Source organism: Pseudomonas sp. (assembly GCF_030150285.1).
GTDB lineage: Bacteria > Pseudomonadota > Gammaproteobacteria > Pseudomonadales > Pseudomonadaceae > Aquipseudomonas.
On record NZ_JASLGE010000029.1, the window covers coordinates 1 to 57,417 of the forward strand.

53 protein-coding genes (1 of these 53 only partly in view) are annotated in these 57,417 nt (G+C 58.5%); 29 read left to right on the forward strand and 24 right to left on the reverse strand.

Translation table 11 applies throughout. The annotated features are described in order from the left end of the window. The 3 genes from Q1W15_RS05965 to Q1W15_RS05975 form a co-directional block, all read left to right on the forward strand. Positions 1-816 (forward strand): class 1 fructose-bisphosphatase (locus Q1W15_RS05965; RefSeq protein WP_300725040.1); only part of this gene is annotated, 816 nt, incomplete at its 5' end. 190 nt (positions 817-1,006) lie between these two features. After that, positions 1,007-1,261, forward strand: coding sequence for an outer membrane protein assembly factor BamE (gene bamE, locus Q1W15_RS05970; protein WP_300725042.1), 255 nt, complete (start codon positions 1,007-1,009; stop codon positions 1,259-1,261). 20 nt (positions 1,262-1,281) lie between these two features. Then, on the forward strand, positions 1,282-1,845 hold the full coding sequence (locus Q1W15_RS05975; RefSeq protein WP_300725044.1) for a lipocalin family protein: 564 nt from the start codon (positions 1,282-1,284) through the stop codon (positions 1,843-1,845). Between the two features lie 85 nt (positions 1,846-1,930). Here Q1W15_RS05975 and Q1W15_RS05980 read toward each other — a convergent pair whose 3' ends face one another. Beyond that, on the reverse strand, positions 1,931-3,319 hold the full coding sequence (locus Q1W15_RS05980; protein ID WP_300725046.1) for a CYTH domain-containing protein: 1,389 nt from the start codon (positions 3,317-3,319) through the stop codon (positions 1,931-1,933). Positions 3,320-3,476: 157 nt separating this feature from the next. On the opposite strand from Q1W15_RS05980, the gene argE reads away from it, so the two are divergent. After that, the gene (argE, locus tag Q1W15_RS05985; protein WP_300725048.1) at positions 3,477-4,628 is read left to right on the forward strand and encodes an acetylornithine deacetylase; all 1,152 of its coding nucleotides are present in this window, start codon (positions 3,477-3,479) and stop codon (positions 4,626-4,628) included. 130 nt (positions 4,629-4,758) lie between these two features. Continuing rightward, a complete protein-coding gene (argA, locus tag Q1W15_RS05990) occupies positions 4,759-6,057 on the forward strand; it encodes an amino-acid N-acetyltransferase (protein ID WP_300725050.1) in 1,299 nt (432 codons plus the stop codon). Positions 6,058-6,190: 133 nt separating this feature from the next. On the opposite strand, the gene gshA is transcribed toward argA, so the two are convergent. The 3 genes from gshA to Q1W15_RS06005 form a co-directional block, all read right to left on the reverse strand. After that, a complete protein-coding gene (gshA, locus tag Q1W15_RS05995) occupies positions 6,191-7,774 on the reverse strand; it encodes a glutamate--cysteine ligase (RefSeq protein ID WP_300725052.1) in 1,584 nt (527 codons plus the stop codon). A 199-nt stretch (positions 7,775-7,973) separates the two neighbouring features. Then, on the reverse strand, positions 7,974-8,357 hold the full coding sequence (locus Q1W15_RS06000; protein ID WP_300725054.1) for a PaaI family thioesterase: 384 nt from the start codon (positions 8,355-8,357) through the stop codon (positions 7,974-7,976). Next, positions 8,357-10,678 (reverse strand): Tex family protein, encoded by a 2,322-nt coding sequence (locus Q1W15_RS06005; RefSeq protein WP_300725056.1) that lies wholly within the window; start codon positions 10,676-10,678, stop codon positions 8,357-8,359. The genes Q1W15_RS06000 and Q1W15_RS06005 overlap by 1 nt, the downstream gene beginning before the upstream one ends. 359 nt (positions 10,679-11,037) lie before the next feature. On the opposite strand from Q1W15_RS06005, the gene ompR reads away from it, so the two are divergent. Both ompR and Q1W15_RS06015 read left to right on the forward strand, forming a co-directional pair. Then, positions 11,038-11,778, forward strand: a complete 741-nt coding sequence (gene ompR, locus Q1W15_RS06010) for a two-component system response regulator OmpR (RefSeq protein WP_300725058.1) — start codon at positions 11,038-11,040, stop codon at positions 11,776-11,778. Between the two features lie 104 nt (positions 11,779-11,882). Further along, a complete protein-coding gene (locus tag Q1W15_RS06015; protein WP_300725060.1) occupies positions 11,883-13,196 on the forward strand; it encodes an ATP-binding protein in 1,314 nt (437 codons plus the stop codon). 103 nt (positions 13,197-13,299) lie between these two features. Here the strand turns inward: Q1W15_RS06015 and rimK are convergent, their stop codons facing one another. Then, positions 13,300-14,205, reverse strand: a complete 906-nt coding sequence (rimK, locus tag Q1W15_RS06020) for a 30S ribosomal protein S6--L-glutamate ligase (RefSeq protein WP_300725062.1) — start codon at positions 14,203-14,205, stop codon at positions 13,300-13,302. Further along, on the reverse strand, positions 14,202-14,684 hold the full coding sequence (locus tag Q1W15_RS06025; RefSeq protein WP_300725064.1) for an ATP-dependent zinc protease: 483 nt from the start codon (positions 14,682-14,684) through the stop codon (positions 14,202-14,204). Before Q1W15_RS06025 ends, rimK begins: the two co-directional genes overlap by 4 nt. Before the next feature lie 238 nt (positions 14,685-14,922). On the opposite strand from Q1W15_RS06025, the gene Q1W15_RS06030 reads away from it, so the two are divergent. The 3 genes from Q1W15_RS06030 (at position 14,923) to Q1W15_RS06040 (ending at position 18,104) form a co-directional block, all read left to right on the forward strand. Continuing rightward, positions 14,923-15,330 (forward strand): S4 domain-containing protein, encoded by a 408-nt coding sequence (locus Q1W15_RS06030; RefSeq protein WP_300725065.1) that lies wholly within the window; start codon positions 14,923-14,925, stop codon positions 15,328-15,330. A gap of 150 nt (positions 15,331-15,480) precedes the next feature. Further along, positions 15,481-16,383: an Hsp33 family molecular chaperone HslO gene (gene hslO / locus Q1W15_RS06035; RefSeq protein ID WP_300725067.1), complete on the forward strand. Its 903-nt coding sequence runs from the start codon at positions 15,481-15,483 to the stop codon at positions 16,381-16,383. Positions 16,384-16,562: 179 nt separating this feature from the next. Further along, the gene (locus tag Q1W15_RS06040; protein ID WP_300725069.1) at positions 16,563-18,104 is read left to right on the forward strand and encodes a phosphoenolpyruvate carboxykinase; all 1,542 of its coding nucleotides are present in this window, start codon (positions 16,563-16,565) and stop codon (positions 18,102-18,104) included. A 65-nt stretch (positions 18,105-18,169) separates the two neighbouring features. On the opposite strand, the gene Q1W15_RS06045 is transcribed toward Q1W15_RS06040, so the two are convergent. Beyond that, the gene (locus Q1W15_RS06045; protein ID WP_300725071.1) at positions 18,170-18,520 is read right to left on the reverse strand and encodes a DUF1493 family protein; all 351 of its coding nucleotides are present in this window, start codon (positions 18,518-18,520) and stop codon (positions 18,170-18,172) included. Positions 18,521-18,806: 286 nt separating this feature from the next. Between Q1W15_RS06045 and Q1W15_RS06050 the strand changes: the two genes are divergently transcribed. After that, a complete protein-coding gene (locus Q1W15_RS06050; protein WP_300725073.1) occupies positions 18,807-20,744 on the forward strand; it encodes an ATP-dependent DNA helicase RecQ in 1,938 nt (645 codons plus the stop codon). A gap of 83 nt (positions 20,745-20,827) precedes the next feature. On the opposite strand, the gene Q1W15_RS06055 is transcribed toward Q1W15_RS06050, so the two are convergent. Then, positions 20,828-22,192, reverse strand: a complete 1,365-nt coding sequence (locus Q1W15_RS06055; protein ID WP_300725075.1) for a formimidoylglutamate deiminase — start codon at positions 22,190-22,192, stop codon at positions 20,828-20,830. Positions 22,193-22,337: 145 nt separating this feature from the next. On the opposite strand from Q1W15_RS06055, the gene hutC reads away from it, so the two are divergent. The 15 genes from hutC (at position 22,338) to Q1W15_RS06130 (ending at position 41,140) form a co-directional block, all read left to right on the forward strand. Next, positions 22,338-23,048, forward strand: coding sequence for a histidine utilization repressor (gene hutC, locus Q1W15_RS06060; RefSeq protein ID WP_300725171.1), 711 nt, complete (start codon positions 22,338-22,340; stop codon positions 23,046-23,048). Continuing rightward, on the forward strand, positions 23,045-23,617 hold the full coding sequence (locus Q1W15_RS06065; RefSeq protein ID WP_300725077.1) for a HutD family protein: 573 nt from the start codon (positions 23,045-23,047) through the stop codon (positions 23,615-23,617). Before hutC ends, Q1W15_RS06065 begins: the two co-directional genes overlap by 4 nt. 495 nt (positions 23,618-24,112) lie before the next feature. Beyond that, complete coding sequence (hutU, locus tag Q1W15_RS06070) at positions 24,113-25,810, forward strand: urocanate hydratase (RefSeq protein ID WP_300725079.1); 1,698 nt, start codon at positions 24,113-24,115, stop codon at positions 25,808-25,810. 122 nt (positions 25,811-25,932) lie between these two features. Continuing rightward, positions 25,933-27,465, forward strand: coding sequence for a histidine ammonia-lyase (gene hutH, locus Q1W15_RS06075; RefSeq protein ID WP_300725081.1), 1,533 nt, complete (start codon positions 25,933-25,935; stop codon positions 27,463-27,465). A gap of 132 nt (positions 27,466-27,597) precedes the next feature. Further along, positions 27,598-28,944 (forward strand): amino acid permease, encoded by a 1,347-nt coding sequence (locus Q1W15_RS06080; RefSeq protein WP_300725173.1) that lies wholly within the window; start codon positions 27,598-27,600, stop codon positions 28,942-28,944. Positions 28,945-28,971: 27 nt separating this feature from the next. Continuing rightward, positions 28,972-30,177 carry an imidazolonepropionase gene (hutI, locus tag Q1W15_RS06085; RefSeq protein ID WP_300725083.1) on the forward strand — a complete coding sequence of 402 codons (1,206 nt, stop codon included), beginning with the start codon at positions 28,972-28,974 and terminating at the stop codon, positions 30,175-30,177. 10 nt (positions 30,178-30,187) lie between these two features. After that, positions 30,188-30,988, forward strand: a complete 801-nt coding sequence (hutG, locus tag Q1W15_RS06090; protein ID WP_300725085.1) for an N-formylglutamate deformylase — start codon at positions 30,188-30,190, stop codon at positions 30,986-30,988. Positions 30,989-31,058: 70 nt separating this feature from the next. Then, entirely contained in the window at positions 31,059-32,030 is a 972-nt protein-coding gene (gene pip, locus Q1W15_RS06095; protein WP_300725087.1) for a prolyl aminopeptidase, read from the forward strand. After that, positions 32,027-32,464, forward strand: a complete 438-nt coding sequence (gene dtd / locus Q1W15_RS06100) for a D-aminoacyl-tRNA deacylase (protein ID WP_300725089.1) — start codon at positions 32,027-32,029, stop codon at positions 32,462-32,464. The genes pip and dtd overlap by 4 nt, the downstream gene beginning before the upstream one ends. 231 nt (positions 32,465-32,695) lie before the next feature. After that, positions 32,696-34,417, forward strand: a complete 1,722-nt coding sequence (locus Q1W15_RS06105) for a glucan biosynthesis protein G (RefSeq protein WP_300725091.1) — start codon at positions 32,696-32,698, stop codon at positions 34,415-34,417. Further along, positions 34,410-36,962 (forward strand): glucans biosynthesis glucosyltransferase MdoH, encoded by a 2,553-nt coding sequence (gene mdoH / locus Q1W15_RS06110; protein WP_300725093.1) that lies wholly within the window; start codon positions 34,410-34,412, stop codon positions 36,960-36,962. Before Q1W15_RS06105 ends, mdoH begins: the two co-directional genes overlap by 8 nt. Before the next feature lie 236 nt (positions 36,963-37,198). Next, positions 37,199-37,996: a transporter substrate-binding domain-containing protein gene (locus tag Q1W15_RS06115; protein WP_300725095.1), complete on the forward strand. Its 798-nt coding sequence runs from the start codon at positions 37,199-37,201 to the stop codon at positions 37,994-37,996. A gap of 96 nt (positions 37,997-38,092) precedes the next feature. Continuing rightward, on the forward strand, positions 38,093-39,055 hold the full coding sequence (locus tag Q1W15_RS06120) for an amino acid ABC transporter permease (RefSeq protein ID WP_300725097.1): 963 nt from the start codon (positions 38,093-38,095) through the stop codon (positions 39,053-39,055). Then, positions 39,048-39,782: an amino acid ABC transporter ATP-binding protein gene (locus Q1W15_RS06125; protein WP_300725099.1), complete on the forward strand. Its 735-nt coding sequence runs from the start codon at positions 39,048-39,050 to the stop codon at positions 39,780-39,782. Before Q1W15_RS06120 ends, Q1W15_RS06125 begins: the two co-directional genes overlap by 8 nt. A 158-nt stretch (positions 39,783-39,940) precedes the next feature. Further along, entirely contained in the window at positions 39,941-41,140 is a 1,200-nt protein-coding gene (locus tag Q1W15_RS06130) for a hypothetical protein (protein ID WP_300725100.1), read from the forward strand. A gap of 51 nt (positions 41,141-41,191) precedes the next feature. On the opposite strand, the gene Q1W15_RS06135 is transcribed toward Q1W15_RS06130, so the two are convergent. The 10 genes from Q1W15_RS06135 to ubiE all read right to left on the reverse strand — a co-directional run bounded on the left by Q1W15_RS06135 (position 41,192) and on the right by ubiE (position 49,426). Then, positions 41,192-42,760 carry a methyl-accepting chemotaxis protein gene (locus Q1W15_RS06135; RefSeq protein ID WP_300725101.1) on the reverse strand — a complete coding sequence of 523 codons (1,569 nt, stop codon included), beginning with the start codon at positions 42,758-42,760 and terminating at the stop codon, positions 41,192-41,194. Between the two features lie 518 nt (positions 42,761-43,278). After that, a complete protein-coding gene (locus Q1W15_RS06140) occupies positions 43,279-43,989 on the reverse strand; it encodes a 16S rRNA (uracil(1498)-N(3))-methyltransferase (protein WP_300725103.1) in 711 nt (236 codons plus the stop codon). After that, complete coding sequence (gene tatC, locus Q1W15_RS06145) at positions 43,986-44,798, reverse strand: twin-arginine translocase subunit TatC (RefSeq protein WP_300725105.1); 813 nt, start codon at positions 44,796-44,798, stop codon at positions 43,986-43,988. The genes Q1W15_RS06140 and tatC overlap by 4 nt, the downstream gene beginning before the upstream one ends. Positions 44,799-44,802: 4 nt before the next feature. Further along, positions 44,803-45,225 (reverse strand): Sec-independent protein translocase protein TatB, encoded by a 423-nt coding sequence (tatB, locus tag Q1W15_RS06150; RefSeq protein ID WP_300725107.1) that lies wholly within the window; start codon positions 45,223-45,225, stop codon positions 44,803-44,805. Between the two features lie 10 nt (positions 45,226-45,235). Further along, the gene (locus Q1W15_RS06155; RefSeq protein WP_300725110.1) at positions 45,236-45,517 is read right to left on the reverse strand and encodes a twin-arginine translocase TatA/TatE family subunit; all 282 of its coding nucleotides are present in this window, start codon (positions 45,515-45,517) and stop codon (positions 45,236-45,238) included. Positions 45,518-45,541: 24 nt separating this feature from the next. Next, entirely contained in the window at positions 45,542-45,874 is a 333-nt protein-coding gene (locus tag Q1W15_RS06160) for a phosphoribosyl-ATP diphosphatase (RefSeq protein ID WP_300725112.1), read from the reverse strand. After that, positions 45,867-46,268 carry a phosphoribosyl-AMP cyclohydrolase gene (gene hisI / locus Q1W15_RS06165; protein ID WP_300725114.1) on the reverse strand — a complete coding sequence of 134 codons (402 nt, stop codon included), beginning with the start codon at positions 46,266-46,268 and terminating at the stop codon, positions 45,867-45,869. Before hisI ends, Q1W15_RS06160 begins: the two co-directional genes overlap by 8 nt. Before the next feature lie 163 nt (positions 46,269-46,431). Further along, positions 46,432-48,036 (reverse strand): ubiquinone biosynthesis regulatory protein kinase UbiB, encoded by a 1,605-nt coding sequence (ubiB, locus tag Q1W15_RS06170; RefSeq protein ID WP_300725116.1) that lies wholly within the window; start codon positions 48,034-48,036, stop codon positions 46,432-46,434. Beyond that, positions 48,033-48,656 (reverse strand): SCP2 sterol-binding domain-containing protein, encoded by a 624-nt coding sequence (locus Q1W15_RS06175; protein WP_300725118.1) that lies wholly within the window; start codon positions 48,654-48,656, stop codon positions 48,033-48,035. The genes ubiB and Q1W15_RS06175 overlap by 4 nt, the downstream gene beginning before the upstream one ends. Further along, a complete protein-coding gene (ubiE, locus tag Q1W15_RS06180) occupies positions 48,656-49,426 on the reverse strand; it encodes a bifunctional demethylmenaquinone methyltransferase/2-methoxy-6-polyprenyl-1,4-benzoquinol methylase UbiE (RefSeq protein WP_300725120.1) in 771 nt (256 codons plus the stop codon). The genes Q1W15_RS06175 and ubiE overlap by 1 nt, the downstream gene beginning before the upstream one ends. A 142-nt stretch (positions 49,427-49,568) precedes the next feature. On the opposite strand from ubiE, the gene Q1W15_RS06185 reads away from it, so the two are divergent. From Q1W15_RS06185 to Q1W15_RS06195, 3 genes are all read left to right on the forward strand, one after another. Further along, positions 49,569-49,844 carry a polyhydroxyalkanoic acid system family protein gene (locus Q1W15_RS06185; RefSeq protein ID WP_300725122.1) on the forward strand — a complete coding sequence of 92 codons (276 nt, stop codon included), beginning with the start codon at positions 49,569-49,571 and terminating at the stop codon, positions 49,842-49,844. Between the two features lie 237 nt (positions 49,845-50,081). Then, positions 50,082-50,399: a hypothetical protein gene (locus Q1W15_RS06190; RefSeq protein ID WP_300725124.1), complete on the forward strand. Its 318-nt coding sequence runs from the start codon at positions 50,082-50,084 to the stop codon at positions 50,397-50,399. A 159-nt stretch (positions 50,400-50,558) separates the two neighbouring features. Next, a complete protein-coding gene (locus Q1W15_RS06195) occupies positions 50,559-51,275 on the forward strand; it encodes a phasin family protein (RefSeq protein WP_300725126.1) in 717 nt (238 codons plus the stop codon). Positions 51,276-51,389: 114 nt separating this feature from the next. On the opposite strand, the gene Q1W15_RS06200 is transcribed toward Q1W15_RS06195, so the two are convergent. The 6 genes from Q1W15_RS06200 to Q1W15_RS06225 all read right to left on the reverse strand — a co-directional run. Then, on the reverse strand, positions 51,390-51,779 hold the full coding sequence (locus Q1W15_RS06200) for a DUF971 domain-containing protein (RefSeq protein WP_300725128.1): 390 nt from the start codon (positions 51,777-51,779) through the stop codon (positions 51,390-51,392). A gap of 70 nt (positions 51,780-51,849) precedes the next feature. After that, a complete protein-coding gene (gene hslU, locus Q1W15_RS06205) occupies positions 51,850-53,184 on the reverse strand; it encodes an ATP-dependent protease ATPase subunit HslU (protein WP_300725130.1) in 1,335 nt (444 codons plus the stop codon). Between the two features lie 64 nt (positions 53,185-53,248). Beyond that, positions 53,249-53,779 carry an ATP-dependent protease subunit HslV gene (gene hslV / locus Q1W15_RS06210; RefSeq protein WP_300725132.1) on the reverse strand — a complete coding sequence of 177 codons (531 nt, stop codon included), beginning with the start codon at positions 53,777-53,779 and terminating at the stop codon, positions 53,249-53,251. 392 nt (positions 53,780-54,171) lie between these two features. Then, entirely contained in the window at positions 54,172-54,864 is a 693-nt protein-coding gene (locus Q1W15_RS06215) for an SPOR domain-containing protein (RefSeq protein WP_300725134.1), read from the reverse strand. 1 nt (position 54,865) lies between these two features. Next, positions 54,866-56,602, reverse strand: coding sequence for an arginine--tRNA ligase (gene argS / locus Q1W15_RS06220; RefSeq protein WP_300725136.1), 1,737 nt, complete (start codon positions 56,600-56,602; stop codon positions 54,866-54,868). A 171-nt stretch (positions 56,603-56,773) separates the two neighbouring features. After that, on the reverse strand, positions 56,774-57,417 hold the end of the coding sequence (locus Q1W15_RS06225) for a primosomal protein N' (protein ID WP_300725138.1). 1,576 nt of this gene lie beyond the right edge of the window; 644 of the gene's 2,220 nt are visible here — the last part of the coding sequence; its start codon lies beyond the right edge, outside the window; the stop codon is at positions 56,774-56,776.

Genomic DNA, 57,417 nt, shown 5'->3' on the forward strand with positions numbered 1-57,417 from the left:
CTCGACGTGATTTCCAACGAAATCCTGCTCGAAGCCAATGAGTGGGGCGGCCACCTGGCCGGTATGGCGTCCGAAGAAATGGACAACGCCTACCAGATTCCAGGCAAATACCCGAAAGGTGCCTACCTGCTGGTATTCGACCCGCTGGACGGTTCGTCGAACATCGATATCAACGCGCCGGTGGGCACGATCTTCTCGGTGCTGCGTTGCCCGAATGAGTACCTGACCCAGAACGAGCCGCTGAACGAAAAGGCTTTCCTGCAGCCAGGCACCCAACAGGTAGCGGCCGGTTATGCCATCTATGGCCCGCAGACCATGCTGGTACTGACCTTGGGCGACGGCGTAAAAGGTTTCACCCTGGACCGCGAAATGGGCAGCTTCGTGCTGACCCACGAAGACATCACCATTCCTGAAGCCACCCAGGAATTCGCCATCAACATGTCCAACCAGCGTCACTGGGAAGCCCCGGTACAGCGCTATGTGGGTGAGTTGCTGGCCGGTGAAGAAGGCCCATTGAAAAAGAACTACAACATGCGTTGGGTGGCTGCAATGGTTGCCGATGTGCACCGTATTCTGACCCGCGGTGGCCTGTTCATGTACCCGCGTGACAGCCGTGAGCCTTCCAAGCCAGGCAAACTGCGTTTGATGTACGAAGCCAATCCGATGTCGTTCCTCGTGGAGCAGGCGGGCGGTGCGTCCACAGACGGTCATCAGCGTATCCTCGACATCCAGCCCGAAGGCCTGCACCAGCGCGTAGCGGTGTACCTGGGCTCGAAAGAAGAAGTGGCACGCGTGACGTCGTACCACAAGGCGTAACCCCCGCAACATAAAGCTGGAGTGGACCTGGCGTGATCTTTTGAGCGTCAAGGATCGCGAGCAGGTTTGCTCCAGCCATGGTTTTTCTCCCTTCCTGACAAATCCCTCGCTTCACCGGGAACCCCCCGGCGCATTTACCTTCTAAGCTTGCATCAGGGCGTTCTGCCGACTTTTCTTACAGAGGTTTTCCATGAAGCTGCGTTATGTAGCGATGTTGTCGTTCTGCGTACTGCTGACGGCGTGCAGCAAGGTGAATCAAGAAAACTATTCAAAACTGTCCACAGGCATGACCAAAGCCCAAGTGGAGCAATTGTTGGGAGCCCCCACCGATTGTTCGGGTGCGCTGGGCGTATCGAGTTGCACGTGGGGCGATAAGAACAGCTTTATCAGCGTGCAATACGCAGGCGATACCGTGCTGGTTTTCTCGGGGCAAGGCTTGAAATAAGGCCGATCAGGAGTGTTCGCATGAAGCGTTTTATAGCCGGCCTTGGTGCCGCGCTGGTGTTGGCAGGGTGTTCCACGTCTGGCAGCGACGCACTGGCACCGAAAACCGTCGAGCGCGTCGACCTGGAACGCTACCAGGGGACCTGGTACGAACAGGCGCGGTTGCCGATGTTCTTCCAGCGAAACTGTGCGCAATCTGAAGCGCATTACAGCCTCAAACCGGATGGTAATGTGGCGGTTGTGAACCGTTGTCAGACCGCCGAGGGTGTTTGGCAAGAGGCCAAGGGCACCGCAACACCGCAAGTGCCGGGCAAGACCGACAAGCTGTGGGTGGAATTTGATAACTGGGTGTCGACGCTGTTACCCGGCGTGACCAAGGGCGACTATTGGGTGCTGTACCTGGACGATAACTACAGCACGGCGCTGGTGGGTAACCCCGACCACAAGTACCTGTGGTTGTTATCGCGCAAGCCGCAGATTGACGAACAAACCCGTAACGAACTGCTCAGCAAGGCTCAGCAGCAAGGCTATGACACCACACGTTTGATCTGGCGAACACCCGACACCGACATGCCCAAACCGTAACGCCGCCTGTGGGAGTAGCCGGTCGACGCTCGATTGCTCGCGATCTTTTGAATGTTTAAAAGATCGCGAGTCACGTCGGGCTGGCTTACCCGCGCAGCAGGGTTTTCCAGGCGCGGTTCTGGTACACGGCGATGGCTTGCTGCTTGCGAGCATTGAGCAATTCGTCATTGCTTTCGGCGTCTTCGCACATTGGCACGTTGGCCAACTCCTGCAACTTGTTCATTTCCCCGTACAAGCGGTCCAACTCAGGAATTTCCAGCACGTTACGCGCCAGACGCAGCCAGGCCTGGATGCGCTCGATACGCGGCAGTTGCTCGGCCAAGTCTTCAGGTTGTTGCTGGTAGCGGTTTAGGCGCAAGGCAATGGCCTCGTCCGACAACAACCGCGGCAGCCAACTGGCCAGTTGAGCGGCCCCTTGACGGTTACCACGGGTGGTGCCGCGATCAATCGTCCAGCTACGGGCCATCAGCCAGCGCGAGGTGTTTAGCGAGAACTGGCCCCAGCGTGGGTCTTCCAGCTCTTCCAGGAACTGTTCAGGCGCGGCTTTGCGCACGTCTTCGTCGTCCTGGCCGATTTGCACCAGCGGGCGCCAGTCTTCAAGCAAGGCGTCCAGCGATGCCCGCAAGGCGCTGGTGGATTGGCGTGGAGCGGCTTGGCCCAGGCTGCTGACCAGCGCACGCAGGTCGATCAGTTGCTGCACCCAGTCTTGCAGCAAGCGCCAGTGGCCATTGAAGCGATATTGCTCGGCCAGGCGCTGGCTGTTGCCCAGCAGGTGCCAGGCCAGTGCGGCAAAGGCATCGTCCAGTGGCGTTTCGGGCGTCAGTTCAGGGGCTGGCAGGTTGACCGAATAGCTGTTGGCATCGAACAGGCGATAGCCGCGCTCGGCTTTACTGATATCGCACGGCATCAACGCCAGCTTTTCGGCCAATTCGGCGGCCAGTTCCAACAGCGCTGCGGGTTCGCCTTCGCGCAATTCGAGTTCCAGTTCGCAAATTTCTTCCTTTTGCTTGCCGGCAATCACATGGCCCAGGTCCAGCGCCGCTTCGATCACGACCTTGGCCTTGCCGCGACCCCAGGAGATTTCTGCGCGTTCGCGCATGAAGTCTGTGGTGAAGATAGGCTTCAAGGTTTTCTTGTCCAGATCGGCCAAGGCTGGCGGCCAGCACTCGCCGTCGAGTTTTTTGACGTCGAGTTTGGCTTTGGGCAGGTGCCAGTCGTATTCGTTGCGCACAGACAGGCCGGCAACGCTTTCGCCACGGGTCTTGAGGGTCTGGATAACGTCTTCGCCATCGCGGCGCAGGCGCAAGGCAACTTTGGCCTTGGCCAGGTCGCGCTCAGGCGTGTCGAAATACTGGTTGAGCAACTCACGGCTTTCCCAGCCACTTTTGTTGCGTTTTTTCAGCAGGGGGTGCTCGCGCAAGGCGGCGAGGGTTTCGCGGCTGACGCGGAGTTTGATTTCGGTTTCTTTCTGCATGGCCGGAAAATCCAGGAACGGTGCGCAGCCGGGGAAAGGTGTGGCTGCCAAGGCCGTGCAGTGTACAGGACTCGCCGGCCCGACGCCCCGCATGGGTTTATTCTGCGCCACGGATGGCTCTATGATGGGCCTCACCCAGCCAACAGGAAGTCAGCGCATGCCTTTACCTTCCCTGAAAGAGCAGTTCGCTGCCTTGATTGCCACGCCGTCGGTCAGTTGCACCCAGCCTCATCTGGATCAGTCCAACCGAGGCGTGATTGACCTGCTGGCCACCTGGCTCGGTGAAATGGGTTTTCACTGCGATATCCAGCAGGTCAGCCCCGGGAAATTCAATTTGCTCGCCAGCTTCGGCAGTGGCCCTGGTGGGCTGGTGCTGGCAGGGCACAGCGATACCGTGCCGTATGACGAAGCGCTGTGGCAGACCGACCCGCTCAAGCTGACGGAAGTCGACAACCGGTGGGTCGGGCTGGGCAGTTGCGACATGAAAGGTTTTTTCGCGCTGGTGATCGAAGCCGTGCGGCCCTTGCTCGATCAGCCGTTTAAACAGCCGCTGCTGATTTTGGCCACGTGCGATGAAGAAACCTCAATGGCAGGTGCCCGTGCCTTGGCCGAGGCGGGCCGTCCGTTGGGGCGTGCTGCTGTGATTGGCGAGCCTACCGGGCTCAAGCCGATCCGCATGCACAAAGGCGTGATGATGGAGCGCATCGACATTCTGGGGCGCAGCGGCCATTCCTCTGACCCGAGCCTGGGCCACAGTGCGCTGGAGGCCATGCACGATGCCATCACTGAACTCAAAACCCTGCGCCAACAGTGGCTCGGTGAATACCGCAACCCGCAGTTCAGCGTGCCCCAGCCGACCTTGAACTTTGGCTGCATTCATGGGGGCGACAACCCTAACCGGATTTGTGGCCAATGCTCGCTGGAATTTGACCTGCGACCTTTGCCGGGGATGGACCCGGAGGCGCTGCGTGCCATTATCCGCAGCCGGCTTGAGCCCTTGGCCGAGCGCCATCAGGTAAAGATCGACTTCGCGCCGATTGCCGCCGGGGTCGCGCCTTTTGAGCAGCCCGCCGATGCTGAATTGGTGCGGGTGGCCGAGCGTCTGACCGGCCATCGTGCGCAAGCAGTAGCGTTTGGCACCGAAGCACCTTATCTTCAGCAACTTGGCTGTGAAACACTGGTGCTGGGCCCAGGCGACATAGCCTGTGCGCATCAACCGGGTGAGCACCTGGAAATGTCACGTTTGCAGCCGACCGTGCGTCTACTGACTCAACTGATCGAGCACTATTGCCTGACACCGGCGCAGTAAACGGCCACCGGCCACTTTGTACACAAGGAGAACACGCGTGTTGCCAGCTATGTTTCGACGATAACCATCAGCCCGTTGTGCGTTTGCTGTTTTTTGCCTTTCAGGCGACTTATTACTACAGGCTCTGGTTATGCACGATTACGTAAACTGGTTGCGTCACGCGTCCCCCTACATCAATGCTCACCGCGATTGCACCTTTGTCGTCATGCTGCCCGGCGACGGTGTGGCGCACCCCAACTTTGGCAATATCGTTCACGACCTGGTGCTGTTGCACAGCCTGGGCGTGCGGCTGGTACTGGTCCATGGTTCTCGCCCGCAAATCGACACCCGCCTTGAGGCTCGTGGCCTGGTGCCGCATTACCATAACGGCATGCGCGTCACCGAAGCCTCCACCCTGGAGTGCGTGATCGACGCTGTGGGGCACCTGCGAATTGCGATTGAAGCGCGTTTGTCGATGGACATGGCGTCCTCACCGATGCAGGGTTCGCGCCTGCGAGTTGCGAGCGGCAATCTGGTGACGGCGCGGCCAATCGGCGTGCTCGACGGGGTAGATTTCCACCACACCGGCGAAGTGCGCCGGGTCGACCGCAAGGGCATCAACCGCCTGTTGGATGAGCGGTCGATCGTGTTGTTATCGCCTTTGGGTTACTCGCCCACCGGCGAGATCTTCAACCTGGCCTGCGAAGACGTTGCCACCCGTGCTGCCATTGACCTGGCGGCCGACAAACTGCTGCTGTTCGGGGCCGAGTCGGGTTTGCTCGATGCCGACGGTCGGTTGGTGCGCGAGTTACGTCCCCAGCAGGTGCCCGCGCACATGAAGCGCCTGGGCAGCGACTACCAGGCCGAGCTGCTCGAAGCCGCTGCCGAAGCCTGCAGTGGCGGCGTACCGCGCAGCCATATCGTCAGCTACGCCGAGGATGGTGCGCTGCTTACGGAACTGTTTACCCGTAACGGTGGCGGTACCCTGGTGGCTCAGGAGCAGTTTGAAGTCACGCGCGAAGCGGCGATTGAAGATGTGGGAGGCTTGCTCGAACTGATCAGCCCACTGGAAGAGCAGGGCATCCTGGTGCGTCGCTCCCGTGAAGTGTTGGAGCGCGAGATTGAACAGTTCAGCGTGGTTGAGCGCGAAGGCATGATCATCGCCTGTGCGGCGCTGTATCAAATTGCCGACTCTGACGCCGGCGAACTGGCATGCCTGGCCGTGAACCCGGAGTACCGGCATGGTCGCCGTGGTGATGAACTGCTGGAACGCATCGAAAGCCGTGCCCGTGCCCAAGGGCTTAAAACCCTGTTCGTACTGACCACCCGCACCGCCCACTGGTTTCGCGAGCGCGGGTTCGAGCCGAGCAGCGTAGAGCGGCTGCCCGCCGCCCGTGCGTCGTTGTACAACTATCAGCGCAATTCCAAGATATTTGAAAAGGCGCTGTAAAACTCGGAAAATCAAAAGATCGCGAGGCAAGCTCGCTCCTACAGGAGTGAGCCTCGCGTAGCAGTTGACGAGCCTTGCGAGGCTACGTCCGGCTGCGTAGCAGTCGTAAACCCTGCGCGCCGGACCGGTCGCCTTAGTTACTGATCGCTAAAATGCTCGCCTGGTAGGACGCGACGAACAGGTCGAAGTCGCCTTCTTCAATGTCTTCTGTTTGCGCTTGTTCAAGTAGGGACTGACGGGCTTTTGCTTCGAAAGCGTTCTGATCTGCTGCATCCAGCGGTTGGCTGCGGAAGAACTCGGCATGGGCCACGCTCTGGCGCATGGAGAACCGGGCGAAGCTTTCTTTATGTTCAGCCATGCTGGCCAACACGCGGGCAGACGGCGTCAGCGACACGTCCCGGACCTTGGCGAACTGGTCATCAAGCGCTTCACTGTGGGCATTGCCGCCATGGCTTTGGTCAAGCAAGGCTGCCAAAGGCGCAATGTTTTCCAGCAGTTGGGCCGCCCATTCCTTCAGCTCGATCGCTTGGCCATCGCGCTGCAATTGCAGGCCCGGCCGACGACCTTCTTTGACCACACTCAGGAAGTTGGCTGAACAGCTGCCACATTCCTGGTTGTCGAACTGCGGGCTGTCTTGCAGGGCGCAATACAGCAGGAACGCATCCAGGAAGCGCGCCTCGGTCAGGTCGATGCCCACCGGTATAAACGGGTTGATATCCAGCAGACGCACTTCAACGTATTGCACGCCACGCGACACCAGGGCCTGAATCGGACGCTCGCCGGTATAGGTCACCCGCTTGGGACGAATGTTGGAGTAGTACTCGTTTTCGATTTGCAGAATGTTGGTGTTCAGTTGCACCCATTCGCCATCTTTGTGGGTGCCAATTTCAACATACGGCGGGTAAGGCGTTGCGACCGCTTTGCGCAGGCTGTCGGTGTAGCTGTCGAGGTTGTTGTAGCACGGGGTCAGGCCCGCTTGGGCGTTGCTCTGGTAACCCAGGTCGCTCATGCGCAGGCTGGTCGCGTAGGGCAGGTAGAGGGTGTCGGCGTCCAGCTGTTCCAACTGGTGCGAACGACCGCGCAAGAAGCCGGCATCCAGTGCAGGCGAAGCGCCAAACAGGTACATCAATAACCAGCTGTAGCGACGGAAGTTACGGATCAGGGCAATGTAAGCGTTCGACTGGTAGTCGCGCTCGCTGCCCTCAAAACCTTCGGCCTGCATCAAGACGGGCCACAGTTTTTCCGGCAGGGAAAAGTTGTAGTGAATCCCGGCGATGCATTGCATGGTTTTGCCGTAACGCAGGGCAAGGCCCTTGCGGTACACGTACTTCAATTGACCGATGTTGGACGTGCCGTAGTAGGCAATCGGGATGTCTTCTTCAGCCGGCAGCGGGCACGGCATCGAAGGGCTCCACAGGTACTCGTTGCCGAGTTTGCTGTAGGCAAAACGGTGAATCTTGTCGAGGCTGGCCAGCGTCTCTGCCGGGTCAGGCAGAGCCGGGGTGATGAATTCCAGCAGCGACTCGGAATAGTCGGTGGTGATTTGATCATTAGTCAGCGCCGAGCCCAGTTCTTCGGGGTGCGGGGTCTGCGCCAGACGCGCCTCGCCGGTCACGCGCAGGCATTCGCGCTCGATACCGTGCAGGCACTGCTCAAGCAGAGAGAGATTAGCGCGCTCGCTGAGCAAAGCCAGGCGGCGGTTGAGAAGTTCGCTCAAGTTGGATTCCTTCACGCGTCAGTCGCCCCAATATGGGGGTGGTCAGGACGGTCTACAAGGGTGAAGTTGGAAACCGGCGTGGTCGCCTGGCTTTTAATAGTATCGCTTAGCCCTGTCCCTGTTTCGGCCCTCAGCGCTCCCAATGCATTTCGGCACTGTGTCAGCAGTGCCGAAATTAACTCAGATTGCAGGTTGGCCGCTACAGGACAGCGAAGGTGCCTTGTGCTTTCGCGACAAGTTTGTCGCCTTGCAGCACATCCGCTTCAACGACAAGCGTACGCCGGCCCGGGTGAATGACTGTGGCGATGCACAGCACTTCGCCCTCTGACACGGCCCGGATGTAGTTGATTTTGCACTCGATGGTGACGCTTTGCCGGTCAAAACCATGGGCGCTGGAACACGCCAGCCCCATGCTGATATCCACCAGGCTAAAAAGCGCCCCGCCGTGCAATTTGCCGCCCCGGTTGCGCAACTGCGGCTCCAGGCTAAGCGCAACGTGCGCGATGCCGTCTTCCACCAACTTCACGCGGCAACCGATCAACTCGCTGAACGCGCTTTGGGTCAAGCCATCAGGCAGCGTCATTAGCGTTTCTTCAGCTGTTTGGCGTTGGCGAACAGCGACGCCATGGCGTTATTGGACGGCGCTGTAGCGACGGCTTCTTTGCGTGGCGCGCTGTTTGGCTGGCGAGGGGCCGAGCCCGGGCGTGCGCCCCGTGCACCGTCGATTTTCTCACCCGGCGTGTCGCTCATGCGCATCGACAGGCCAACGCGTTTGCGCGGGATATCGATTTCCATCACTTTGACTTTGACCACATCACCGGCCTTCACGGCTTCACGCGGGTCTTTGATGAACTTCTCGGACAAGGCCGAGATATGCACCAAGCCGTCCTGATGAACACCGATATCGACGAAAGCACCAAAGTTGGTCACGTTCGTGACAACGCCTTCCAGGATCATGCCCAGTTGCAGGTCCTTGAGGTCTTCGACGCCTTCCTGAAACTCGGCGGTCTTGAACTCGGGACGCGGGTCGCGGCCTGGTTTTTCCAGCTCTTGCAGAATGTCGGTGACGGTCGGCAGGCCGAAGGTTTCGTCGGTGAATGTCTTCGGGTCCAGACGCTTGAGGAAGCTTGCGTCGCCGATCAGCGAGCGAATGTCACGCTCGGTGTCTGAGGCGATGCGTTTGACCAGCGGGTAGGCTTCGGGGTGAACCGCCGAGGCATCCAGCGGGTTGTCGCCATTCATGACGCGCAAGAAGCCGGCAGCCTGCTCGAAGGTTTTCTCACCCAGACGGCTGACTTTTTTCAGTGCTGCGCGGGTTTTGAAGGCACCGTTTTCATCGCGGTGGTTCACGATGTTTTGCGCCAGTGTTGCGTTAAGCCCCGAAATACGTGCCAGCAGAGCCGCTGACGCGGTGTTCACGTCCACGCCCACGGCGTTTACGCAGTCTTCCACCACGGCGTCCAGGCCGCGTGCCAGTTTGAGCTGGGACACGTCGTGCTGGTACTGGCCCACGCCGATGGATTTCGGATCGATTTTCACCAGTTCCGCCAACGGGTCTTGCAGGCGGCGGGCGATCGACACAGCACCACGGATCGATACGTCCAGGTCCGGGAACTCCTTGGCTGCCAGTTCCGAGGCCGAGTACACCGAAGCGCCTGCCTCGGACACCATGACTTTGGTGACTTTCAGGGCTGGGTATTTTTTGATCAGGTCAATGACCAGCTTGTCGCTTTCGCGGCTGGCGGTGCCGTTGCCGATGGCGATCAGCTCAACCGAATGCTTGGCGCACAAGGCAGCCATGACCGAAAGGGTCTGGTCCCATTTGTTGTGCGGCACGTGCGGGTAGACCGTCGCGAATTCCAGCAACTTGCCGGTGGCATCGACCACGGCAATCTTGCAGCCGGTGCGCAGGCCCGGGTCCAGCCCCAGCGTGGCGCGTGGGCCCGCGGGTGCCGCCAGCAGCAAGTCATGCAGGTTGTGGGCGAACACGTTGATGGCTTCGGTTTCGGCGCCGTCGCGCAATTCGCCCAGCAAATCGGTTTCGAGGTGGGTGTAAAGCTTGACCTTCCAGGTCCAGCGCACCACTTCGCTCAGCCATTTATCAGCCGGGCGGTTTTGATTTTCCAGGCCGAAGCGCTGAGCAATCATCATTTCACCTGGGTGCATTGTGCCGGGCAGCTCTTCACCGACCTTGAGTGACGAGCTGAGAATGCCTTCGTTACGGCCCCGGAAAATCGCCAGTGCGCGGTGTGACGGCATGCTTTTAAGCGGTTCGTCGTGTTCGAAGTAGTCGCGAAACTTGGCACCTTCTTCCTCTTTGCCTGCAATCACGCGGGCGCTGAGGGTGGCTTCCTGCTTCAAGAAGCTGCGCAGTTTGTCCAGCAGGCTAGCGTCTTCGGCGAAGCGCTCCATGAGGATGTACTTGGCCCCATCGAGGGCTGCCTTGACATCGGGCACGCCTTTTTCGGCGTCAACAAAACGCGCAGCTTCGGTGTCGGGGCTCAGGTTCGGGTCGTTGAACAGGGCGTCTGCCAGCTCGCCGAGGCCGGCTTCCAGGGCGATCTGACCCTTGGTGCGGCGCTTTTGCTTGTAGGGCAGGTACAAGTCTTCGAGGCGGGTCTTGGTGTCGGCGAGCTTGATGTCGCGTGCCAGCTCAGGCGTCAATTTGCCTTGTTCTTCGATGCTGGAGAGGATGCTGATGCGCCGTTCGTCGAGTTCGCGCAGGTAGCGAAGGCGTTCTTCCAGATGACGTAACTGAGTGTCATCCAGGCTACCAGTCACTTCCTTACGGTAGCGGGAAATGAAGGGTACGGTGGAGCCTTCATCCAGTAGAGCGACGGCCGCTTCGACCTGCTGCGGGCGCACGCCAAGTTCTTCGGCGATGCGGCTGTTGATGCTGTCCATAAATCCACCTGACAAAGTGTGAATCAGCCCCGCAGGCCCGGTCTTGAAGGCTTGCGAGGCTGGTTGAGCGGCGTGTGCAACACCGCTGCCGGGGCCAAAAGGGCAGCCAGTTGACCCGTGTAATCAGTTCGTGACGACGAAGATTGAAAAATTTAAATCTCGCCGCAATCATTGGGAATTCGAGGTTTTCTGACCTAAAAGGCGGCGCATTATAACCAGCGTTCCCGTATTCAGGGGACTGCGGGCTTTATGCTCCTTGATTGGTCTGCTGTTTGTGGAGGAAAAATCTGCTAACAATGCACACCATGCGTATAACAGCAGCTAAGCCATAATGCGCGCCGAGATCACAGGAGCATCCAATGAGCAGCACTGCACAAACCGCGGAAGGCGAAAAAATTCTTATCGTTGATGACGATCCTGGGCTGAGCAGCCTGCTGGAACGTTTCTTCGTCAGCAAGGGCTATCGCGCCCGCGCAGTGCCGAACGTAGAGCAAATGGACCGTTTGCTGGCACGTGAAGTATTCAACCTTGTGGTTCTGGACTTGATGCTGCCCGGCGAAGACGGGTTGTCGGCGTGCCGCCGCCTGCGTGCTGCGGGCAATCGTGTGCCGATCATCATGCTGACCGCCAAAGGCGACGAGCTAAGCCGCATCAAGGGGCTGGAGCTGGGGGCTGACGATTACCTCGCCAAACCCTTCAACCCTGATGAGCTTATGGCCCGTGTCCGTGCGGTGTTGCGTCGCCAGTCGGCCCCTGTTCCCGGTGCGCCGGGCAGCGAAGATGAAAGCGTTACCTTTGGTGATTACGAGTTGTCACTGGCCACCCGCGAACTCAAGCGGGGCGATGAAGTGCACATGCTCACCACCGGTGAGTTCGCAGTGCTCAAGGCGTTGGTCATGCATGCACGCGAGCCGCTGACGCGCGACAAACTGATGAACCTGGCCCGTGGTCGTGAGTGGGATGCGCTGGAGCGCTCCATTGATGTTCAGATTTCCCGCTTGCGCCGCATGATCGAGCCAGACCCTTCGAAACCCCGCTACATCCAGACTGTCTGGGGCGTGGGGTATGTGTTCGTGCCCGATGGCAACGCAACGAAGTAATGAATCATTTGTAGGAGCGAGCTACTTGGGCACCTGAGTAGCTCGCGTTTCCATTTCTGCGGGTTTTCTAAACTCGCTCCTGCAAAGTGCTAAAGCAGTAGCCTATGAAAACCCCTCTGTGGTTCCCCCAAAGTTTTTTCTCACGCACCTTGTGGCTGGTCCTCATTGTCGTGCTGTTCTCCAAGGCATTGACCCTGGTTTATCTGTTGATGAACGAAGACATGCTGGTCGATCGTCAATACAGCCACGGCGTTGGACTAGTCTTGCGGGCTTATTGGGCGGCGGATGAAGAGAACCGCGAGAAGATTGCCGATGCCGCTACCTTGACTCGCGTTGTGGGTGGGGGCGTTCCTGAAGGCGAGCAGCACTGGCCTTACAGTGAAATTTACGAACGCCAGATGCAGGCCGAGCTGGGCCCGGACACCGAAGTGCGCTTGCGCATGCATGCACCGCCTGCGTTGTGGGTGCGCGCGCCGAGTTTGGGAGAGGGCTGGTTGAAAGTGCCCTTGTACCCGCACCCATTGCGCGGGCAAAAAATCTGGAGTGTGTTGGGCTGGTTCCTGGCTATTGGTTTGCTGTCGACCGCCTCGGCCTGGATTTTTGTCAGCCAGCTCAATCAGCCGCTCAAGCGTCTGGTGTATGCGGCCCGGCAGTTAGGGCAGGGGCGCAGCGTGCGGTTGCCAATCAGCGATACGCCGAGCGAAATGACCGAGGTGTACAGCGCTTTTAACCAGATGGCGGAAGATGTCGAGCAGGCTGGCCGCGAGCGTGAGCTGATGCTGGCCGGCGTGTCCCATGACCTGCGCACGCCATTGACACGGTTACGCCTCTCTTTGGAGTTGCTGGGCAACCATAGCGACCTGACCGATGACATGGTGCGCGACATTGAAGACATGGACGCCATTCTCGATCAGTTCCTGGCCTTTATCCGTGACGGGCGTGATGAACCGGTTGAAGAAGTCGACCTGTGCGAATTGATCCGCGAAGTGGTACTGCCCTATAACCAGAACGAAGAGAAAGTGCATTTGCGTTTGCAGCCGATTCAGCCGTTCGCGTTGCGTCGTGTATCGATGAAACGCCTGCTCAACAACTTGATCGGCAATGCCTTGCACCATGCGGGCGATAGCGTAGAGGTGGCCGCTTATGTCTCTGGGGACACCAGTGCACCGTATGTGGTGTTGAGTGTCATGGACAGGGGGGCGGGCATTGATCCGTCTGAGCTGGAAGACATCTTCAACCCGTTTATTCGCGGGGATCGTGCCCGTGGCGGTAAAGGCACTGGCCTAGGCCTGGCGATCGTTAAACGCATCGCCTCTATGCACGGTGGTAACGTTGAGTTGCGTAACCGTGCCGGTGGTGGTCTTGAAGCCCGTGTGCGATTGCCGCTGGGCCTGATGTTGCCACGCGGCGCTGTGTAGGCAAACCTGTCAGGTGTAGAGGCGAGCTTGCTCGCGATCTTTTGATGTTTTAAAAGATCGCGAGCAAGCTCCTACAAGGTTTTCGGGGCACCAGTAACGACTGTTAACCCTTCCCTTTGGTGCGGGTCATGTTCGGGCCGCTATTTTTTTCCAGATGCTCAATGATGATCCCGGCCACATCCTTGCTCGTGGTGGTTTCGATCCCCTCCAGGCCAGGTGACGAGTTGACTTCCAGCACCAGCGGGCCGTGGTTGGAGCGCAAAATATCCACACCCGCTACGCTCAGGCCCATGACCTTGGCGGCGCGGATGGCGGTCATGCGTTCTTCCGGGGTGATTTTGATCAGGCTGGCACTGCCACCGCGGTGCAGGTTGGAGCGGAATTCGCCCGGCTTGGCCTGGCGCTTCATGGCGGCAATTACTTTGTCACCCACCACGAAGCAACGGATATCGGCCCCGCCGGCTTCCTTGATGTACTCCTGCACCATGATGTTTTGCTTGAGGCCCATAAACGCCTCAATCACCGATTCGGCCGCTGTTGCGGTTTCGCACAGCACCACGCCGATGCCTTGGGTGCCTTCCAGCACTTTGATCACCAGCGGCGCGCCGTTCACCATCTCGATCAAGTCCGGGATGTCATCCGGCGAGTGGGCAAAGCCGGTCACAGGCAAGCCCAGGCCGCGACGTGACAACAATTGCAGCGAACGCAGTTTGTCCCGCGAGCGAGCAATGGCCACCGATTCGTTGAGCGGGAAAACCCCCATCATTTCGAATTGGCGCAACACCGCGCAGCCATAGAACGTCACAGAGGCCCCGATGCGTGGAATCACCGCATCAAAGCCTTCCAGCGGCTTGCCGCGGTAGTGGATCTGCGGCTTATGACTGGCAATGTTCATATAGGCGCGCAGGGTGTCGATCACTACCATTTGATGGCCGCGTTCGGTGCCGGCCTCAACCAGGCGGCGAGTGGAATACAGACGCGGGTTACGCGACAGCACGGCAATCTTCATGCAACACCTGTGGCAGAGAGAGTAGTGACCGGAAAGACCGGTTTATCTTGTACATAGTTAACGCCCGGGTTAACGACCAGTTGGCCATCGACCAGGGCTTTTGAACCCAGTAACAGGCGGTAACGCATGGATTTTCGGCAGGCGAGCGTGAACTCGACCTGCCAGACCCGATCACCCAGCGCCAGGCTGGTGCGGATCACGTAGCGAACCTGTGTGTGACCGTTGGAGCTCTTGATGGTCTTTATTGCCACCAGCGGTGCTTCACAACGGCGCTGGCGTAGTTGAACCCGTGTGCCCATATGGGCATCAAAACGTACCCACTCGGCACCGTCGCGCTCAAAAGGCTCGATTTCAGTGGCGTGCAGGCTGGAGGTGCTGGCCCCCGTGTCTATTTTCGCGCGCAGGCCAGCAATTCCCAGGTTGGGAAGCGCCACCCACTCGCGCAGACCGACAACGGTCAGGTGATCAAAAGTCTTCAATATGAGTAACCGGCGATTATCGTATACAGGCCGCAGGAGGACCCTGAACCAACGCTTCAAGTGCGTATTGGCGGTATTCACGCAGAATATCGGCTAAATGGCGACAGTTATCTGCGAGCCGTATTCTGCTAGCTGAACATGTCAGTTTGAGCAGGCGGGCATTCTACCGAAGAGCAGCCCCCGTCAACTCGACAAAAACGGTAGTACAGTTCCGAATAATGTGAGGGTGGATGTTCTAATGGCACAAAAGCAGGAAGATGACGACAAGGTGCGTCTGGACAAGTGGTTATGGGCTGCCCGTTTCTACAAAACGCGTGCGTTGGCCAAGCAGGCGATCGAAAGCGGCAAGGTGCATTGCCGTGGCGAGCGCTGCAAACCGAGTAAAGAGCCCCGTTTAGGGGATGAATTGCAAATACGTGTAGGCCTTGAAGAGCGTACGGTAGAGGTCAAAGCGCTATCCATTGTGCGTCGCGGGGCACCTGAAGCGCAGAGCCTATACGCTGAAACCCCGCAGAGCGTGGCCAAGCGTGAAAACGCCGCCGCCCTGCGCAAGGCGGGCGCGATGGGCATTCAGACCGACGGCAGGCCAACCAAGAAACAGCGTCGCCAGTTACACCAGCTTCACGGCAGCAGTGCTGAGGAGTGAACCGGTGAGGTGTTGTCGACCGCGCGTCGTCCCGGCCAGTCAACACTTGTAACGCGCAAGGTGTGACGCCATATAGCACCTCTGGCTTTTATATTTGATCCTGTCGAAAGACGCGAAAACATTTTGTAACCACTCTAGAACCTTATTCCTATGTCCAATCTGCCAAAAACCGATTTCACCCAACGCTTTATTTTTGACGACAGCGACGCCCGCGGCGAATTGGCGTCACTGGACCATAGCTACGCTGAAGTGTTGGCCAAGCACGCTTACCCCGAGCCGGTTCAGCAACTGCTGGGCGAGCTTATGGCCGCCGCAGCCTTGCTGGTGGGCAGCCTGAAATTTGATGGCCTGATGAGCTTGCAGGCCCGTTCAGAAGGCCCGGTGCCCTTGCTGATGATCGAATGCACCAGCGAGCGTGAAATTCGTGGCCTTGCCCGTTTTGAAGCGGACCAGATCCCGTCGGACGCTACCCTGGCCGACCTGATGCCTAATGGCGTGCTGGCGCTTACCATCGATCCGGCCATTGGCAACCGCTATCAGGGCATTGTCGACCTGGATGGTGATGATTTGTCAGCTTGTTTCACCAACTATTTCGTGATGTCTCATCAGGTTCCGACCCGTTTCTGGCTGGCCGCCGATGGCAAGCGCGCGCGCGGCATGCTGTTGCAGCAACTGCCGGCAGAGGTAACCAAGGACGAGGAAGAGCGCGCCGAAGACTGGACGCACCTGACCACTCTGGGTGGCACCCTCAAGGTCGAAGAGTTGTTGGGACTGGACAATGAAACCATTCTGGTTCGCCTGTTCCACGAAGAAGAGTTGCGCGTGTTTGCGGATGAAGCGATTGAGTTCAAGTGCAGTTGCTCACGCGAACGTTCGGGTAATGCCTTGAGCAGCCTTGGGCTGGAAGATGCGCAAAACCTGGTCACCGAAAACGGCGGCCATATTGAAATTGACTGCCAGTTCTGTAACGAAAAATATCTGTTTGATGCAACGGATGTGGCCCAATTGTTCTCTGGTGCCGGGGTGGAATCACCTTCAGAGACTCACCACTAAAACGTTTCAGCTTAGGTGAAACACCTGTTAAAGCCCGCTTTCGCGCGGTTCTGACAGGTGGGCTCTACTTTTTTTGGGCGTTTCTGGCATAATCCGGCCCACTTTTTTCGCGGTAGTAGTGCAAAATTTTCTACTACAAAACGTTTGGCGCAATCGGCCAATGGCCGACGGGGAACCTCATGACGCAAGCTAATAACGCCGTTTACACCGATCTGAGCATTGATGCTCTGGTCAAGGAAGCCCTGAATCGTGGTGAAGGCGAGCTTGCCGATACCGGTGCGCTGGTTGTGAAAACGGGTCATCGCACAGGCCGCTCGCCGGCGGACCGTTACATCGTTGAAGAGCCGACCACTCAGGATGCCATCGCGTGGGGTCCTATCAACCGCAAGTTCCCGGCTGACAAGTTCGACGCACTGTGGGACCGCGTAGAAGCGTTCAACAACGCGCAAGAGCATTTTGTTTCCCACGTTCATGTAGGTGCTGCCGAAGATCACTACCTGGCCGTGAAAATGACGACCCAGACTGCTTGGCAGAACCTGTTCGGTCGTTGCCTGTTCATCAACCCGGCGCAGTACAACCCGGCCGGTCGTGAAGAGTGGCAAGTGCTGAACGTGGCCAACTTCGAGTGCGTGCCAGAGCGTGACGGCACCAACTCCGACGGTTGCGTCATCCTCAACTTCGCCCAGAAAAAAGTACTGATTGCCGGCATGCGTTACGCCGGTGAAATGAAGAAAGCCATGTTCTCGGTGCAGAACTTCCTGCTGCCAGCGGCTGACGTACTGCCGATGCACTGCGCCGCCAACATTGGCGAAGCAGGCGACGTGACTCTGTTCTTCGGTCTGTCGGGCACCGGCAAGACCACCCTGTCCGCCGACGAAAGCCGTTACCTGATCGGTGATGACGAGCACGCGTGGGGCGAGGGCGTGGTGTTCAACATCGAAGGCGGTTGCTATGCCAAATGCATCGACCTGTCCGAGAAGAACGAGCCTGTTATCTGGAAAGCCATCAAGCACGGTGCCGTGCTGGAAAACGTGGTGATCGACGAGGCCAAGCACGCCGACTATGCCGACGTTAGCCTGACCCAGAACAGCCGTGCAGCCTACCCGCTGGAACACGTTGCCAAGCGCTCCGAGAAAAACCTGGGCGGCGAGCCCAATGCGGTGATCTTCCTGACGTGTGACCTGACTGGCGTGCTGCCACCGGTGTCGATCCTCAGCGAAGAACAAGCGGCTTATCACTTCCTGTCGGGTTACACCGCATTGGTAGGCTCGACTGAAATGGGTTCGGGCAGCGGCATCAAGTCGACCTTCTCCACGTGCTTCGGCGCGCCATTCTTCCCACGCCCAGCGGGTGAATACGCGGAACTGCTGATCAAGCGTATTCGCGGTTTTGGCTCCAAGGTTTACCTGGTCAACACCGGCTGGACCGGCGGTGGCTACGGCGTGGGCAAGCGTTTCAACATCCCGACCACCCGTGCGGTGATCGCAGCGATCCAGAGCGGCGCGCTGATCGGTACTGAAACCGAGCACCTGGACATCATCAACCTGGACGTGCCCAAAGCGGTACAGGGCGTTGACACTGTGCTGCTCAACCCACGCAACACTTGGGCTGACCCGGCGGCCTACGACGAAGCCGCCAAAGCACTGGCAGGCCTGTTCACCGAGAACTTCAAGAAGTTCGACGTCAGCGACGCGATCAAGGCGGCTGGCCCGAAGGCATAAACCTTCGGCCAGTGTCTGAGTCATGAAAAAGCCGCCTGAAAGGGCGGTTTTTTTGTGTCTGCGGTTCAGTCTTCCAGCATTTGGGTATCCCAATGCCCGGCATTGATGGCTTGATACAACATGCCAATCGTGAGCGGCACTTTACCCTCACGCCCTTTGGCTTTGCGCTTGAGGTGCGGGTCGTTTCCCGCAGGCTGGAAATAGCGGTATGCATCGTAATCCGCCAGTTCCAGGCCAAAGTGCTGTTCCAGCGTTTCCATCAGGTGCTGGGCATCGCTGCCATTGCAGCCCAGATCCAGGTTGATCGATGTTTGGAGGCTAACGGCCTTGTGTTCCGGTAGGCCGATTTCTTCATGCAGCACCTGCATGAGTTCGCGCAAAGCGGGGGTGTCAGGCAGGGTGGCGGCGAGTTTCATCAGGTTGTATTCCTGTCCATGTGTCAATAGTCAGAGCTATGTTCAGCGGTGTTTTTAGTCGTGCTTTCAACGGTGCTATGTTGTCAGGCTGTTCACCCCTTATAGACCCGATGATCATACTTAACCGTAAGGCTGGATAAGGCACTTCAAGTCCAGCGCTTAAAAAACTCAAGTCACGTCTTTTGTCGCATCATCCCCTCTCAATTTTCCCCCGACCTATTCTCGATCGCCTGCACACCCGCGCGTTAGCATTCGTCGCTTTGCAGCGGTCAATGGAGTGACAGTGATGCACAACACCCTGGAACAGGTTTTTGGTTTTACCCAGTTTCGCGCCGGGCAAAAGGCGGTCGTCAGTGCCGTGCTGGCCGGGCGTTCCGCAGCGGCGATTTTTCCGACGGGCTCGGGCAAGTCGTTGTGTTATCAGCTATCGGCCTTGATGTTGCCGCACCTGACCTTGGTGGTATCACCGCTGTTGGCGCTGATGCAGGATCAGCTGGCGTTTTTGCAGCGTCACGGTATAGCTGCCGCCAGTATCGACTCGGCGCAAAGCCGTGAAGAGGCCAGTGAGGTGATGGCCAAGGCCAAAGCCGGTGAGCTGAAAATTCTGATGATTTCGGTCGAGCGTCTGAAGAACGAGCGCTTTCGCCACTTTTTGCAGCAGGTGCCGATTTCATTGCTGGTGGTGGACGAGGCGCACTGTATTTCCGAGTGGGGGCATAACTTTCGCCCGGATTACTTGAAACTGCCGGACTACCAGCGCCAGTTCAATATCCCGCAAGCCTTGTTGCTGACTGCCACGGCCACGCCGGCTGTGATCGCTGACATGCAGCGCAAATTTGCGATTGCCGAGTCGGATGTCATCACCACCGGTTTCTATCGCGCCAACCTTGACCTGTGGGTCGAGCCCGTGACCGGCGCGGCCAAGCGTCAACGCCTGGCGCAGTGGATGGGCGAGCGTCTCGGCCAGCCGAGTATTGTGTATGTCACGTTGCAAAAAACCGCCGAGCAGATCGCTCAACACCTGAGCCAGTGCGCAGTCAGCGCCAATGCTTACCACGCCGGTTTGCCCCACGACCAACGGGAAAGCATCCAGCGCCAGTTCATGGCCGGCCAACTCAATTGCATCGTTGCGACCATCGCTTTTGGCATGGGGATCGACAAAAGTGACATCCGTAACGTGGTGCATTTTGACCTGCCCAAGTCGATTGAAAACTACAGCCAGGAAATCGGCCGCGCCGGGCGCGATGGTGCGCCGTCCGACTGCCTGGTGCTGGCGAACCGTGACAGCCTGAATGTGTTGGAAAATTTTGTGTATGGCGACACGCCAGAGCTGCAAGGCATTCGCTGTGTGCTGGAAGAACTGAGTGCAGCGATTGCCCAAGGGCAGTGGGAGTTCATGCTGACGCCACTGTCTGACCAGAGCAACATACGCCAGTTACCCCTCAAAACGCTCTTGGTACAGTTGGAGTTGCGTGGCCTGATCGCGCCGCGCTACGCCTATTTTGCTGAGTACCGTTTCAAGTTTTTGATTGAGCCCGACGCATTGCTGGCCAAGTTTGAAGGCGAGCGCCAACAGTTTGTGGCGGCGATTATTCAGACCTCCAGCCGTGCCAGAACCTGGGCCACGGTGAACTTTGACACGCTGTACGAGCAGTATCAGGCGGACCGCAATCGCGTGGTCAAGGCGCTGGATTACTTTCAGGAAAAAGGCTGGATCGAGCTCGAAAGCAAGCAGATGACCGAGGTCTACAGCGTCCAGGTCACTGAATGTGATGCCGAGGCGTTGAGCCTGGAACTGCACCACTACTTCACGGCCCATGAGCGCGGCGAGATTGAGCGTATTCACGCCATGCTGGCGCTGTTTGCCAGCGAGACCTGCCTGAGTTACCGCTTGGCACAGTACTTCGGCGATGACCAGGCACCGCAGCAGTGCGGGCATTGTTCTGTGTGTGCGGGGCAGGTTGCGCACTTGCCCGACCCGCCCGCGCTGGCACCGCTTGTGGATAAAAACTTTGAAGCGCTGTGCGGCGCTTTTATCCACAGGCATCAGGCGCACACGGGAAGTTATCCCCCGGCGGAACGCGTGACCCGATTCCTGTGCGGTATCAGCGTGCCGATCTTCACCAAAATGAAAGCCCGCGCTATTTCAGGTTTTGCGGTGCTGGAAAACTACCCCTACGCCGACGTGCGGGGCTGGGCCGAGCAACACCTCAAAGCCCTGTAGGAACGAGCTTGCTCGTGATCTTTTGACCTTTAAAAGATCGCGAGCAATCGAGCGTCGACCGGCTGCTCCTACACAAAGGCGGGTTACCCCAATAACTCACGCAGAACGCGAGTGAAGTCGCGGTGGCTGTCTTGCTCGTCAGCATGGCGGCCATCACGCACCACCCATTGGCCATTGACCAGTACATCCCGTACCTGGCGGTCACCGCCGGCAAACAGCCAGCGGTTGAGAATGGCATCTTCCTGAGCGATGGCCAGGTACGGGTCGTTACCGTCCAGCACCAGCCAGTCAGCGCGCTGGCCTACCGCCAGGCCCGCTACAGGTTGCCCCAGGGCTTGCGCCCCACCGGCCTGGGCGGCGTCGAACAACGTGCGCCCGACCATGGGCTGATCGGCGCGGTACAGGCGGTTGCGCCGTTGGTCGCGCAAACGCTGGCCATACTCCAGCCAGCGCAGCTCTTCGACCACACTCAGGGACACATGGCTGTCGGAACCGATGCCCATGCGCCCGCCCTGAGCAAGGTAGTCCACCGCCGGGAAAATGCCGTCCCCCAGGTTGGCTTCGGTGGTCAGGCATAACCCGGCCACGGCCTGACTGTTGGCCATCAAGCGGACTTCATCGGCGTTGGCATGGGTGGCGTGGACCAGGCACCAGCGGTGGTTCACCGCCACGTTGTCGTACAGCCACTGAATCGGCCGCTGGCCACTCCAGTTCAGGCAATCGTCGACTTCCTTTTGCTGTTCCGCGATATGGATATGCACCGGGCAATTGGTGTCGCTGGCGTGTAGCACATCGTGGATCTGTGCCGGCGTCACGGCGCGCAACGAGTGAAAACACAGGCCCAACTGTTGCGCAGGGTGTTGCGCCAACAGCGGTTTGAGCTGTTCCTGCAGGCGCAGGTACTGCTCGGTGCTGTTGATAAAGCGGCGTTGCCCATCATTCGGTGCCTGGCCACCAAACCCGGAATGGCTGTAGAGCACTGGCAGCAGGGTCAGGCCAATACCGGCCGAACGTGCCGCCTCACTGATGCGCAGCGCCAGCTCTGCCGGTTGTGCGTAGGGCTGGCCCGACACGTCGTGGTGCACGTAATGAAACTCGGCCACCGAGGTGTAACCGGCCTTGAGCATTTCGATGTACAACTGGCGGGCAATGACGCCCATCTGCTCGGGGCTGATATGGCCGACCAGCCGATACATCAGGTCGCGCCACGTCCAGAAGCTGTCGTTGGGGTTGCCCGCCACCTCAGCCAAGCCGGCCATTGCCCGTTGGAACGCGTGTGAGTGCAGATTCGGCATGCCGGGCAGCAACGGCCCCTTCAACCGCTCGGCCCCACTGGGGTCAGCATGGGTCTGAACATGGGTCAGGCGGCCATCGGCGCCGACCTCGATTCGGACATTGGTCGCCCAACCTGTAGGCAGCAGCGCGCGCTCGGCAAAGAAGACGGACATCGGTTCGGCACCCTGAGTGTGTTATTTGTATATACATATACAGACGTTTGCCTGCTCGGTAAACTCCTGCAAGCTATGCCCTTTCACTCCACTACAAGGATTGCCTGTGTCGACTCCGCCCGTCGTGCCTCCGCTGGCCGCCCACATGGGCGACAGTCCGGCCCCGCTTTACGCCCGTGTAAAGCAGATGATCACCCAACAAATCCAGAGCGGGAATTGGCCGCCGCATTACCGTGTGCCGTCTGAAAGCGAACTGGTCAGCCAGTTGGGCTTTAGCCGCATGACCATCAACCGCGCCCTGCGCGAGATGACCGCCGACGGCTTGCTGGTGCGCATGCAGGGCGTCGGTACGTTCGTGGCCGAGCCCAAAACCCAGTCGGCCCTGTTTGAGGTCAACAACATCGCCGACGAAATCGCCGCGCGCGGCCACACGCATACCTGCAAGGTCATTAGCCTCAGCGAAGAAACCGCCGGCTCCGAGCGCGCCGTGGTACTCGACATGCGTGAAGGTCAGAAGGTGTTTCACTCGGTCATCGTGCATTACGAAAACGGCGTGGCGGTGCAAATCGAGGACCGTTTCGTCAATGCCCAAGTAGCACCGGACTACCTCAAGCAGGACTTTACCCTGCAAACGCCTTACGCCTATCTGTCTCAGGTTGCGCCGCTGACGGAGGGCGAGCATGTGGTTGAGGCGATTTTGGCGGACCCGGACGAATGCCAGTGGCTGCAAATTGAGCCGGGTGAACCGTGCCTGCTGATTCGGCGTCGTACGTGGTCCGGGCGTCAGCCGGTGACGGCCGCCCGGTTGATTCATCCCGGTTCTCGTCACCGCCTTGAAGGACGGTTCAGCAAATGAGTGAATTGAGCGTTTTTCGTGCGGCGGACTACCCGCGTATGCCCTGGAAGAATGGCGGTGGCAGCACTGAAGAAATCACCCGCGATGCCGGTGAGGGCCTTGAAAGCTTCGGCTGGCGCGTGTCGATTGCCGACATTGGCGAGTCGGGCGGCTTCTCGCGCTTTGAGGGTTACCAGCGTGTGATCAGTGTGTTGCAAGGGGCGGGCATGCACTTGAAGGTAGACGGCGTGTCGTCCCGCGCCTTGCTGGCGTTTGACGCTTTTGCATTCAAGGGCCAGAGCACGGTCAACTGCACTTTGATCGACGGTCCGATCCGCGACTTCAACCTGATCTACGCCCCCGAGCGTTACAGCGCCCGCCTGCAATGGCTGAGCGCGGGCAGCCGTGTGTTCACCTCGGCGCAGACGGTGCTGGTATTCGGTGCCGATGACCATGTTGATGTGCGCGTCGGTAACACGCGGCACGAACAACTGGGCCGCTATGATTGCCTGCAACTGAGCACTAATAGTGACCTGCTGGAACTCGCCATCACTGGCCGCAGCTGCGTGATTGAGTTGAACGCCATTTAAAAACCGGCCCCGTAGGCGCGAGTCTTTTAAAGATCAAAAGATCGCGAGCAAGCTCGCTCCTACAGAGCATGCTTTTGATCTAAAGGGCCCCCTTAAACCACGCTGGCCGATCGCGGCGGCCCACGGCGTAAAGCCGGAACCTTAAGTGGTCGTGACCGCAGCAATGGATACGATTGCTGAGCGACAGCGCGGCGTCGAAGACCGGGCGGCCCCTCCTACCGGGAATGCGACGCCTGCTCTTGTTACCTAACGACCCAGAAAAGCGCAAATCCCCCTCCAGGTAACATCCCCTTACACGGCTGTCTGCCTGTGTTCCGAAATCCATTGCATGCGTGAGCGCCTTTGTTTGCGGGCCTTGAAACCCCGTGCGCGATGTTTTCATTGACAGCCCTCTCATATTGGCCGTTTACTTGCATATGCTTGTATGTACAAGTACATAAGTGTGCGTCGTCTCTCTTTCATCCGACGCATCTGCCCAACGCTGAGGAGTTACCCGTGACTTCAACTACCCCGACATCGCCTGCTTCGTTCACCCGCCACCGTGAGGGCGAAATCCGCGCCGCCCGTGGTACTCAGCTCACCGCTAAAAGCTGGATGACCGAAGCGCCGCTTCGCATGCTGATGAACAACCTCGACCCGCAAGTGGCCGAGAACCCGACAGAGCTGGTGGTGTATGGCGGTATTGGCCGGGCAGCGCGCAACTGGGAGTGCTACGACAAAATTGTCGAGAGCCTCACGAACCTCAACGATGACGAAACCCTGCTGGTGCAGTCGGGCAAGCCGGTTGGCGTGTTCAAAACCCACAGCAATGCGCCACGGGTGCTGATTGCTAACTCCAACCTGGTGCCGCATTGGGCCACGTGGGAACACTTCAACGAACTCGACGCCAAGGGCCTGGCCATGTACGGCCAGATGACCGCCGGTAGCTGGATCTACATCGGCAGCCAGGGCATCGTTCAAGGCACTTACGAAACTTTCGTTGAAGCCGGTCGCCAGCACTATAACGGCAGCCTGAAAGGTAAGTGGGTGCTCACTGCAGGTCTGGGCGGCATGGGCGGCGCGCAGCCATTGGCCGCCACCCTGGCCGGTGCCTGCTCGCTGAACATCGAATGCCAGCAAAGCCGTATCGATTTCCGCCTGGCCACTCGCTATGTCGATGAACAGGCCACGGACCTGGATGACGCACTGGCCCGTATCGCGAAATACACCGCCGAAGGCAAAGCCATTTCCATCGCCCTCTGTGGCAACGCAGCTGAACTGCTGCCAGAAATGGTACGTCGCGGTGTGCGTCCTGACATGGTCACCGACCAGACCAGCGCTCACGATCCGCTCAATGGCTACTTGCCCAAAGGCTGGACCTGGGAGCAGTACCGCGACCGCGCCGTGACCGATCCGGCAGCGGTGGTCAAAGCGGCCAAAGCGTCGATGGGCGAACACGTCGGAGCCATGCTGGCGTTTCAGAAAGCGGGCATTCCGACCTTCGACTACGGTAACAACATCCGCCAGATGGCCAAGGAAGTGGGCGTGGAAAATGCCTTTGATTTCCCAGGTTTTGTACCCGCCTATATTCGTCCATTGTTCTGCCGGGGCGTAGGTCCGTTCCGCTGGGTCGCGCTGTCGGGCGATGCTGAAGACATTTACAAAACCGACGCCAAGGTCAAGGAACTGATCGCCGACGACGCTCACTTGCATAACTGGCTGGACATGGCTCGCGAACGCATCAGCTTCCAGGGCTTGCCAGCACGTATTTGCTGGGTCGGCTTGGGCCAGCGCGCCAAACTCGGCCTGGCGTTCAACGAAATGGTACGTCGTGGCGAACTGAAAGCGCCGATCGTGATTGGCCGCGACCACCTGGACTCCGGTTCGGTGTCCAGCCCTAACCGTGAAACCGAAGCGATGCAGGACGGCTCGGACGCGGTGTCCGATTGGCCACTGCTTAACGCCTTGCTCAACACGGCCAGCGGTGCAACCTGGGTGTCCTTGCACCACGGCGGCGGCGTCGGCATGGGCTTCTCGCAGCATTCGGGCATGGTGATTGTGTGTGATGGCACGGACGAAGCGGCTGAGCGGATTGCCCGCGTCCTGCACAACGACCCGGCCACCGGCGTGATGCGCCATGCCGATGCCGGTTACGACATCGCCATCGAGTGCGCTAAGGAACAAGGGTTGAACCTGCCGATGATCAACGGCTAATTCACGTCAGCCTGTAGGAACGCGCTTGCGCGTGATGGCATCCCCGGCATGTAACGGGTTGATTGCCTCACGATCGCGTTCGCTACAGGTTTCAAACAATAACGCGTGTAAGGAGTACCAACGTGCTTGAGTTAAACCTGATACCTGGCCAACTGAGCCTTGCCCAACTGCGTGACATTTACCAACAGCCGGTAACGCTCAGTCTGGATGACAGTGCCTCGGCGCAAATCGATGCCAGCGTGGCGTGTGTTGAGCAGATCCTTGTCGAAAACCGCACCACCTACGGCATCAACACCGGCTTCGGGTTGCTGGCGTCGACCAAAATTGCCAGCGAAGACCTGGAAAACCTTCAGCGTTCGCTGGTGCTTTCCCATGCGGCCGGTGTGGGCGAGCCGATCAGCGATGAGCTGGTGCGCCTGATCATGGTGCTCAAGGTCAACAGCCTGAGCCGTGGTTTTTCCGGCATCCGCCGTGTGGTGATCGATGCCTTGATCGCGCTGATCAACGCGCAGGTTTACCCGCACATTCCGCTCAAAGGTTCGGTGGGCGCTTCGGGTGACCTGGCCCCGCTGGCACACATGTCGCTGGTGCTGCTGGGTGAAGGCAAGGCGCGCTACAAAGGCGAATGGCTGGACGCGGTAGCCGCCCTGAAGCAGGCGGGTTTACAGCCATTGACCCTGGCCGCCAAAGAAGGCCTGGCCTTGCTCAACGGCACGCAAGTGTCTACGGCCTACGCCTTGCGCGGGCTGTTTGAAGGCGAGGACCTGTTTGCAGCCGCCATGGCCTGCGGTGGCCTGACCGTTGAAGCGGTGCTGGGTTCGCGCTCGCCGTTCGACCCGCGTATCCATGACGCCCGCGGCCAGCGTGGCCAGATCGACGCCGCTGCGGTTTACCGTGACCTGCTGGGTACTCGCAGCGAAGTCTCTGAATCGCACAAGCACTGCGACAAGGTACAAGACCCGTACTCGCTGCGCTGCCAGCCGCAAGTCATGGGTGCCTGCCTGACCCAGTTCCGTCAGGCCGCCGAAGTGTTGGGCATCGAAGCCAACGCGGTGTCCGACAACCCGCTGGTTTTCGCTGAGCAGGGTGATGTGATCTCCGGGGGTAACTTCCACGCCGAGCCTGTGGCCATGGCCGCCGATAACATGGCGCTGGCGATTGCCGAAATCGGTTCGCTGAGCGAACGCCGCATCTCGTTGATGATGGACAAGCACATGTCGCAACTGCCGCCGTTCCTGGTGGGCAATGGTGGTGTGAACTCCGGCTTTATGATCGCTCAAGTGACAGCAGCAGCCCTGGCCAGTGAAAACAAGGCGTTGTCGCACCCCCACAGTGTCGACAGCATTCCGACCTCAGCCAACCAGGAAGACCACGTTTCGATGGCACCTGCGGCGGGCAAACGTCTGTGGGAGATGGCCGAAAACACCCGTGGCGTCTTGGCCGTCGAATGGCTGGCCGCGTGCCAAGGCCTGGACCTGCGTGATGGCCTCAAAACCTCGCCCAAACTGGAAATTGCCCGTAGCACCCTGCGTGACAAAGTGGCGTTCTACGAAAAAGACCGCTTCTTCGCCCCGGACATCGACGCGGCCATGCAACTGCTGACGTCGCGTTGCCTGAATGCGCTGCTGCCAGCCGGCGTATTGCCAAGCCTGTAACGCTGAAGACGCGGAGGGCCCTGACCGGCCCTCTGCGTCTCTGTTTTCGCTGACAAAAACAATTAAGGACGCGAAGTGCACACTCAAACTCAAGGTTTGAAACGCGGGCTATCGGCTCGCCATATCCGTTTTATGGCGCTGGGTTCAGCGATTGGAACGGGTCTTTTTTATGGGTCTGCTGCGGCAATTCAAATGGCGGGCCCTGCTGTACTGCTGGCGTACCTGATCGGTGGTGCCGCGGTGTTTATGGTGATGCGTGCGTTGGGCGAAATGGCCGTGCGCAACCCGGTTTCCGGGTCGTTCGGTCAGTACGCCAGCACCTACCTGGGCCCCATGGCGGGCTTTATCCTCGGGTGGACCTACGCCTTTGAGATGATCATCGTGTGCCTGGCCGACATCACGGCCTTTGGCATTTACATGGGGTTCTGGTTCCCGGAGGTGGCGCGCTGGATCTGGGTGCTGGGCATTGTGCTGCTGATCGGCGGCCTGAACCTGTGCAGCGTCAAGGTGTTCGGCGAAATGGAGTTCTGGCTGTCACTGCTGAAAGTCGCGGCTATCGTGGCAATGATTCTGGCCGGTTTCGGCATCATGCTGTTTGGCATCGGCACCTCGGGCAGTTCCGATGCGGTGGCGACCGGCATCAGCAACTTGTGGTCTTTCGGCGGGTTTATGCCCAATGGCGTGGGCGGGCTGATTGCTTCGTTTGCCGTGGTGATGTTCGCGTTTGGCGGTATTGAAATTATTGGTATCACCGCCGGTGAAGCCAAAGACCCGCAGCGTGTGATTCCCAAAGCGATCAACGCGGTGCCGCTACGCATTCTGCTGTTCTATGTACTGACCCTGTTTGTGTTGATGGCGATTTACCCGTGGACCCAGATTGGCACCCAAGGCAGCCCGTTTGTGCAGATTTTCGACAGCCTGGGTATCACCTCGGCGGCCACTATTTTGAACATCGTGGTGATCTCGGCGGCGGTGTCAGCGATCAACAGCGACATTTTCGGTGCGGGCCGCATGATGTACGGCTTGGCTGAACAGGGTCAGGCCCCTAGAGGGTTTGCCAAAATTTCGCGACATGGCGTGCCGTGGATGACCGTGCTGGTCATGGGGGCCACGTTGTTGGGCGGTGTGCTGCTCAACTACCTGATCCCGGAAAACATCTTCCTGGTGATTGCCTCGATCGCCACGTTTGCCACCGTCTGGGTGTGGTTGATGATTCTGATCACCCAAGTGGCCATGCGCCGCTCCATGACCCGTGAAGAAGTCGCCCAACTCCAGTTCCCGGTTCCGTTCTGGCCTTATGCGCCGATCGCCGCGATCGCGTTTATGGTGTTTATCTTCGGTGTGCTCGGTTACTTCCCGGCGACTCAGGCGGCATTGATGGTCGGAGCCGTCTGGATTGTGTTGTTGATAGTGGCGTACTTGCTGTGGGTAAAACCGGCTGCGGGGCGGGCAGTCGAAGTCTCGCCCGAGATTTCTTGAATGTTTGATCGTTGACGGAGTAGCGCAATGAAAACCCTTTGGCAGCATTGCAATGCCGCAACCATGGCCAATGGCACGTATTCGATCATCGAAAATGCGGCCATCGTGACCCGTGATGGGCTCATTGAATGGATCGGCTCGCGGGAACGCTTGCCTGCGGGCGAATACGGGCAGGTTCACAGCCTGGACGGGGCATGGGTGACACCGGGGCTGATCGACTGTCACACCCACACGGTGTTTGGCGGCAACCGCAGCGGCGAATTCGAGCAACGCCTGCAAGGCGTGAGTTATGCCGACATCGCTGCGGCTGGCGGGGGAATTGCCAGCACGGTACGAGCGACACGTGCCGCCAGCGAAGACGAATTGTTCACCAGTGCGCGTCAGCGGTTGACCTGCTTGTTGCGCGACGGTGTAACCAGCGTCGAGATCAAGTCGGGTTACGGGCTGAGCCTGGACAGTGAACGTAAAATGTTGCGGGTCATCCGCCGTCTGGGTGAAACGCTACCGGTCACGGTGCGCAGCACCTGCCTGGCGGCCCATGCCTTGCCACCGGAATACACGGGCCGCGCCGATGACTACATCGACCACATCTGCGATGAAATGCTGCCTGCGCTGGCTGCCGAGGGGTTGGTGGATGCGGTGGATGCGTTCTGCGAATACCTGGCGTTTTCACCCGCCCAGGTAGAGCGGGTATTCAAGGTGGCGCAGGGGCTGGGCTTGCCGGTCAAATTGCACGCCGAGCAATTGTCATCGTTGCACGGCTCTAGCTTGGCGGCGCGCTATCAGGCGCTGTCGGCCGATCACCTGGAGTTTATGACCGAGGCCGACGCCCTCGCCATGGCCCAATCCGGTACCGTTGCGGTGCTGTTGCCGGGGGCGTTCTACTTCCTGCGTGAAACTCAACTGCCGCCGATGGATGCCTTGCGCAAGCACGGGGTGAAAATCGCCATTGCCAGTGACCTCAACCCGGGCACTTCCCCGGCGCTGTCGTTGCGCCTGATGTTGAACATGGCCTGCACCTTGTTTCGCATGACCCCTGAAGAAGCGCTGGCGGGGGTGACTCTACACGCGGCTACGGCGCTGGGGATGGGCGACACCCACGGCTCGCTGGAGCCGGGTAAGGTCGCGGACTTCGTGGCTTGGAACATTGCTCGCCCGGCTGACCTGGCCTATTGGCTGGGCGGTGACCTGGACAAACGTGTTGTGCGCCACGGCACAGACGTCGTGCTTTAGGAGAAACAGTGTGGATAAGGTTCTGACATTCAAAAAAGGTCGCGTGCCCTTACTGGTCAGCATGCCCCACGCCGGCTTGAAGCTGACACCGGCGGTGGCGGCGGGGCTGATTCCCGAGGCGCAGAGCCTACCGGACACGGATTGGCACATTCCGCAGTTGTACGCGTTCGCCACGGCGCTGGGTGCCAGCACCTTGGCGGCCGAGTACTCACGGTTTGTCATCGACCTTAACCGGCCGCATGATGATGCACCGCTGTACGTGGGCGCGACCACCGGGCTGTTCCCCGCCACGCTGTTTGATGGCGTGCCATTGTTTCGTGAAGGCCTGGCACCGTCCGCCGACGAACGGGCGACCTACTTGGACAGCATCTGGAAGCCCTATCACCAGACCCTGCAACAGGAGCTGGCGCGGATGAAGGCTGAATTTGGCTATGCGCTACTGTTTGACGCGCATTCGATCCGCTCGTTAATTCCGCATCTGTTTGATGGCAAATTGCCGGATTTCAACCTCGGCACCTTTAACGGGGCCAGTTGCGACCCGGCTCTGGCCCGTGATCTGCAAGCGGTGTGCGCACGGTACACGGCGTACACCCACGTGCTTAATGGGCGTTTCAAAGGTGGCCACATCACCCGCCATTACGGTAACCCGGCGGATAACATCCACGCGGTGCAGTTGGAGCTGGCGCAAAGCACTTACATGGAGGAGTTCGAGCCGTTCAAGTACCGCGAAGACTTGGCCGTGCCGACCCAAATCGTGCTCAAACACCTGTTAACGCGGTTTGTCGAGTGGGGGCGCGAGCGCTACGCCTAAGTGCTCAAGGGCTCCAATCGGGTTTATGATGCCAGACGGCTACATTTTCCAGCCCATCATGGAGTGCGTCATGCAGACCTTGTTCCCGCAGATCAAACCCTATGCCCGGCATGAGCTGGCGGTCGATGATCCGCATGTGCTGTACGTCGATGAAAGCGGCTCGCCAGACGGCTTGCCCGTGGTATTTGTGCATGGTGGGCCGGGGGCGGGGTGTGATGCCAACAGCCGTTGTTATTTCGACCCCAGCCTGTACCGCATCATTACCTTTGATCAACGCGGCTGCGGGCGTTCAACGCCCCATGCCAGCCTGGACCGCAACACCACCTGGGACCTGGTGGCTGACATGGAGCGTATCCGCTTGTACCTGGGCATCGAGCAGTGGGTGGTGTTTGGCGGTTCATGGGGCTCGACCTTGTCCCTGGCTTACGCACAAAGCCATCCAGAACGTGTTCATGGCTTGATTTTGCGTGGGATCTTTCTGGCTAGACCGCAAGAAATTGAATGGTTCTATCAGGCCGGAGCCAGTCGCCTGTTCCCGGATTACTGGCAGGACTACCTGGCACCCATTCCCCAAGAAGAGCGTCACGACCTGATCACGGCGTACCACAATCGCCTGACGGGCAATGACCAGATCGCTCAGATGCACGCTGCCAAAGCCTGGTCGACCTGGGAGGGCCGCACGGCCACATTGCGCCCGAACCCGCATGTGGTTGACCGCTTTTGCGACCCGCACCGCGCCTTGTCGATTGCCCGCATCGAGTGCCACTACTTCACGAACAACGCTTTTCTGGAGCCCAACCAGTTGATCCGTGACATGTACAAGATCGCCCATTTACCGGGTGTGATTGTGCACGGTCGCTACGACGTGATTTGCCCGATGGACAATGCCTGGGAGCTGCACCAGGCCTGGCCGGGCAGCGAACTGCAAGTGATTCGTGAGGCCGGGCATGCCGCGTCTGAGCCGGGCATTACCGATGCGCTGGTGCGTGCCACTCAGCAAATGGCCCGCCAGTTACTCGACTTGCAGCCGGATGAAGCATGAAAGGACTTTTACAGCGCGTTTCAAGCGCACGGGTAGACGTGGCAGGGCAGACGGTCGGGGGTATTGACCAAGGCTTGCTGGTGCTGGTGGCGGTCGAGCCGGGTGATACCGAGGCGAATGCCGCCAAGTTGCTGCACAAGCTGCTCAATTACCGGGTGTTCAGCGACGCTGAGGGCAAAATGAACCGCTCACTGACGGATATTGGCGGCGGTTTGCTGCTGGTGTCGCAGTTCACCCTGGCGGCAGACACCCAAAGCGGCCTGCGCCCGAGTTTTTCGACGGCCGCCCCGCCCGCGGTGGCCGAGGCGCTGTTCAATCACTTGCTGGGCGAAGCCAAACGGCTCCATCAAACGGTGGAATCGGGACGTTTTGGTGCCGATATGCAGGTGCATTTGGTCAACGACGGGCCGGTTACATTTTTGTTGCAGACCTAAAACACTGAAAATCCGTGTTTTCGGCTAAAAACAGGGGTTTTTCGCGATAAATACTTGCCGAGGGTAGATGCGTTGTAACGCGGGCTACTAGATAATCCCGCGTTACACAGAGACTAATCCGACGCGTCTGGGGAATCATTCATGCCTTTGACGGTCGGAACAGTGCTCGCCAACCCAGTATTCAGATCGCTGCTGGTTGGTTTCATCATCTGTATTCGGCGAGGTTTGCTCGTGATTGTTAGTCCATTTAATGCACCAAAAAAGCCTGCCAAGCGGTTGCGTAACGCACTGGTGACGGGCTCTGCGCTCCTTTGCTTGTTCGGTGCGGGTCAACTGTGGGCATTCAGTCTGGATGACGTGGCGGCTGAGGCTAAAACCCTCGCCGAGAAGAAGTACCAAGCGCCACGCAGCAATTTGCCAAACGAATTTCGCGACATGAAATTCGCGGACTATCAGAAAATTCGTTTCCGCAGTGATAAAGCCCAGTGGGCCGACGAGAAAACCCCGTTCAAGTTGTCTTTCTATCACCAGGGCATGCACTTCGATACCCCGGTGAAAATCAACGAAATCACCGCTAACAGCGTCGAAGAGATCAAATACGACGCTGGCCGGTTCGATTTCGGCGACGTGAAATTCGACCCTAAAGCCACCGAAAACCTCGGCTGGGCCGGTTTCCGTGTGCTGTATCCGATCAACAAGGCGGATAAGCAAGACGAAATCATGACCATGCTGGGCGCGAGCTATTTCCGCGTGGTGGGCAAGGACCAAATCTACGGCCTGTCGGCGCGGGGTATGGCGATTGATACCGCTTTGCCGTCGGGCGAAGAGTTTCCGCGTTTTACCGAGTTCTGGATCGAGCGTCCGAAGGCCGGTGACAAGCACCTGGTGATTTTTGCCTTGCTGGATTCGCCCCGTGCGACCGGCGCTTACCGCTTTATCCTGCGCCCTGGCCAGGACACGGTGGTCGACGTAAAAGCGCAAATGTTCCTGCGTGACAAGGTTGGCAAACTGGGCATTGCGCCACTGACCAGCATGTACCTGTTCGGTGCGAACCAGCCGTCCAAGGTGCTCAACTACCGCCGCGAACTGCACGACTCGTCGGGCCTGGCGATCCATGCCGGCAATGGCGAGTGGATCTGGCGCCCGCTGAACAACCCGAAGCACTTGTCGGTCAGTAACTTCTCGGTTGAAAACCCGCTGGGCTTCGGTCTGCTGCAACGCGGTCGTGACTTTAGCCATTACGAAGACCTCGACGACAACTACCACAAGCGCCCAAGTGCCTGGATCGAGCCGCAAGGCGATTGGGGCAAAGGCACGGTTGATCTGGTTGAAATCCCGACAGCGGATGAAACCAACGACAACATCGTTGCGTTCTGGAGCCCGGACACACAGCCCGAGCCACTCAAGCCGTTCGATTTTGCCTACCGCCTGCATTGGACGATGGACGAAGCGGCCCTGCACCCGAAAGACAGTGCCTGGGCGCAACAGACCCTGCGTTCGACAGGTGACGTGAAACAGTCCAACCTGATCCGTCAGCCTGATGGCAGCGTGGCCTACTTGATCGACTTCGAAGGGCCGTCCCTGGAAAAACTCAAGGACGACGCGCCGGTACGCAGTGTGGTCAGTGTGGGTGACAACGCCGATCTGGTCGAAAACAACCTGCGCTACAACCCTGAAACCAAAGGCTGGCGTTTGACCTTGCGGTTGAAGGTCAAGGATCCGAGCAAGTCCACTGAGCTGCGTGCTGCGCTGGTCGAGGATGTGACTCAGGCACCTGAAGCGGCTGCGGCCCACGCTGAGAAAGCACCGGCCAAACACCCAGAGAAGAAAGAGCACGCCACCCAGGACGCCCATGCGGCTGCGACCGAGGCTGCCCCAGCCACCCCAGAACCGGTGAAGACTGAAAAAGTGTTGACCGAGACCTGGAGCTACCAGTTGCCTGCCGATGAGTAATGCTCACGCACAGACGAACTCGCTCAGCGAGTACCTGGCGCATTTGCCGCTGAACGAGGCGCAGCGCGCCGAATTGGCGAGCTGCACCTCGTTCGCTGAGTTGCACGCGCGCTTATCGGCGCAACCGGGCACCGATGTCACCGAAGCCGCGCAGGCTTCAGTGGCGTCGCGTCTGAGCCTCGACTCGGCGGCTGAACTGGAGGAAGCCGAAATGCTTGCTCTCGACGCCAGCGGCCGGGTCATGCTCAAGGCAACGCCCTCGATTCGCCGTACCAAAGTGGTGCCGGAGCCGTGGCGCACCAACATTCTGGTCCGTGGCTGGCGGCGCCTGACCGGGCGCAGCAATCCACCGGCCCCGAAAATCGATGAGCGGGTACTACCCAAGTCGCGCTGGCGCACGGTCGGCTCGATTCGCCGCTACATTTTGCTGGTGCTGATGCTGGGTCAGACCATCGTCGCGGGCTGGTACATGAAGGGCATCATGCCGTACCAGGGCTGGTCGTTTGTTGACCTGGAAGAGGTGCTGCACCAGCCCTTGATGCAGACCGCGCAACAAGTGCTGCCCTATGCCCTGCAGACCAGCATTCTGATTCTGTTCGGCATCTTGTTTTGCTGGGTGTCGGCCGGTTTCTGGACCGCGCTCATGGGCTTTCTTGAGCTGCTGACCGGGCATGACAAATACCGTATCTCCGGTGCCAGCGCTGGCAATGAGCCCATTCCTGATAACGCCCGCACGGCGTTGGTCATGCCGATCTGTAACGAAGACGTGTCCCGCGTATTCGCCGGGTTGCGTGCGACGTATGAGTCGGTGGCGGCTTCGGGTGAGCTGGACCGCTTCGATTTTTTCGTGCTCAGTGACAGCAACGATCCGGACATCTGCGTGGCCGAACAACAGGCGTGGCTGGACGTATGCCGCGAAACCGGTGGCTTCGGGCGCATTTTCTATCGTCGCCGGCGTCGTCGTGTGAAACGCAAAAGCGGCAACCTGGACGATTTCTGCCGTCGTTGGGGCGGAGATTACAAGTACATGGTGGTGCTCGACGCTGACAGCGTAATGAGTGGCGAATGCCTGACCAGCCTGGTGCGCCTGATGGAAGCCACGCCGGACGCCGGCATCATCCAGACCGCGCCACGTGCCTCGGGCATGGACACCCTGTATGCGCGCATGCAGCAGTTTGCAACGCGGGTCTACGGGCCGCTGTTTACGGCAGGCCTGCACTTCTGGCAACTGGGCGAATCGCATTACTGGGGCCACAACGCCATCATCCGTATGAAGCCTTTTATCGAACACTGCGCCCTGGCGCCGTTGCCGGGTAAAGGGGCGTTCGCCGGGGCGATCCTGTCTCACGACTTCGTTGAAGCCGCGTTGATGCGCCGTGCCGGTTGGGGCGTATGGATTGCCTACGACTTGCCGGGCAGCTACGAAGAGTTACCGCCCAACCTGCTGGACGAATTGAAACGCGACCGCCGCTGGTGCCACGGCAACCTGATGAACTTCCGGCTGTTTCTGGTTAAAGGCATGCACCCGGTACACCGGGCGGTGTTTTTGACGGGCGTGATGTCGTACCTGTCGGCACCGTTATGGTTCTTCTTCCTGCTGCTGTCGACGGCCTTGCTGGCGGTTAACACGCTGATGGAGCCGCAGTACTTCATGGAGCCCCGCCAGCTGTACCCGCTATGGCCACAATGGCACCCGGAGAAAGCGGTAGCGCTGTTTTCGACCACCATCGTGCTGCTGTTCCTGCCCAAGTTGTTGAGCATTATTTTGATTTGGGCCAAGGGTGCCAAAGCGTTCGGTGGTAAAGCCAAGGTGACGCTGTCGATGCTGCTGGAGATGCTGTTCTCCGTGCTGCTGGCACCGGTGCGCATGATCTTCCACACCCGCTTCGTCTTGGCCGCTTTCCTGGGCTGGGCCGCGACGTGGAATTCGCCACAACGTGACGACGACTCCACACCGTGGAGCGAAGCTGTACGCCGTCATGGCCCGCAAACCTTGCTGGGTGCAGCATGGGCCGCGTTGGTGCTGTGGCTGAACCCGAGCTTTTTGTGGTGGCTGGTGCCGATTGTGGGGTCCTTGATGCTGTCGATTCCGGTCTCGGTCATCTCCAGCCGGGTCAAGTTGGGCCTCAAGACCCGCGACGAACGCCTGTTCCTGATTCCAGAGGAATATGCACCGCCGCGTGAATTGTCGGCGACGGCCGAGTACACCCACGAGAACCGTTACCACGCGCTGAACGACGGCTTTGTGCGGGCTGTAGTTGACCCACAGCAAAACGCCCTGGCCTGCGCTTTGGCGACGTCACGCCACCGCGAAGCCGAGCCGATTGAATGGCTGCGCATCGAGCGTGTGCGTCACGCGCTTAAGGTGGGCCCGGCGGCGCTCAGCAACAGCGAGCGCATGGCCGTGCTGAGCGATCCGGTGGTGTTGGCCCGCTTGCACGCATTGGTGTGGAGCGAGGGCCACGAAGACTGGCTAAACGCGTGGCGTAAGTCGGTCGCTGCCGACGCTCACGCGCCATTGTTGCCGTTGCAGCCCGCGGCCTGATGTCGACACAAACCCCACTTCGGTGGGGTTTTGTTTGGGTGGCCATTTTTGATTTGGCCGCGATTACGCCGCTAAATCCGCGGGCTGGCGTGCTTTTCTGACGCAAAACCTTTGTCCTCCCACAGCTCTGAGTTAGCATCCGTGTCCGAATGGGTGAATGCCCGGCTGTATTGGCTTTTTGAATCGAGCCCGCCGCAGGCCAACACCTTAATTGAGTAGGTTGAGGGGAGTTGATGATGAAGAAGTTTCTGTCAAAGCTGCTGTGCGGTGTCACCGCAGTACTGGCGGTCAGTGCCGCCCATGCCGGTGCCATTGATGACGCGGTCAAGCGTGGCACGTTGAAAGTCGGCATGGACCCGACGTACATGCCCTTCGAAATGACCAATAAACGCGGCCAGATCATTGGTTTCGAAGTCGACCTGCTCAAGGCGATGGCTAAATCCATGGGGGTGAAGCTGGAGCTGGTTTCCACCGCTTATGACGGCATCATCCCGGCCCTGATGACCAACAAGTTCGACATGATCGGCAGCGGCATGACCCTCACCCAGGAACGCAACCTGCGGTTGAACTTCAGCGAACCCTTCATCGTCGTAGGCCAGACCCTGTTGATCCGCAAGGAACTGGCCGATAAGGTCAAATCCTATAAAGACCTGAACGACCCACAATACCGCCTGACGTCCAAAATCGGCACCACGGGCGAGATCGTGGCCCGCAAACTGATGCCTAAGGCCAAGTACCACGGCTACGATAACGAGCCCGAAGGGGTGCTGGACGTGGTCAATGGTAAGGCGGACGCCTTTATCTACGACGCGCCTTACAACGTGGTTGCGGTCAACAAATTCGGTAACGGCAAGCTGGAATTCCTCGACAAGCCGTTCACCTTCGAGCCGCTGGCCTTCGGCCTGAAGAAAGGCGACCACGACAGCATCAACTTCATTAACAACTTCCTGCACCAGATCCGTGAAGACGGCACCTACGATCGCATCCATGACAAGTGGTTCAAAGACACCGCTTGGCTCAAAGACATGGAATAAGGCTGTTTAGCCATGCGCGAGCAGGTTCATTACCTGTAGGAGCGAGCTTGCTCGCGATGGCGGCCTCCCCCGCGACACAAAACGTGGAACCTGAAAGTGATCAAACAAAAAAAAGCCCAATGGCCCTGGCACGCGTTGACTGTGTTGGTGCTTATCGGCCTGGCAGGTGCGTTGTACTACGCCACCTCGCTGATGTCTTACGAATGGCGCTGGAACCGAGTTCCGCAGTACTTCGTGTATCAAGCCGAAGAAGCTCAGCGGGCGACTGAAGCCGCGAGGGTGATTGAGGTCGTCCGCCAGGGCGATAATGCCGAAGTGGTGTTACGCGGCGATGACGGCGCAGAGCAGCGTGTGAGCGTGGCCGACAATAGCGTTCAACTGGTTGAAGGTGACGATGTAGCGGAAGGCGACGTGATCGGTGTGAACCGTCACTGGGCGGCCGGGCCGCTGCTGTTAGGGCTGTGGACCACCGTGTGGTTGTCGCTGGTGTCCGGTGTGCTGGGCCTGATGATCGGGCTGGCGACGGGCCTGTGCCGGTTGTCGAAAAACCCGACCCTGCGCGATTTGTCGACGCTGTACGTTGAACTGGTGCGCGGCACGCCGCTGCTGGTGCAAATTTTTATTTTCTATTTCTTTATCGGCACCGTACTCAACCTGTCCCGCGAGTTTGCCGGCATTGCCGCACTGTCGCTGTTTACCGGTGCTTACGTGGCTGAAATCATTCGCTCGGGCGTGCAGTCCATTGCCCGAGGGCAGGATGAAGCCGCGCGCTCGCTGGGGCTCAATGCCGGCCAGTCGATGCGCCATGTGGTGTTGCCGCAAGCCTTCAAGCGAGTGCTGCCGCCCTTGGCCGGGCAATTTATCAGCCTGGTCAAAGACACCTCGCTGGTGTCGGTGATTGCAATTACCGAGTTGCTGAAAAGTGGCCGTGAAGTCATCACCACCTCGTTTTCGCCATTCGAGATTCTGTTCTGCGTGGCGGGCCTGTACCTGTTGATTAACCTGCCGCTGTCGCATTTCGCCAGTCGGCTTGAGCGGAGGCTCGCCCAAAGTGATTGAAGTCCGCGAACTGGTAAAAGTCTTCGACACCCGTGGGCAAATCGTCCGCGCGGTCGACAACGTCAGCACCACGGTTGCCCGGGGTGAGGTGTTGGTAGTGATCGGCCCGTCGGGTTCGGGCAAGTCGACCTTTCTGCGCTGCCTCAACGGCCTGGAAGAGTTCGACTCAGGTTCCGTCAGCATCGACGGCCTTGACCTGGCGGACCCGAAAATCGACGTCAACGCCTACCGCCGGGAAGTCGGTATGGTATTTCAGCATTTCAACCTGTTCCCGCATATGACGGTGCTGGAAAACCTGTGCCTGGCCCAGAAAGTCGTGCGCAAGCGCGGCAAGGCCGAGCGTGAAGCCAAGGCCCGTGAACTGCTGGAGAAGGTGGGTATTGGCCAGAAGGCCAATGACTTCCCGTCAAGGCTGTCGGGTGGTCAGCAGCAGCGCGTGGCGATTGCTCGGGCACTGGCGATGGACCCCAAGGTGATGTTGTTCGATGAGCCAACCTCGGCGCTTGATCCGGAAATGGTCGGTGAAGTGCTGGACGTGATGAAGACCCTGGCTCGCGAAGGCATGACCATGGTCTGCGTAACCCACGAAATGGGCTTTGCTCGCGAAGTGGCCAACCGCGTGCTGTTCTTCGACCATGGCAAGTTGCTGGAAGATTCCGCCCCGGAAGACTTCTTCACCTCGCCCAAAGACCTGCGTGCCCAGGCGTTTTTGCGCCAAGTCCTGTAAGTGTCGCCCCCCCACTAACCGTTTATCGGTAGCGGGGGGCTGCCGAATTCAAAGCCAAACCTGACAGTTCTGACAGTAGACGTGTATGAGTGGTATGCATTTAATGGCGTGGGTGTTTCGTGTGAGTTCTAAAGACCTTACTCCAGGAATTAATGGCCATGACGTCTCAGCATTCTAGTCGGATAGAGCAAATCACAATTAATGTTCAAGGCATTGTGGAGGGGATATTAGACCCTTATAAACATCAAACCGGAACACGGGTAGATATCACGCTTCAGTCCGAAAAAAGTATTGAAAGTTTGCAGGTAGAGTGGGTGGGGCCTGAGTTGTATGGTGTTGATAAATGGGATTTTAAAAACCCGGAACCTGGCCTGCACACTTGCCCTGTAGGGCCCAAGGTGATCGGTGCTTGCATCGGGCAGAACGTTACCGTACACGCCCGTTTGTCTTTTTTGGATGGCTCCGTTTTTGATGAGTCATTTACATTTACGGTGGGTGTTGTGGCGGCGGAGCATTTGCCAGCCCTTCAAATACCGCAAGCCGAAGCAGGCAACATTCTGTATGTGGACAAAGAGGGTGCCAAGACGTTCTTGATGGAGGCATTTCCCTTTTGGGAGGTGACGTTGGCCTATCCTGTCTGGCTCTACTTGGAGGGCGTTACAGCGGAGGGCCCCACGGGACCTCATGTAATTTGGAGTCCCGTTAGCAGTAAAATTACGCCAACCGAATTTTCGCGCCGAACACTTAAAAAAGACCTTCTACAAGACTACCTGGATAGCTTGGTGACAGGGTCGACGTTAAGTGTGCATTTCCTTATCAACATGCGTGGCGTCAACTCCAGTTTTGATCAACAGTCGTTAGGCTGGGCCATGCCGTTGGGCAAGTTCACGATTGGTCGTCAGTCCGAAGTGATTGAAGAGAAGGAAGACTTTAGTGATTCGACGATAGCACCCTGGATTCTCGGCAGCGCAGGTACGGGGGGGCTGGTAACGGAGGGTGTATTCAGGAAGTACAACCACGCATCGTCTGTGCCTTCAGGCATCGTGTTACAGCGCGAGACGGGAAACTTGAAAGCAGGCCACTATCGTTTTTCATTTAAGGCCCGCAACATTGCAGTCGACAATGCGCCTCTGTCACCCCGGCTAGAAGTGAATTTGGTAGGAAATTCCTTTATTAAAGTAATTCCTGCAACCGAAATAACAAAAGCACAGGGATGGGTAACGCTGTTTGGGGCCTTTGAACTTAAATACCCGCAGAGCCTACCCAATCTAAATATCACCAATACTCAGAACGGTGGAGGTGAGCAGGCTGGAAATGACTTTGAGTTGGATGATTTAATCTTTATCCGACCCAAATAAATTGAGGCCCTGTATAGGGGCGGTGTTGAAGCTCAGCACCGCCCCTATTCGTTAAACCCTGAATCGCCCCACCAACGTCTGCAGGTGCGTGCCCAACCGCGCCAGCTCAATGCTGGACGCCGCTGTCTCCTCACTCGCCGCGGCGGTTTGTTCTGATACATCGCGCACATTCAACACGCTGCGATTGATCTCTTCGGCCACGGTGCTTTGTTGTTCAGCGGCGGCGGCAATTTGCTGGTTCATCCCTTGAATGGCGGACACGGTGCGGGTGATATTGCCCAGCGACTCACCTGCACGGCGTGTGAGCTCAACGCTGTTGTCGGTCAGGGCGCGGCTGTTGTCCATGCTGCTGGACACTTGCAAGGTGCCGCTTTGCAAGCCGGCGATCAGCTCTTCGATCTCTTCGGTAGATTTTTGCGTGCGCTGCGCCAGGCTGCGCACTTCATCGGCCACCACGGCAAAGCCGCGTCCGGCCTCACCGGCGCGTGCCGCTTCGATGGCGGCGTTAAGGGCCAGCAGGTTGGTTTGCTGGGCCACCGATTTGATCACGTCCAGTACGCTGCCAATTTTGTCGCTTTCGCGTTTGAGCAGGCCCATGGCGTCTGTGGAGTGACCGACTTCGATGGCCAGCTTCTCAATCTGCGCAATGGCTTGTGCCACCACTTTGTCCCCCTCGCGGGCCTGCTGGTCAGCGGCGACCGCAGCTTCTGAGGCTTCTTCGGCATTGCGCGCGACTTCCTGCACCGTGGCGGCCATTTCATGCATCGCCGTGGCGACCTGGTCGGTCTCCACCTTCTGGCTGTTAACCCCGGCGCTGGTTTGCTCGGTCACGGCCGACAGTTCCTCGGCGGCACTGGCGAGTTGGGTTACGCCATCGCTGATACCTCCGATGAGCTCACGCAGGTTTTCAGTCATGCGCTGAACGGCAGCTTGCAGTTGGCCTAGCTCGTCCTTGCGATTCACTTGAGTATTTTGGGTCAGGTCACCGGATGCGATGGCTTCAACGGTTCTGAGTGTGCGCTGCAGGGGCGTCACGATTTGGCGGGTAATAAGCCAGGCGGCAATGATGCCCAGTACCAGCGCCAGCACGGTGCAGCTGGCCAGCAGTGTTATGGCTTGCTGGCTATCGTTGTCGCGCCGGGCCAGTTGCAGGGCTGAGAGCTTCTGGCTGAGCTCAATCAGGTGGTTGCCCTGCTGGTGGATGTTGTCCATGGCGTCTGCGCCGGCCTGAGCCGGCTGCAGGCGCTCGGTGAAGCCCTGGCGGTACGCTTGCACGGCATTGAGCTGTTGCTCGATCAGCGCCAGATCTTCGGGCTGTGTCAGCTGTTTGCGGGTCACTTCCAACACGTCGTCCAGCGCAGTCAGTTGATGATTGACTTCGTTCTGGGTGCTGATATTAGGCGTTGTTTCAAACGTCATGCGCGCAATGCGCAGGTCTTTGGTAAGGCCGATGATGGTGGAAATATGGGCCAGCTTATCGCCTCGGTCGATCACAGACACCAAGCCCTTCCAGCCGCTGGCGGCAATGAGTACGGTCAGTACCAGCACCAGGCCAAATCCCAGGCCGAGCTTACGATTAACACTGATATTGGCGAATAGTTGGGCTAGCCAACGGTTCATGATGAGGCTCCTGTATTGACCCGAATCGCAACACGACCCGACGTCCTTTCCCCTTCGACTTGTAAGGGATACAAGGCCATCGGCGTAAGAAGTAAAAACTGTAGTAGGTCAGTTGATTCTTTGATGCGCACCGAAAGGCGTAGGAAGGGCCGATCGCGATCGTTTGATCTTTAAAAGCGCAATGACTGGGGGGGCCTGTAGGAGCGAGCTTGCTCGCGATCTGTTGATCTTTAAACGCTCAATGACGCCGCGCTGTCGTTCAGCAATCCTATCCATTGCTGCGGTCACGGCCACTTGAGGTTGCGGCTTTACGCCGTGTTACCTTGATCGAAAGCCAGATCAAAAGATCACGAGCAAGCTCGTTCCTACAGGTCTTGCTGCGTGGTCCCGCTGCGTAAAACCGGCGCGAGACCCGCGTGGCTCAACGGGCGCGCGTAGGAGCAGCCGGTCGACGCTCGATTGCTCGCGATCTTTTGATCGTTTAAACGATCACGCGCAAGCTCGCGCCAACGAGGGTGTCAGAACAGGCGAGCGAGGAGGGCGGTGACGGCGGTTTCGACTCGCAGGATGCGAGCCCCCAGTTGCACCGGTTGCAGGCCGGCCTTGGCCAGCAGGTCGATCTCATAAGGGATCCAGCCTCCCTCAGGGCCAATTGCCAGCGTTACGGCCTGGTCAAGGCCGCGAGGGCACGCCGGGTAGTCGCCGGGGTGACCAACCAGCCCCAGGGTGCCATCCGCCAGCGCCTCAAGGCGGTCTTCGACAAACGGTTTGAAGCGTTTTTCGATGATGATCTCGGGCAGGACGCTATCACGGGCCTGTTCCAGGCCAAGAATCAATTGCTCGCGGATTGCCTCGGGCTCCAGGAACGGGGTTTGCCAGAAGCTTTTCTCAACGCGGTAACTGTTCACCAGAATGACTGTCGGCACGCCCATTGAGGCCACGGTTTGCAGCACCCGGCGCAGCATTTTTGGGCGCGGTAGGGCCAGCAACAACGTCAGCGGCAGTTTATCGGGTGGCGGCTGGTCAAGGGTGTGGATCACCAACTCGGCCTCTTTGGCTTCCAGGCGCACCAGTTCAGCGCTGCCCATCAGCCCGCCAATCCGGCCCACCCGCAGGTTGTCGCCGACAGCGGCGCGGTGCACATCCTGCATATGCGTCAGGCGCCGATCGCGCAGAATCACGCGGTCGGCGGCAATGAAGTCTGCCTCTTCGAGGAGCAGCAGGTTCACGCTTGCGGCGCTGGCGGTTGGGCGCTGTTGTCACCGTCAGCCGGTTCGTCGTCAGGTTGGCCGCGACGTTTGCTGATCAGGCTGCCAAATAGAATGCCGATTTCGAACAGCATCCACATGGGGATGGCCAACAGAGTCTGCGAGAAAATGTCCGGCGGGGTCAGAATCATGCCGACCACGAAGCAACCGATAATCACGTAAGGGCGGATCTTGCGCAGGTAAGCGACATCGACAATGCCGATCCACACCAGCAGCACCACGGCCACCGGGATTTCAAACGCCACACCGAACGCAAAGAACAGTGTCATCACGAAATCAAGGTAGTTGCTGATGTCGGTCATCATGGCCACGCCTTCCGGGGTGGCGGCGGCGAAGAACTTGAACACCAGCGGAAACACCAGAAAGTAGGCGAAGGCCATGCCCGCGTAGAACAGGAAGATGCTGGAGACCAGCAGCGGCACAGCGATGCGCTTTTCGTGTTTATACAGACCAGGTGCGATAAAGCCCCAGATTTGATGCAGGATCACCGGGATCGCAATGAACAGCGAGACCATCATGGTCAGTTTGAGCGGCGTGAGAAACGGCGCGGCCACATCGGTGGCGATCATCGTGGTCCCGGCCGGCAGATGCTCGCGCAGAGGCGTGGACACCAGGGTGTAGATCTGCTGCGTGAAGGCGAACAAGCCGATGAAAATCAGAAAAATGGCCGCAATGCAGCGCAACAAACGAGTGCGCAACTCGGTCAGGTGCGAAACCAGAGGCATGGGCTGGTCGTCTTCAGGCTTTTCGTTTCTGGTGTGGTCGCTCATGCGCTTAAGGGGCTCGCGGTGGCAGGGTTGGGTCGTGTGGCGCTGCCGTTTGAGGCGCAGTGTCGATGTCGGTCTTGCCGGCGCTGTCAGGTGCAGGGCTGGCAGGTTCGGCGATAGCGGGTTCGCCCTCTACACGCACGGCCGGCGGTTCGGCCGGTGTGAGCGGCTTAATCGCATCGTGCAAGGGGGCCATGATTTTCTTGGCTTCCTCCTCCATCGACAGGATGTGCTCGTTGTGCAGTTGCCGACGAATTTCATCGGCACCGATTTCACGTTCAACTTCCTGTTTGATCGCGTTAAAGCTGCGTTTCAAGCGCCCGATCCATAGACCTGCGGTACGCGCCGCCCCCGGCAAGCGCTCGGGGCCGAGCACCAGCAGGGCCACGAGGCCCACGAGCAGCAGTTCACCTAAGCTGATACCGAACATTGGTTTTGGCTCACACGTCTTTGCGGGTCGGCTCTTCGACTTTTTGTGCCTGCACGTCGATGGTGTGCGGCTCCTTGAGGGTCGAAGCGGTCTGTGGCGGCACCGGTGCAGCGGTCGGTTGAGCAGGCGGAACCACTGGTTCGGCAGGCTTTTCGTCGTCGTTCATGGCTTTGCGAAAGCCCTTGATCGATTCACCGACATCCGTGCCCAGGTTCTTGAGTTTCTTGGTGCCGAAAACCAGTACCACAACTACTAGAATGACGACCCAGTGTTTCCAGTCAAAAATGCCCATGCTCTGTTCCTTTGATAAAGAGGGTTAGGTGGATGGCCGGGAAGCCTTTTCCACGTGGCCGGAGGTACCGATGCGGCGCTCCAGTTCATCCAGCACAGCCTGAGGGTGCTGGCCCAGTTGGGCGAGCATGATCATGCTGTGGAACCACAAATCGGCAGTCTCATAAATAACATCACTGCAGTCACCGCTGACGGCGGCGTCCTTGGCGGCAATGATGGTTTCGACCGCTTCTTCTCCAACTTTTTCCAGAATCTTGTTCAAGCCTTTTTCATACAGGCTCGCGACATAAGATTTTTCAGTCGTGGCGTTTTTACGCGCCTCAATCACTTGGGCAACGCGGCTCAAGGTATCAGTCATGGGGGTGCCCTGCGTGATAAATGGCGTTTGGATCTTTTAATACCGGATCGACCGTGTTCCAGCCCGCATTGTCGTAAACCCGGTAAAAGCAGCTTTGACGGCCGGTATGGCAAGCGATATCGCCTATTTGCTCGACCATCAGGATGATGACGTCGGCGTCGCAGTCCAGGCGCATTTCATGCAGTTGCTGTATATGGCCCGACTCTTCGCCCTTGCGCCACAATTTGCCACGCGAACGTGACCAGTAAATGGCGCGGTTCTCGGCAGCGGTGAGGCTCAGTGCTTCACGGTTCATCCAGGCCATCATCAGGACGCGCCCTGTTTTGTAGTCTTGGGCAATGGCCGGCACCAGGCCATCGTTGTCCCATTTGATCTCGTCCAGCCAGTCTTTCATGTTCGACTCCGACAGCGGGCCCGAGGCGTTTGGCCCGGACCTGGCGATTTCACAGTTTGCCAGCCTCACCTGAGAGTGGCTAGAACTCCTGTAGGCACGATCTGTTGATGCTGTGGCTAAAAACCCAAAGATCGCGAGCAACCCGCGTCTACAACGCGTGCAGCTACCGCCGCACGATCAGATACAAGCCTACAGCCAGCATGATTCCGGCGGGCCAATAGCCCAAGCCCTGCAGCGAGCCGACACTGGCCAGCAAGGCCCCGGCGGCCAAATGCCCTGCCCCCAGCAGGCGCAGGAACCAGCTGTCCCTCGGTTCGCGGATGACCAGCTTCTGGTTTTTGACGTGAGGTTGCGACAGGCGCTCCAGCAGGTCGCGGGTCATGCCAGCCAGGTGCGGGATTTGCTCAACTTGGCTGTGCAGGTTTTTCAGCAGGGTTTTGGGGCTGACGCGTTCACGCATCCAGCGCTCAAGAAACGGCTGCGCGGTGCTCCACAGGTCCAGGTCGGGGTAAAGCTGACGCCCCAGGCCCTCAATGTTGAGCAAGGTTTTTTGCAACAGCACCAGTTGCGGCTGAACTTCCATGTTGAAGCGCCGCGCGGTCTGGAACAGGCGCATCAGCACTTGGCCGAAGGAAATTTCTTTTAGTGGCTTTTCGAAAATCGGCTCGCAGACGGTGCGGATGGCGGCCTCGAATTCGTTGAGTTTGGTGTGCGCAGGCACCCAGCCCGAATCAATGTGCAACTGTGCCACGCGGCGGTAATCGCGTTTGAAGAAGGCAAACAGGTTACGGGCCAGATAGTCCTGATCTTCAGGGGTCAGGCTGCCGACAATACCGCAGTCGATGGCGATGTATTGCGGGCTCCACGGGCTGACCGTGCTGACGAAAATATTGCCCGGGTGCATGTCGGCGTGGAAAAAACTGTCGCGGAACACTTGGGTAAAGAAAATTTCAACCCCGCGCTCGGCCAGCAGTTTCATGTCGGTGCGCTGATCGGCCAGGGTCGCCAGGTCAGTGACCTGCACCCCGTAGATGCGCTCCATCACCAATACTTTCGGGCGGCACCAGTCCCAGTAAATCTGTGGCACGTACAGCAGTGGCGAACCTTCAAAGTTGCGCTTGAGCTGGCTGGCATTCGCGGCCTCGCGCAGCAGGTCGAGTTCGTCGTAGATGGTTTTTTCGTAGTCGGTGACCACATCCACCGGGTGCAGCAGGCGGGCATCGGCGCTCAGGCGCTCGGCGGTTCTGGCCAGAATGAACAGCCAAGCCAAGTCTGAACCGATAATGGGTTTCAGGCCCGGGCGAACCACCTTAACCACCACTTCTTCGCCGGTTTTGAGTTTGGCCGAATGAACCTGAGCCACCGAGGCTGATGCCAGAGGGTCGATGTCAAAGCGGCTGAACACCTCACTGATTTTGGCACCCAGTTGCTCCTCAATCAGCTTGACCGCCAATTGCGGGTCGAAGGGCGGGACACGGTCTTGCAACAGCATCAACTCATCGGCAATGTCGGCAGGTAGCAAGTCGCGACGCGTTGAGAGAATTTGCCCGAACTTGATAAAGATCGGCCCCAAATCCTGCAGCGCCAGGCGCAGGGCCGCGCCTCGGCTCAGTTCGAGTTTTTTGCGCGGAAACCAGCGCCAGGGCAGTGCATAGCGCAGTGACAGCATCCACCACGGCAACGGCAGGGCGAACAGCAAGTCGTCGAGTCGATAGCGAATGACGACGCGCTGGATGCGAAACAAACGGCGGATGGCAAGCAGCTTCATGCGTTATCGCTGGAATTAAGGGACCGCGTCAGGCGCTCAACGCGCGCCTCAAGGCGATCCAGGTCGAGTTTGAGTTGGTCCAGCTCGGCAAAGCGCGCTTGCGCTTCACGTTCGCCGACCAACGTGCGGGCTTCTTCGCTCAGGTATTCGGCCAGGTTCTGATTGAGGCTGGCGAACCCCTCCTGATACCAATTGGCGCGGCTGCGCAGGTGACCAGCGATCAAGGCGGTGGCGACCGGCCCGATCCAGCGCGAGAGTTCGTACTGCCAGTCCAGCTCCAGGTCCTGCAGCACGGCGGCCAGTGCCATCAGGGCGGCGCTGTCGCCTTCAAGCTCAACATCGGGGCCGTGCAAAAGAGCGCTTTTGTCTTTGCTGAGGGCCAAGCGCATCAAGCTGGACGCCGGCGCGCGCAACGTGCAGTCGGGGCTGGCTTCCCAATGGGCTGCCAGCAGCAGGCCTTCGTCGCTGGGCAGAATAAACAGCCGCAGCGCCGGGCTTGCGCACTCGACCGCAATCACCTTGCCGGTCAGGGGCTGCAAGCGGGACAGCGCCGTGCTGTCCAGGCGCAAGACCCGGTTAACGCCGCTTTCGACGCTGGCGAGAAGACCGCGCCGCCACATCAGGGTTTGATGCCGCGGTGCAGCGCGACGATGCCTGAGGTCATGTTGTGATAAGTCACGCGGTCAAAACCGGCTTCGACCATCATCGACTTCAGAGTTTCCTGGTTGGGGTGCATGCGGATCGACTCCGCCAGGTAGCGATAGCTCTCCGGGTCGTTGAGGATCAGCTTGCCGACCATTGGCATAAAGGCGAACGAGTAGGCATCGTAGACCTTGGACATCACAGGGTTGGTGGGCTTGGAGAACTCCAGCACCAGCAGCCGGCCACCTGGCTTGAGCACGCGCAGCATGGAGCGCAGGGCGTCTTCCTTGTGCGTCACGTTGCGCAGACCGAACGCGATGGTGACGCAATCGAAGTGGTTGTCCGGGAACGGCAGCTTTTCAGCGTCGGCCTGAACGAATTCGATATTGCCCGCTACACCTTTGTCCAGCAGGCGGTCACGGCCGACCTTGAGCATCGAGGCGTTGATGTCCGCCAGCACGACTTGGCCGGTCGGGCCCACCAGATGCGAGAACTTGCGGGCCAGGTCGCCGGTACCGCCCGCGATGTCCAGCACCTTGTTGCCCGGGCGTACGCCCGACAGTTCGATGGTGAAACGCTTCCACAGGCGGTGCATGCCGCCTGACAAAACGTCGTTCATCAGGTCATATTTTCCGGCTACGGAGTGGAAAACCTCGGCGACTTTTTCCGCCTTTTGGCTTTCCGGGACGTTTTTGAAGCCGAAGTGAGTGGTGGGTTCGGCATCACTGCCTTTGCGCTGATCAGTCATATCGCTGTCACCAAAAGAGAATGCTGGCCATTCTAATCCCGGTGGCCTGCTTTGTCTTGGCCGGGGCGGTTAACGTTTGATTGGGGTCATGGTGTGCGGCTGCCGGGTATAGTGGTGCATTAACTGATTCGGGAGTGAACTCATGGCGCGTATCCGCGTAGAACGTACCCATAACCTGGGGATTGAAGCGGCCCGCGAGAAGGCTCAACCCTTGGTCGAAAAGTTGCAGGAGCGCTATGGCCTGACCCCTACGTGGGCAGGCGACACCGTTAAATTGAAGCGCTCGGGTGTGACGGGCACCCTGGAAATCGGGGAAACGAGCGTTAAGGTTGACGTGGAACTGGGCCTGTTGATGTCAGCGATGAGCGGTATGATCGAGTCCGAGATCAAGCGCTCCCTGGATAAAGCGTTGAGTTAATGGCTGACGTGCAAGCGGGGTCTGTTTCTGTAGGGCATCGTCAGGGTTAATAGATGGTTTGGGTGGGAAAACGCTTTGCGGTGAAGGGCATTACTGATAATTGAGCGTGGGATTGCCTTTTTAACCGTTGTTTTACAGGTGCATAGTGGTACGAAGCATGTTGAAGGGCTCAATGGCCAACGCCTGAAGTCGAACTACTGTTTTTACAGGAACGTTCAACTAAACAAGGAGTTAACAATGCCTTCGTATCAATTCACTGTTGTGCACACCCCGTTGGTCGACCACGAAGTTGTCCTCAAGCAAGCACGGCACGTGCTCGACCATTTCATTTCCACGCGTGAACATCTTGTTTATTCAGAAAGTATCAAGGATGAGGCGACGACTGAATTTTCCATCAGCGACAAAGACGGTGCGGGTACAGGCAAGTTCTTTGTGATGCACAACAGTGCACTGTTTATGCTCTATGGCCCGCATGCGGCGGATGATGCATGGACGGCCGAGAGCGATGTGGTCGAACTGATGGAAAGTGCGTTCCCGGGTTCGCGCATGACGTGAAGGCATGCAGTCAGTATCAAAGTGCCCTTAGGCCCTTCAACTGCGCTTGAAACTCCGTCGTTTAGCGTCTAAACCTCAATGCAGGTGAGCACTTTGTTCATCTTGATGATTCGACGATCTTGCTCACTGACGTCGCGACTTAACATTGAGGGGAACACGATGGCTGCTAAAAAACCGACTGCACCTGTAAAGGAAAACAATTCTTGGGCGGGTAAGGTTGAAGAGTATTCACGCAAGATCTGGCTGGCCGGTTTGGGTGTGTACTCAAAGATCGACACAGACGGTAGCAAGCTGTTCGACAGCCTGGTCAAAGAAGGCGAGAAAGCCGAGAAACTGACCAAGGCCTCTGCCCCTAAAACCACCAAAAGCTCTGCACGCAGCAAGGTTGAAGATGTAAAAGAGTTGGCCATCGGCAAGTGGGAGGAGTTTGAGGAAGCCTTCGACAAGAGGCTCAATAGCGCCATTTCACGATTGGGCGTACCGAGCCGCGATGAGGTCAAAGCGTTGCACGCCAAGGTCGAGACATTGACCAAGCATATTGAAAAACTGACGGCAGCAGCGGCCAAAGTGACTGCCAGCAAAGTGGTGGCAGCTAACAAGGCTGCACCTGCCAAGCCGGCTGCCAAACCCGTAGTCGCCAAACCGGCTGTAAAAGCGGCTGCCAAACCTGCTGTTAAAGCGACCGCCAAACCTGCGATCAAGCCCGCCGTTAAACCGGCTGTTGCCAGTAAACCCGTTGTAAAACCGGTAAGTGAAAACAAACCTGCGGCGGCCAAGCCCACAGCGGCAAAACCAGCGGTTAAAAAAGCACCAGCGGTTAAAAAACCAGTCGCAGCCAAACCAGCGGCCACCTTGGAAGACAAACCTGCGATTTAAGGTGTGTTGATCGCTCAGTAGTTGCTGCCGCAGGCTGCGATAGGCCACCCACAACAAGTGTGGCGCTTATCGCAACCTGCGGCAGCGACTACAAGCGTTGCGTGATGGCTGAAGTTACAGCATCAATTTGACGATGGACTCAGAAGGGTCTCGGGACTTCCCGGCTTTTTTCAGCTCAAGCAGGTAGTCGGCCCACAGGTCGTCCTGGCGTACCCCAAGCTGGTAGAGGTATTCCCAGGTAAATAACCCGCTGTCGTGGCCATCATCGAACGTTAGCTTCAACGCGTATTGGCCGGCAGGTTCGATCTTGCTGAGGCCTACGTTGATTTTACCCACCTGCAAAATGGGATTGCCATGGCCCTGCACCTCGGCTGAGGGAGAGTGCACGCGCAAAAATTCGGCAGGCAAGTGAAACTCTTCGCCGGAGCCGTATTTGAGGGTGAGTGTTTTTGTGGCTTTGTGCAGGTTGATGGCGCTGGGGATTGGCGCTCGGCTTGAACTCATGGGCGAAACCTTTATGTCGTCATACACGCTGTAGCCGCCGTTTGTGCTGACGGCTACAGGTGATTATGGCTTACAAGATATAGCGCGAGAGGTCTTCGTTCTCGGCCAGTTCGCCCAAATGGCTGTTGACGTATTCGGCGTCAATACGAATCGGCTCGTCTTTCTGAGCGCTGGCGATGTCACCGGCACTGAACGACACCTCTTCGAGCAAGCGTTCCAGCAGTGTGTGCAAACGACGAGCGCCGATGTTTTCGGTTTTCTCGTTCACCTGCCAGGCGATTTCTGCCAGGCGCTTGATGCCTTCGGGCATGAACTCGATGTTCAGGCCTTCGGTTTTCAGCAACTCACGGTATTGCTCGGTCAGTGAGGCATGCGGCTCGCTCAGAATACGTTCGAAGTCGCCGGGCGTCAGTGCCTTGAGTTCAACGCGGATCGGCAGACGACCTTGCAGCTCTGGGACCAGATCGCTTGGCTTGCTCAGGTGGAAGGCACCGGAGGCGATAAACAGGATGTGGTCGGTTTTGACCATGCCCAGCTTGGTGTTGACGGTGCAGCCTTCGATCAAGGGCAGCAGGTCGCGCTGAACGCCTTCGCGGGATACATCCGCACCGCCGACGTTGCCGCGTTTGGCAACTTTGTCGATTTCGTCGATGAAAACAATGCCGTGTTGTTCAACGGCCTCCAGGGCCTTGGCCTTGAGTTCCTCGTCGTTGACCAGGCGGCCGGCTTCTTCGTCGCGCACCATTTTCAGGGCTTCTTTGACTTTCAGCTTACGGCTCTTGCGCTTGCCTTTGCCCATGTTGGCAAACAGGCTTTGCAACTGGTTGGTCATTTCTTCCATGCCAGGTGGCGCGGAAATATCGACCCCGACCGCGTCGGCGACTTCGATCTCGATTTCTTTGTCATCCAGCTGACCTTCACGCAGGCGTTTGCGGAACAGCTGGCGGGTGTTGGAGTCCTGAGGGGCGGCGGCTTCTTCGCCAAACGTGCGGGCAGGCGGCAACAGTGCGTCAAGAATACGCTCTTCAGCCGCATCTTCGGCACGGTGGCGGACCTTGACGATTTCCTGCTCGCGCAGCAGTTTGATTGCCGCATCGGCCAAATCACGAATGATCGATTCAACGTCACGGCCTACATAGCCCACTTCAGTGAACTTGGTGGCTTCAACCTTGATGAACGGTGCGTTGGCCAGTTTGGCCAGGCGACGTGCGATTTCGGTTTTGCCGACACCGGTCGGGCCGATCATCAGAATATTCTTGGGCGTTACTTCAGCGCGCAACTCTGCGGGCAGTTGCATACGGCGCCAGCGGTTACGCAGCGCGATGGCGACAGCGCGTTTGGCATCGTCCTGGCCGATGATATGGCGGTTGAGTTCGTGGACGATTTCGCGGGGAGTCATGGACATAATAGTTGGCGTTCCTCAAGCAGAATGAAGGGGCACACACGGGCCGGCGGGCCCGGCAGGTGGCTTATTCAGCGAGGTCCTGCTCCTCAATAGTGATGTTGTGGTTGGTGAATACACAGATATCGCCGGCAATGCCGAGGGCGGTTTCGGCGATTTCACGAGCCGACAGCTCGGTTTTCATCAGCAGGGCACGGGCTGCAGCCTGGGCGAATGCACCGCCTGAGCCCATCGCAATCAAGCCATCTTCGGGCTCAACCACGTCACCGTTGCCGGTAATGATCAGAGAGGCGTCCTTGTTGGCAACGGCCAGCATGGCTTCCAGGCGACTCAGTGAGCGATCGGTACGCCATTCTTTGGCCAACTCGACTGCGGCACGAATCAAATGGCCTTGATGTTTCTCTAGCTGGCCTTCAAAACGTTCGAACAAGGTAAATGCATCAGCGGTGGCACCGGCAAACCCGGCAATGACCTGGCCGTGGTAGAGGCGGCGGACTTTTTTCGCATTGCCTTTCATCACGGTGTTGCCAAGAGAAACCTGGCCGTCGCCAGCCATGACGACTTTGCCGTGACGGCGTACTGAAACGATGGTGGTCAAGGGAAGAGTCTCCACGCAGCGGGGCGAAAATGCCTGATGGAAATACATATGGGGGTTGTCGCGCAATTTTCAACAGCGGGGAGGGAATGTGGATGAATGGAGCGAGAGAGGTGCAAGGCATCATCAGCCCGCGAGCTCTTGCTCGCGATCTTTTGATCTTTAAAAGCGCAATGACGCCGCACTGTCGGGCCGCAACCCTATCCATTGCTGCGGTAACGGCCACACAAGGTTCCGGCTTTATGCCGTATTACTTTGAAAAGCTGTAGAGAGCAGGCACATGGTTGACGGGGCACTTAGATCAAAAGATCACGAGCAAGCTCGTTCCCACAGGCTTTTTCATCCGTAGGAGCGAGCGTGCTCGCGATCTTTTAACATCAGCCGATCACGAGCCCTCAGCGTCGCTGTTGCAGCAACAGGTTATTGAACCCACCGCCTGCCAATTGCTTTTGGGCAACCGTCAGTTGGTCACGGTTGCTGAACGGGCCGACGAGTACTCGGTACCAGGTTTCATCCTTTACCGTGCCGGCTTCAACCGTGGCGGTTTGGCCCAGCAAGAGGATTTGTGCACGCACACGCTCTGCATCAGCCTGCTTGCGGAACGAACCTGCCTGCAGGAAGAAACGGGTGACAGGCGCTGCTTTGACCACTGGCGGTGCAGGCGGAGGCGTCAGCCCATTCAGTGCAGCCTGGGCCCGCACCGTGTCGATTTTGGCTGCTTCGGCCGGTGTCACCGGGGCCAGCGGCGCGGTTTGCGGTGTCGGCGGGGTTTTTTCCGGTACGGCTTCAGGCGGCACGATCACTTCAGACTCGGGCAGCAAGGTGTAGAAGTCATACTTGGGCTTGGCGACCTGTGTCGGGCTCGGTGGCGTTTTATTGGCCTCGGCAATTTGCGACGCTTTCTGTTGTTCTTGCTTCACCCGTTTGACGTCATCGCCTTTACCGGGTTCGAGCTTCATCAGGAACACGATAAAAGCACCCACGGTCAAGCCGATTGCCATCCACAGCCAGCCAGGAATCGGCTTTTTGGCAGGTGCCTGATAGCGGCTGGCACCGCGCTTGGGGGCAGGTTTTTTCTTGGCGGCCAACTTACATGCGCTCCAGAGTTTCCAGGCCCAGCAGTTCCAGACCTTGCTTGAGGGTGCGACCCGCCAGGGCGGCCAGACGCAAGCGGCTTTGCTTTTGTGCTTCGTCTTCTGCCGACAGGATCGGGCAGTTTTCGTAGAAGCTGGAGAACAGCCCAGCCACTTCGTACAGGTACGTGCACAGGGTGTGCGGCGTGCCTTTTTCGGCGACGTTGTTCAATACTTCACCGAACTGCGCCAATTTGGCAGCCAATTCCTGTTCTTGAGGTGCCGCGAGAACGATTTTGCCCTGCACTTCGTCGAAATTTTTTCCCAGTTTGCGGAACACGCCCGCCACACGGGTATAGGCATACAGCAGGTAAGGCGCGGTATTGCCTTCAAAGTTCAACATCTGATCGAAGTTGAAGCTGTAATCGCTGGTGCGATGTTTGGACAGGTCGGCGTATTTCACGGCACCAATCCCCACCACTTTGGCGATTGCACGCAAGTCGTCTTCGGCCAGCTCCGGGTTTTTCTCTTTAACCAGGGTGTAGGCGCGTTCTTTGGCTTCGTTGAGCAGGTCGATCAGTTTGACTGTACCGCCGTCACGGGTTTTGAAAGGCCGGCCGTCAGCACCGTTCATGGTGCCAAAACCCATGTGTTCCATTTCCATCGGGTGGGTAATGAACCCGGCCTTGCGCGCTACGGCGAACACTTGTTGGAAGTGCAGGGCCTGGCGCTGGTCGACGAAGTACAGCGCGCGGTCGGCTTTGAGTACGCCGCTGCGGTAGCGAACAGCGGCCAAGTCGGTGGTGGCATACAGATAGCCGCCATCGGCCTTGACGATAATGACCGGTAACGGCTCGCCTTCAGCATTCTTGAACTCGTCGAGGAACACGCATTGAGCGCCGTTGCTCTCGACCAGCATGCCCTTGGCCTTGAGGTCGTTAACGACGTTGATCAGGTCGTCGTTGTAGGCACTCTCGCCCATCACATCGGCCATGGTCAGCTTGACGTTCAATTGCTCGTAAATTTTCTGACAGTGCGACAGGGAGATGTCTTTGAACTTTGTCCACAGGGCCAGGCAGTCCGGGTCACCTGCTTGCAGTTTGACCACCAGGCTGCGGGCGCGATCAGCGAACTCGGGCGACTCGTCAAAGCGCTTTTTGGCGGCGCGGTAGAAGTTCTCGAGATCAGACAGCTCGTTGCTGGTGATCGGGTTTTCTTCCAGATAGGCCATCAGCATGCCGAACTGCGTGCCCCAGTCGCCTACGTGGTTTTGACGAATCACCTCGTCACCCAAGAACTCCAGAACACGGGCGACGCCGTCGCCAATGATGGTGGAGCGCAAGTGGCCCACGTGCATTTCTTTGGCAAGGTTGGGCGCTGACAGGTCAATGACGGTACGCAGCGCCGGGCCTGCTTTACGCACGCCAATTTTCTCGTCGGCCAGTGCGGCGTCCAGACGCGATGCCAGGGCCTGGGTGTTCTGGAAGAAATTCAGAAACCCGGGGCCTGCGATCTCGGTTTTGCTGATCTGCTCGTCGGCGGGCAGGGCAGCGATGATTTTCTCTGCCAGATCGCGAGGTTTCATGCCCGCAGGCTTGGCCAGCATCATGGCAATGTTGCTGGCGAAGTCACCGTGGGTTTTGTCACGGGCGTTTTCCACCTGAATCGCTGGCGTCAGGCCTTCAGGCAACACACCTTCTGTAACGAGTTGAGTGAGGGCTTGTTGAATCAGCTGGCGAATGGTGTCTTTCATGGTCTTCTCTTCAACCGCAAGCGCGGCAGCGCTTGAGTGCGCAGGTGGAAAAACTGGGTATTGTCTGCTAACGGAGCGGCAAGCTTCAAGCCTTAAGCTACAAGCTGCAAGCCGCGTGAAGTTGTAATGCTTTTACTTACCGCTCGAAGCTTACCGCTTGCCGCTGCTCCCCTAATATAGATCGACCGGATCTACGTCCAGTGACCAACGGACTTGCCTGGCGCTGGGCATGTGTTCAAGGATCAGCAGCCACTGGCTGAGCAATCGGTGCAACGGCGCGCGGGCGTTGGCCTGCAAGAGCAATTGGGCGCGGTAGCGGCCGGCGCGGCGCTCCATCGGGGCGGGCACAGGGCCGAGCAATTCGATGCCACCCAGGTTCAGTTCGGCCAGCAAGCGCTCGGCTTCGCTGCAGGCTTCATCCAGAAAGCTTTCAGCTTGCCCCGGTTTGTGGGCTTCAGCCCGTAGCAGGGCTAAATGCGCAAAAGGCGGCAGCCCCGCCGCCCGACGTTCGCTCAAGGCCTGTTCGGCAAAAGCAAAATAGCCTTGCTCGGTGAGTTGGATCAGCAGCGGGTGATCGGCCAAATGCGTCTGGATAATCACTTTGCCCGGCTCTTCGGCCCGCCCGGCCCGCCCGGCGACCTGAACGATCAATTGGGCCATGCGTTCGCTGGCGCGGAAGTCGCCGGAGAATAGCCCGCCGTCTGCGTCCAGGATCGACACCAGCGTGACGCGAGGAAAGTGATGGCCTTTGGCGAGCATTTGCGTGCCGATCAAAATGCACGGTTTGCCCTTTTGGATCGTGGCAAACAGTTGAT

Excerpts from the sequence above, each read along its gene's own strand:
- Q1W15_RS06130 (WP_300725100.1), top strand. The coding sequence starts at position 39,941 with ATGACGTCTCAGCATTCTAGTCGGATAGAGCAAATCACAATTAATGTT.
- argA (WP_300725050.1), top strand. The coding sequence starts at position 4,759 with ATGCACGATTACGTAAACTGGTTGCGTCACGCGTCCCCCTACATCAAT.
- Q1W15_RS06030 (WP_300725065.1), top strand. The coding sequence starts at position 14,923 with ATGGCACAAAAGCAGGAAGATGACGACAAGGTGCGTCTGGACAAGTGG.
- Q1W15_RS06135 (WP_300725101.1), bottom strand. The coding sequence starts at position 42,760 with ATGAACCGTTGGCTAGCCCAACTATTCGCCAATATCAGTGTTAATCGT.
- Q1W15_RS06045 (WP_300725071.1), bottom strand. The coding sequence starts at position 18,520 with ATGAAACTCGCCGCCACCCTGCCTGACACCCCCGCTTTGCGCGAACTC.
- Q1W15_RS06050 (WP_300725073.1), top strand. The coding sequence starts at position 18,807 with ATGCACAACACCCTGGAACAGGTTTTTGGTTTTACCCAGTTTCGCGCC.
- Q1W15_RS06195 (WP_300725126.1), top strand. The coding sequence starts at position 50,559 with ATGGCTGCTAAAAAACCGACTGCACCTGTAAAGGAAAACAATTCTTGG.
- bamE (WP_300725042.1), top strand. The coding sequence starts at position 1,007 with ATGAAGCTGCGTTATGTAGCGATGTTGTCGTTCTGCGTACTGCTGACG.
- tatB (WP_300725107.1), bottom strand. The coding sequence starts at position 45,225 with ATGTTCGGTATCAGCTTAGGTGAACTGCTGCTCGTGGGCCTCGTGGCC.
- Q1W15_RS06160 (WP_300725112.1), bottom strand. The coding sequence starts at position 45,874 with ATGACTGATACCTTGAGCCGCGTTGCCCAAGTGATTGAGGCGCGTAAA.
- Q1W15_RS06190 (WP_300725124.1), top strand. The coding sequence starts at position 50,082 with ATGCCTTCGTATCAATTCACTGTTGTGCACACCCCGTTGGTCGACCAC.
- argE (WP_300725048.1), top strand. The coding sequence starts at position 3,477 with ATGCCTTTACCTTCCCTGAAAGAGCAGTTCGCTGCCTTGATTGCCACG.
- Q1W15_RS06065 (WP_300725077.1), top strand. The coding sequence starts at position 23,045 with ATGAGTGAATTGAGCGTTTTTCGTGCGGCGGACTACCCGCGTATGCCC.
- hisI (WP_300725114.1), bottom strand. The coding sequence starts at position 46,268 with ATGAAAGACTGGCTGGACGAGATCAAATGGGACAACGATGGCCTGGTG.
- Q1W15_RS06080 (WP_300725173.1), top strand. The coding sequence starts at position 27,598 with ATGGCGCTGGGTTCAGCGATTGGAACGGGTCTTTTTTATGGGTCTGCT.
- Q1W15_RS05980 (WP_300725046.1), bottom strand. The coding sequence starts at position 3,319 with ATGCAGAAAGAAACCGAAATCAAACTCCGCGTCAGCCGCGAAACCCTC.
- Q1W15_RS06200 (WP_300725128.1), bottom strand. The coding sequence starts at position 51,779 with ATGAGTTCAAGCCGAGCGCCAATCCCCAGCGCCATCAACCTGCACAAA.
- hutC (WP_300725171.1), top strand. The coding sequence starts at position 22,338 with ATGGGCGACAGTCCGGCCCCGCTTTACGCCCGTGTAAAGCAGATGATC.
- Q1W15_RS06000 (WP_300725054.1), bottom strand. The coding sequence starts at position 8,357 with ATGACGCTGCCTGATGGCTTGACCCAAAGCGCGTTCAGCGAGTTGATC.
- ubiB (WP_300725116.1), bottom strand. The coding sequence starts at position 48,036 with ATGAAGCTGCTTGCCATCCGCCGTTTGTTTCGCATCCAGCGCGTCGTC.
- hslO (WP_300725067.1), top strand. The coding sequence starts at position 15,481 with ATGTCCAATCTGCCAAAAACCGATTTCACCCAACGCTTTATTTTTGAC.
- Q1W15_RS06185 (WP_300725122.1), top strand. The coding sequence starts at position 49,569 with ATGGCGCGTATCCGCGTAGAACGTACCCATAACCTGGGGATTGAAGCG.
- hslU (WP_300725130.1), bottom strand. The coding sequence starts at position 53,184 with ATGTCCATGACTCCCCGCGAAATCGTCCACGAACTCAACCGCCATATC.
- Q1W15_RS06055 (WP_300725075.1), bottom strand. The coding sequence starts at position 22,192 with ATGTCCGTCTTCTTTGCCGAGCGCGCGCTGCTGCCTACAGGTTGGGCG.
- Q1W15_RS06015 (WP_300725060.1), top strand. The coding sequence starts at position 11,883 with ATGAAAACCCCTCTGTGGTTCCCCCAAAGTTTTTTCTCACGCACCTTG.
- argS (WP_300725136.1), bottom strand. The coding sequence starts at position 56,602 with ATGAAAGACACCATTCGCCAGCTGATTCAACAAGCCCTCACTCAACTC.
- dtd (WP_300725089.1), top strand. The coding sequence starts at position 32,027 with ATGAAAGGACTTTTACAGCGCGTTTCAAGCGCACGGGTAGACGTGGCA.
- Q1W15_RS06005 (WP_300725056.1), bottom strand. The coding sequence starts at position 10,678 with ATGGACAGCATCAACAGCCGCATCGCCGAAGAACTTGGCGTGCGCCCG.
- Q1W15_RS06040 (WP_300725069.1), top strand. The coding sequence starts at position 16,563 with ATGACGCAAGCTAATAACGCCGTTTACACCGATCTGAGCATTGATGCT.
- pip (WP_300725087.1), top strand. The coding sequence starts at position 31,059 with ATGCAGACCTTGTTCCCGCAGATCAAACCCTATGCCCGGCATGAGCTG.
- Q1W15_RS06175 (WP_300725118.1), bottom strand. The coding sequence starts at position 48,656 with ATGTGGCGGCGCGGTCTTCTCGCCAGCGTCGAAAGCGGCGTTAACCGG.
- tatC (WP_300725105.1), bottom strand. The coding sequence starts at position 44,798 with ATGAGCGACCACACCAGAAACGAAAAGCCTGAAGACGACCAGCCCATG.
- ubiE (WP_300725120.1), bottom strand. The coding sequence starts at position 49,426 with ATGACTGATCAGCGCAAAGGCAGTGATGCCGAACCCACCACTCACTTC.
- Q1W15_RS06115 (WP_300725095.1), top strand. The coding sequence starts at position 37,199 with ATGAAGAAGTTTCTGTCAAAGCTGCTGTGCGGTGTCACCGCAGTACTG.
- Q1W15_RS06155 (WP_300725110.1), bottom strand. The coding sequence starts at position 45,517 with ATGGGCATTTTTGACTGGAAACACTGGGTCGTCATTCTAGTAGTTGTG.
- ompR (WP_300725058.1), top strand. The coding sequence starts at position 11,038 with ATGAGCAGCACTGCACAAACCGCGGAAGGCGAAAAAATTCTTATCGTT.
- Q1W15_RS05975 (WP_300725044.1), top strand. The coding sequence starts at position 1,282 with ATGAAGCGTTTTATAGCCGGCCTTGGTGCCGCGCTGGTGTTGGCAGGG.
- mdoH (WP_300725093.1), top strand. The coding sequence starts at position 34,410 with ATGAGTAATGCTCACGCACAGACGAACTCGCTCAGCGAGTACCTGGCG.
- hutI (WP_300725083.1), top strand. The coding sequence starts at position 28,972 with ATGAAAACCCTTTGGCAGCATTGCAATGCCGCAACCATGGCCAATGGC.
- rimK (WP_300725062.1), bottom strand. The coding sequence starts at position 14,205 with ATGAAGATTGCCGTGCTGTCGCGTAACCCGCGTCTGTATTCCACTCGC.